Consider the following 54,092-nt stretch of genomic DNA (forward strand, 5'->3'; position numbering starts at 1 on the left):
GACTGCGCCAGCTCCATCTGCACGGCGTCCACGCCCTGGGCCGGCTGGCCGTAGTGGCGCGTGATGTAACCACCCTTGAAGCGACCGTTGGCGACCCAGGAAAAGTCCGACTGGGCGGCCAACACCGCCTCCAGCCTGGCCTGCATCGCCGGCGCGCAGCTACCGCCAGCCGCGGTTCCCAGATTGAGGTCAGGCAGCCTGCCCTCGAACAAAAACGGTACGGTGCCGCGGATCGAATGGCCTTCCCACAGCAGCACGCGTTCGTGTTGCGTGCGCAGGCGGGCCAGCTCCTCGGCCAGCGCCTGGTGGTAGGGACGCCAGTAGGTGTCCACGCGTTCAAGCACCTCGTCGGCGTCCGGTGCCTGGCCGGGAAGATACACGGGCTCGCCATCGAAACGCAGCGCGGGGCACAGCCCGGTGGTGTTCTGGCCCGGGTAGAGCGAAACGTCGTCAGGCGAACGATTCAGGTCCACCACATAGCGTGAATGCGCCGGCACCAGAACCGATGCACCCAACTCGCGTGCGAAGGCATAGAGGCGGCTGACGAACCAATCGGTGTCGGGCACCGCGCGCGCCGCGGGCAACATGCGCGCCGCCATGGCATCGGGGATGACCGTGCCGTCGTGCGGGAGACTCACCAGCAGCGGTGCCTGCCCGCGATGCAGTTCGAAAATACTCATGAACCGCGCCCCTGGAAGCGTGAGGGTGCATAGGGCGCCGGATCGATCGCCGGTGCCCGGCCGACCATCAGGTCCGCCATCAGGCGCCCGGTGCCGGCCGCCATACCCATGCCCATCATGCCGTGGCCGGTGGCCAGCCAAAGATTGCTGTGCTTGGGCGATCGGCCGAGCAGCGGCAGGTCGTCCACGCTCATGGGACGCCAACCGCACCAGGTCTCGCGCCGCTCGCCGCCGGGCGGCGACTGCAGGTATTCGCTCGCGCCGCGCTCGAGCGCGGCCAGCCGGGTGGCATTTAGCCGGTCGTCATAGCCGCTGAATTCCATGGTGCTGCCCAGCCGGAAGCCGTCGTCCCAGGCGGTGACGCAGACGCTGCGCTCCTTGAGCACCAGCGGCCGTCGCGGCACCAGGGCCGGGCGGTCGTAGGTGATCGAGTAGCCCTTGCCCGGCTGCACCGGAATATCCAGCCCCAGCATCTGGCCAAAGCGCGGCGACCAGGCCCCCATCGCCAGCAGCACCTTGCCGCCGCTTCGGCGACCTTCGCTGGTCTGCACCGCGTCAATGCCATTGCGTCCGCGCTCCAGACCGCCCACCAGCACCCCTTCCTCGATCACTCCACCGGCCTCACGAACGACGCGCGCCAGTTCGGCGGTGTAGCGATCGGGACGCAGCTGCGCGTCACCAGGAAAATGGATGGCGCCGGCAAGCCCGGGACGCAGCGCCGGCTCATCGGCAGCGAGCGCGGCGCCGTCGAGCACCTGGGCGCGGATACCCAGTTCGGCCAGCAGCGGCAGGTCGCGCTGCTGTTTCTCCAACGCGCGCCGGCTGCGGAAAACATAGTGGAACCCCGAGGCCTCGAAGCCGCAGTCCAGTCCCTGGCCATAGACCAGGCCTTCGGTCAGCGCGCGCGAGAGGTTGAGCAGTGCCCCCTTGGCCAGGCCGCCCTGGCGCCAGTCGCCGGGATTGCAGCGACCGGCCACGCGCAGCAGCCAGCGCATCAGGGCCGGATCCCAGCGCGGTTTGACGTAGAGCGGTGCCGACGGGCTGAGCATCCAGCGCAGCGCCTGGCCGACCATGCCCGGCCCGGCCAGCGGCGGCGAATGGCTGGGCGTGAGTGTGCCGCAGTTGCCCCAGGACGCCGCGCCGCCGACCCGCCCCTGCTCCAGGATGCGCACCGAGCGGCCTTCGGCCAGCAGGTAGTGCGCGCAGGCCAGGCCAATCACGCCACCGCCCAGGATCAGGACATCCGCATCGCCGCTTTCGTTCATGCCGACATTCTATCTGCCTGCCCGCGAACGGCGGTCAACGCCGCATCGGCGGCAGCCGCAGGTAGGTGGCGGCGCGCCAGAGCCATTCCATCGGTCCCATCCGGAAGCGCGACAGCCAGGCCTGGCTCAGCAGCACCTGCAGCAGGAAGAACACCGCCACGAACGGCAGCTGCCATGCCCGCGGCAACTGTTCGAAATACCCCAGGCCCCAGCCGGAAAAAATCCAGGTGCAAACCAGCGACTGCAGCAGGTAATTGGTCAGCGCCATGCGGCCGGCGGGCGCCAGCCACATCAGCCGGGGTGCGACCGCCGCGGACTGCAGCCCTCGCTGGATCCAGGCCAGGTAGCCCAGCGCCATCAGCGAGCCGCCGACGGTGGACAGCCCCATGGCCGCCATCGCCGGAAGGTCGGAGCGGCTGAAGTCCGTGGCGGAACTGATCGCGCATGAGACCAGCACCATCGCCAGCCCGCCCGGCAACGCTATCCAACGCAGTCGGCCGTAGAGCGCGGCGAACTCATCCGGGCGCGCGATCGCGCCGCTGCGCACGAACCAGGCGCCCAGCAGGAACAGGCCCAGGATCTGCCAGCCCCAGAACATCAGCAGCCCCAGCATCTGCTTCAAGTCCTCGCCGCGCTGCGCCACGGCCTCAGACCAGGTGCCCGCGCCGTAAGCCTGGCGCTGTGCCTCCATCACGAGCGCCATGTCGGCGCCCTGCTGGGCCATCGCCTGCTCCATTTCTGCCGCGCCGCCGGGCACGCTCAGGGCCAGCGACACCAGTCCGCCGATCATCAGGAAAAACAGCGACGGCGCCAGCAGGAAGGCAATACCCCACTTGGGAAGGCGCCCGACCGGCGTACGGCGGAACAAGAACAGTAGCGGCAGCGCCAGCAGCGCATACGACACCAATACGTCACCGCTCCACAGCAGCAGCGCATGCGCCAGCCCGATCACCAGCAGCACCAGCACGCGGCGCAGATAGGTGGGCAGGAAGGAATGCCCCGCCGCCTCGGCCCGCATCATCATCACCGCGAAGCCCATGCCGAACAGCATCGAGAACAGCGGATAGAACTTGCCCTGCACGAACACGTAGACCAGCGTGTCGGCCCAGCGATCGGCGCCCTGCAGCGCCGGATCAATGCCGGTCATGGCGCCCAGCAAGGGTCCGACCATGCCCTCGATATTCATCAGCAAAATGCCAAGCAGCGCGAAGCCGCGCAGCACGTCCATGGCGTCTATGCGCTCGTGCGCGGGGACCGGGGCAAGCACAGTCGGAACGGACATGGGCAGCTCTAGTGGCGAGGGGGGTGTCGCGATCATCCGGCCCGACTGCCGCGACCGCAAGCCACCCAAAACGAACGAGGCCCGCCGAAGCGGGCCCCGCAGGCGCTACCGACGCGCTGGCTTCAGTGCTGCACGCCGCCGTCGCCGTGGACGTGGCCATGGTCGATCTCAACCTGCTCCGCCTCGCGCACATCGACGATTTCGACTTGGAATACCAAGGTCTTGCCGGCCATGGGATGGTTGAGGTCAACGTCCACGACGGTGGCGCCAACCTTGACCACGGTGACCGCACGCGGGCCACTGTTGGTGCCCAGCAGGACCTGCTGGCCCGGCTGCAGGCGGGTTTCACGGAAATGCTTCTTCGGGACGCGCTGCACGAAGCCATCGCGGCGCTCGCCGTAGGCCTGGTCGGAGGTGACGGTGGTTTCGAACTGGTCGCCGGCGGCGTGGTCGATCATCGCGGCCTCGAGGCCGGGGATGATATTGCCAGCGCCGATCAGCACGGCCAGCGGCTCACGATCCGTGGAGGTTTCGGCCGGCGGCTGGCCGACTTCGGACACGGTGTAATGGAAACGGACGACGCGGTTCTTCTCGATCTTCATTTTGATTCCGGGTTGGGCCGGTGACGCGACCGGCGGGATGGGGCACACTCGGCCCGTGACAGCGAGCGCGCATTATCCCGGCCACCCCCGCCCGACGCCAGTTCCCCGCGTCCGGCTGGCAATCTCCCTGCTGCTGGCGCTGATGCTGGCCGCCTGCTCGTCCGCCCCTTCGCGTACCTCGGGACCGGCAAAACCCGGCCCTTCCATCCGCGTGGTGGACGTTGCCCCGGCTGACCCGATGCGCGCTAATAACGTGCTGATGCGCGCGCTTGGCCTGGTCGGCACGCCCTACCGCTGGGGCGGCAACACGCCGGCCGGCGGTTTCGACTGCAGCGGACTGGTCGGCTTCGTGTTTCGCGACGCCGCCCAACTCAACCTGCCCCGGACCACCCGCGAGATCGCCAAAGTCAGCGCTGGCAAGCCCGCGCGCGACCGCCTGGCGCCCGGCGACCTGGTTCTGTTTGGCCAACCCACTTTCCACGTCGGCATCTACGTCGGCGAGGGCCGCTTCGTGCATGCGCCCAGCACCGGCGGCACGGTACGCCTCGATCGCCTCGACGGCCCCTACTGGGGCCGCCACTACGACGGCGCTCGGCGGATCCTCGACTAGGGCGCGGGCTCCGGCCGAAGCCAAAGCCAGACGCCGACGATCGTCATGATCCCGGCGCCTATCGCCGCCATCCACCACTTGGGTGCCGTCAGGAAGAAGATCGGGGTGCAGACAAGCATGCTGCCGATCGCCCACTGCTTGGCGCGGCGGCTGACCGAGCCGGTGGCCTGCCAGTCACGGATCATCGGGCCGTAGAGCCGGTGCCCCAGCATCCAGGCGTGCAGCCGGTCTGAGCCGCGGGCCGCGGCGTAGGCCGCCAGCAGTACGAAAGGGGTGGTCGGCAGACCAGGCAGGAATACGCCAATGATGCCCAGGCCCAGCATGAGATAGGCCAGCAGCAACCACAGCCAGCGCCGGGCGCGGTGGCCGAGACTCATTCCCCGCGCAGTCCCGCCACGGCCTGTTCGATGTCCTTGCTCAGGGCCATGACCTTGAGCGCGTACTCGGCCAGGCGCTGGTCGTCCGGATCGGTGGGTTGCCAGGCCGGCACGCTGGCCGGCTTGCCCTCGACGCCGTCCAGGGCCACGAACACGATCACGCAGTGCGTGCACAGGCGGTCGCCGCCGTCCCGCATCGGATCCCGGGCGCGTACGTCCACGGCGAAATGCATGCTGCTGGTGCCGGTGTAAACCAGCTTCGCCGTCACCGTGACCAGGTCCGAGGTGCGGATGGGCGTGACAAAGCGAATGCCGCCGACCGCGACCGTGACGCTGTAGAGACCGCTCCAACCCACCGCGGCGGCATAGCCCACCTGGTCGATCCACTTCATCACCACGCCGCCGTGCACTTTGCCGCCGTAGTTGACGTCGGTCGGCTCGGCCAGGAATCGAAAAGTCAGCTCGCGCTGTTCGCCGCTCATGCAGGGTCTCCATGGTCACCGAATCCGGCGCTGCGCTGATTCTATCCCCCCGGGATTCGCTGCCCAAACACCCCCTCATTGCTCAAGCATCCCCTGTGGGAGGGACTTCAGTCCCGATGCTTTCGCCGACAAGCCTCGGGACTGAAGTCCCTTCCACAGGATGAACAGGGCGTTCACCGGCGCTGGCCTGATCCGGCGGTTTCGCGTAGCATCCGCTGAGTTTGCTGCACGGCTGACCGTTTTCCCCCGGTATGCCCGCCACCCAGGTCCCGAGTCCGCTCACCCTGCGTCTGGCCCCACTCCGCACGCCTTTCGCTGCGCAAACCCGTCAGGACCGCCTTGGTCCCTGCCGTAAAACCAGATTCACCAGCTCGCAGCGCGGTTTCAGGGAACGCTCCGGGTTACATCAATCGGAGCACCATCATGTCTTTTGAAACCCTTGGGCTTGCGCCCGAGCTTAACCGTGCGCTCGCCGAACTCGGCTACGCCAACCCGACCCCGATCCAGGCCGAAGCGATCCCGCTGGTCATGGCCGGCCACGACCTGATGGGCGGCGCCCAGACCGGTACCGGCAAGACCGCGGCGTTCTCGCTGCCCCTGCTGCACCGCCTGGCCCAGGCCGGCCCGGTGTCTGGCCCGCGCAAGCCGCGCGCGCTGGTGCTGACCCCGACCCGCGAACTGGCCGTGCAGGTGCACGACAGCCTGCGCGCCTACGGCAAGCACCTTCGCCTCAACAGCACCACCGTCTACGGTGGCGCTGGCATGCAGCCGCAGATCGACGCGCTGCGTCGCGGCGTCGACATCCTGGTCGCCACCCCGGGCCGCCTGCTCGACCATCTCGAGCGCCGCAGCGTGGACCTCTCGCACGTCGAAATCCTGGTGCTGGACGAAGCCGACCGCATGCTCGACATGGGCTTCCTGCCCGCGATCAAGCGCGTGATGGCAAAGATCCCGTCGCGCCGCCAGACCCTGCTCTTCTCCGCGACCTTCGAGGACGCGATCAAGAAGCTGGCGATGGAGTTCCTGCGCGATCCGAAGGAAGTGCAGGTTTCGGTCCGCAACGCGGTCGCCACCAACGTCACCCATATCGTGCACCCGGTGGACGCGAGCCGTAAGCGCGACCTGCTGCTCGAGATCCTGTCCAAGCGCTACCAGGACCAGGTGCTCGTGTTCGGTCGCACCAAGCACGGCTGCAACCGCCTGTCGGAGCAGCTGGACAAGGCCGGCATCAACTCGGTGGCCATCCACGGCAACAAGAGCCAGGCCCAGCGCCTCAAGGCCCTGAAGGACTTCAAGTCCGGCAAGGCCCGCGTGCTGGTCGCCACCGACGTCGCCGCCCGCGGCCTCGACATCCCGCTGCTGCCGATGGTCATCAACTTCGACCTGCCGATGGTCGCGGAAGACTACGTGCACCGCATCGGCCGCACCGGCCGCGCCGGCGCCTCGGGTGAAGCGATCTCGCTGGTCTCGCACGACGAAGGCGGCCTGCTGCGCGCCATCCAGCGCGTGCTCAAGGCCGACATCGAAATGGTGGAAGTCGAAGGCTACTCGCCGCAACGTCCGATCCGCATGGGCAACGATGCGCCCTCGGGCCGTCCGGCCGGCGGCCAGCGTCCGCCGCAGCGCCACGCGCGCCGCCCGCACGTGAACAACGGCGAGCGCCACGCGCACGCCGGGCCGAAGAGCCCGCGCGACGGCGCCCGCGGCCGGGGTGGCGAGTCCCGCTCCGCGCGCTGATCACCGTTCCGCATCACACAGAAAAAGGGCCGCCTCGTGCGGCCCTTTTTTTCAGGCAGACTCTTCCGATCGTCCACGCAAAGGAACTCCGAACATGTTGCGAAGCATCCTGGCGGTACTGATCGGCATCCTGGTCATGGGCATCACGGTCGCGGCCGTCCAGTGGCTGGGGCACTCGCTATACCCGCCGCCGGCCGGGCTGGATCCGAGTGACCCCGTAGCCTTGGCTACGCTGGTTTCGCAGATGCCGGCGATGGCGCTGGGCATGGTGCTGATTGCCTATGCCTTCGGCACCTTCCTGGGTGCGTTTACGGCGACGACCATCAGCCTGGGCCACAAACCCGGCGTCGCCATCGTTATCGGCGTGGTGATGCTGGCAATGGTGGCCATGAACCTGCTCCTGATCCCGCATCCGATGTGGATGGTGGTGGCCGGCCTGCTTATTCCCCTGCCGGTTGCCTTGCTGGCCTGGCGGATCGCACGCTGAGCCAGGCGCCGAGCAACAGCAGCGCCACCGCGATCGCCTGCGTCCAGTGCGGTCGCGCCTGGCCGAAGACCAACAGCAGAAAAGTAGAGAGCACCGGCGCAGCGTAGGACAGCGTGCCGAGCACGGCGATGTCGCCGCGCTTGGTGCCGATGTCCCAGAGCCAGAAGGCAATGCCGGTCGGCCCCAGGCCGATCAGCAGTACCAGCGCCGCCTGGCCTGGGGTCGGCCAAACCGTAGTTTCGAAGGCCGCGTGCGCCATGGCACCCAGCCCGGCAACGACCAGACACGAACCCGCCATGGCCGCGCTGGGTACTGTCTCGAAGCGCCGATTGAGCACTGAATACAGCGACCACACCAGCGCTGCGCCCAAGGCCGCGGCGTAGCCGGGAACATGTGCGGGATCGACCAGAACCCGGCCCCCGCGAGTCACCAGCAGCACCGCCGCGGCCAGCCCCAGCAGCGTGCCGAGCCACTGGCCGGGTCGAATCCGGTGACCGCCCAAGCCCGCGGCAAACACCACGATCAACAGTGGCCAGAGGTAGTTGATCAGGTTGGCTTCCACCGCAGGCGCATTTTTCAGGGCGATGAAGTAGAGACCGTGGTAGCCGAACAGCGCCGCGATACCGAGCGCGCCGGCAGCCACCGGCTGGCGCAGGGCGGCCAGGCCCGGGCCACCCGGCCGCAGCAAAAATGCGCAGCCGGCCAGCCCGGCGACGCCGAAGCCCATCGCCAGCAGCTGGAACGGCGGGATGCCACCGGTCGCGCCGGTGAGCACGGCCAGCGAAGACCACAGCAGCACCGCCGCGAAGCCCGCGAGGGTGGCGCGCCCCGGCGTCATATGGCGCGCAACTCCGTGTCGCCCAGTCCGACATCACCGGTGGCCGAATCGTAGATGGCCTGATCGAGCAGGCCCGTTTCCTTGGCCACCAGCACCGGCACCAGGATCTGACCGGTCACATTGGTCATGGTCCGCATCATGTCGAGCACGCGGTCGATGGCGACCAGGTAGCCGATGCCTTCCAGCGGCAGGCCGGCCGAACTGAGCACCACCGTGGCCATCACCATCGCGGTGCCGGGCACGCCGGCGGTGCCGAAACTGCCGAGCACCGACGCGAGCAGGATCACGAAGTACTGCGAGCCGCTGAGTTCGATGCCGAAATACTGCGCCACGAACATCGCCGTCAGGGTCGGGAAGATCGCGCCACAGCCGTCCATCTTGATGCTGGCGCCCAAGGGCACGGCGAACGCGGCGTATCCCTGCTTCACGCCGAGCGCGTGGGTCGCCGCGCGCAGCGAGGCCGGCAGCGCCGCGAAACTCGACGATGCTACGAAGGCGACCTGCATCGCCGGCAGCGCACCGCGCAGGAAGCGCAGCGGGTTCAGCCCATGCGCCAGCAGTAGGCCGCCATAGACGAAAACGATATGCAGCGCGCAGGCCAGGTACAACGCCAGCACGAATCCGCCCAGCGGCAGCAGGCGCTCAAAACCGTAGCTGCCCACCAGCGCCGCGATCAGGCCGAAGGTGCCAATCGGGGTGACCTCGAGCACGAAGCGGGTGACCTGGATCATCACCTCGCTCGCCTCACCGGCCAGAACACGCAGGCGCGCGGTTTTCTCGCCCAGCTTCACCAGCGCGAAACCGACCAGGCCGGCGAAGAAGATCACCTGCAGGATCTTGCCGTCCGCCAGCGCAGTGAACGGATTGGCGGGCACCACGTCCAGCAGCACGGCGACCGGGCCCGGCACCACTTTTTCCACATAGGTTTCGGCGACAGCCAGCTCGCCCAGACCCAGGCCCGGCTGCATCACCCCGCCCACGGCCAGCGCCACGCCCACCGCCAGGGCGGCCGTGACCGCGAACCAGGCGAAGGTGCGCCCGCCCAGGGCCGCCACCGACTGCTGCCCATGCAGGCTGGCGACGGCATGGATGACCGCGAAGAACACCAGCGGCGTCGCGATCATCTTGATCAGGGTGACATACAGGGTGCCGAGGGGCTGGAACCAGGTCGCCGCCTGCTCGCCCAGGGCCCAACCGGCCAGGGCGCCCAGCACGAAGCCGGCGAGCACGCGCTGCCAGAAGGGAATGCGGAACCAGCGGGAAACCAGTGACATCGTGGTACCAGTGAAATCGTTGATGAACGATATAGTGAGGCCGCCCCGGGGCATTCCATCGCTTCATGATTGGAAACGCAGTGTTGCGGGCGATAATGTCGACCTGCCCTGGAGCCCTTCATGACCCTGATCCTGTTTCTCGCTGGCCTGGCCCTTCTGATCGTTGGCGCCGACATGCTTGTTCGCGGCGCGTCCCGCCTGTCCCTGTCGCTGGGCATTGCGCCTCTGGTCGTGGGCCTGACCGTGGTGGCCTTCGGTACCAGCGCGCCGGAACTGGCGGTCTCGGTGAAGGGCGCGCTGGACGGCCAGACCGACATCGCACTGGGCAACGTGGTCGGCAGCAACATCCTCAACGTGCTCTTCGTGCTGGGCATCTCGGCGCTGCTGGCGCCGCTGGTGGTGGACCGCCAGCTGATCCGGCAGGAAGTCCCCATCCTGATCGGGCTCAGCCTCCTGGTCGGCGCCATGGCACTGGACCTGCGGCTTTCCTTCGCCGAGGGCGCCGTGCTGGTGGGGCTGATGGTGGGCTACACCCTGCTGCTCTACTTCCAGGGCAAGCGTGCACCGGCCGCCGAAGTCGTCGACGACCTGCTGCCGACGGCGCCCGGACTGCTGTCAAAACTCCCAGTGCAGCTGCTGCTGGTGGCCGTCGGCCTGGCCATGCTGGTGCTCGGATCGCAGTGGCTGGTGGATGCCGCCACGGTGTTTGCCACCCTGCTGGGCGTCAGCCCGTTGGTCATCGGCCTGACCATCGTGTCCTTCGGCACCTCGCTGCCGGAGATCGCCACCTCGGTCATCGCCGCCCTGCGCGGCGAGCGCGAAATCGCGGTCGGCAACGTGCTCGGCAGCTGCATCTTCAATCTGGTGGCCGTGCTGGGCATCAGTTCGATGGTGGCCGATGGCGGCCTGATCGTGCCGGCCTCGCTGCTGGCGTTCGACCTTCCGGTGATGATCGCCGTCGCGGTGGCCTGTCTGCCGGTGCTGTTCACCGGGCACCTGATCGCCCGCTGGGAGGGCGCGGTGTTCCTGGCCTACTACATCGCCTATGCGACCTATCTGGTGCTCTACGCCCAGGCCCACGACGCGCTGGATGAATACAGCTTCGTGATGGGCTCGGTGGTGATCCCGCTGACGGCGATCACCCTGGTGGCCGTGGTCTGGCGCGAGCTGCACCGGCAGCGTCGCGCCTGAGCCTCAGAACGGTTTGAAGTAAACCAGCCACAGGATCGGCACCAGCAGCACCAAGGGCACTTCATTGAACCAACGCAGCGTCGTCGGCGACGGCAGTGGCGCACCGGTGGCGGCGCGCTTGATCCAGCGTCCGGTCACGATGAAATGCGCCAGCATCAGGCCGACCAAGGTCAGCTTGGCGTGCATCCAGCCGCCGGCGATGCCGAAGTGCATCCACAGCGTCAGCCCCAGCAGCAGCGCGATACCGAACATCACGTGGCCGAAGCGATACAGGCGGCGGCCCATCAGCGCCAGTCGCGCACGTACAGCGGGCTCGGCGCCGGCTTCAGCCAGGTTCACCAGAATGCGCGGCAGGTAGAACACCGTCGCCATCCAGGCGATGACGAACAGCAGGTGGAACAGTTTGGTCCAAAGGTAGGCCATGGGTGCTTTGTCTCGTCTTGATCAGTGGAAGGGTCAGCGGCAGGCCGGGCGACGACCGGCGCTGCGCGCCTGTTCGTAGACCGGCATCAGGCCCGGCGCCGCAGCAGCCAGCGTCTGGATGCGGCGTGCCGGGTCGGGATGGGTGGACAGCCAGGCCGGCGCGCGACCGCTGCCGGCCTGCTTGGCCATGTTCTCCCATAGCGCAGCGGCGGCGCGCGGGTCGAAACCGGCGCTGGCCATGTAGCGCTGGCCGAGCACGTCGGCTTCGCTCTCATGCTGGCGCGAAAACGGCAGTGCGATACCGGCCTGGGCGCCGAGCCCGAGCAGGCCCATCAGCTGCTGGCGCTCGCCGCCGGTGGCGGTATTGAGCACCTGCAGCGCGGTGTCGGTAGCGAACTGGTTGGACACGCGCTCGGCCGCATGGCGGGACGTGACGTGGCCCAGCTCATGGCCGATCACGGACGCCAGCTGATCCTGGTTGGCAGCGACCTTGAGCAGCCCGGTATGCACACCGATCTTGCCGCCCGGCAGGGCGAAGGCATTGGCGCTGGCATCGTCTATCAGCACCACTTCCCACGACTGGCTGCGCGCCGGTTCGGGCAACTGGGCGATGAGGGCCCGGGCCACGCAGTTCACGTAGCGGGACGCGGACGCGTCGCGCGCGACCTTGCCGCTGGACTTGATCTGGGTGAAGGCGGTCGTGCCCATGCGGTCCATGTCGGCATCGCTGACCAGGATCAGCTGGGACCGGCCCGTGGGGGTCGTAGTGCAGGCCGCGGCGAGGCCGAGGGTCAGCAGGGCAGCGAGTTTCGCTGGACGCAGGCGCATGGGGCTCTCCAATGGTCAGACCGGGGCCCATCATTGGCGCATCGCCCCGAAGCCGCAAGCCAGTTGCGGTTCAGGTGCCTGAAGCGCCGCTAAGGTATAATCTCGCGCCTTCTTCGTGTCCGTGGTGTGCCGGTATGCGAAGTCTTCCCGATGCAATCGGACCCAGACCTACGGACTCCCCATGACCGCCCAGACGACCGAGGCGCCCAGCGCGCCGATGCAATTCCGCGAACTCGCCCTCAGCGAGCCCCTGATCAAGGTACTGGGCGAGCTCGGCTACGAGACGCCCTCCCCGATCCAGGCCGCGACCATCCCGCACCTGCTGGGCGGCCGCGACGTGCTGGGCCAGGCCCAGACCGGCACCGGCAAGACCGCCGCGTTCGCGCTGCCGATCCTTTCCCAGATCGACCTGTCGCAGACCAAGCCCCAGGCCCTGGTGCTGGCGCCCACCCGCGAGCTGGGCATCCAGGTCGCCGAGGCATTCCAGCGCTACGCCACCCACATGCCGGGCTTCCACGTGCTGCCGATCTACGGTGGCCAGAGCTACGGCCCGCAGCTGCAGGCGCTGCGCCGCGGCGTGCACGTCGTGGTGGGCACCCCCGGCCGCATCATCGATCATCTTGAGAAGGGCTCGCTCGATCTGTCCCTGCTCAAGAACCTGGTGCTGGACGAAGCCGACGAAATGCTGCGCATGGGCTTCATCGACGACGTCGAGGCGATCCTCAAGAAGATGCCGGCCGTTCGCCAGACCGCGCTGTTCTCGGCGACCATGCCGCACGCGATTCGCCGCATCGCCCAGACCTATCTCAAGGACCCGGTGGAAGTGACCATCGAGGCCAAGACCCGCACCGCCGACAACATCCGCCAGCGCAGCTGGGAAGTCAGCGGCATGCACAAGCTCGACGCGCTCACCCGGATCCTCGAGGCCGAGCCCTTCGACGCGATGATCGTTTTCGCGCGCACCAAGCTCGCCACCGACGAACTGGCCGAGAAGCTGCAGGCAAGGGGCTTTGCGGCCGCCGCCATCAACGGTGACGTGGTCCAGGCCCAGCGCGAGCGCACGATCCAGCAGCTCAAGGACGGCAAGATCGACATCCTGGTGGCCACCGACGTGGCCGCCCGCGGCCTCGACGTCGAGCGCATCAGCCACGTGCTCAACTACGACGTGCCGCACGACACCGAAAGCTACGTGCACCGCATTGGCCGCACCGGCCGCGCCGGCCGCAGCGGCGAGGCGATCCTGTTCATCGCTCCGCGCGAAAGGAACCTGCTGCGCGCGATCGAGCGCGCCACCCGGCAGCCGATCACGCCGATGGAGCTGCCGACCGTCGCCGACGTCAACGACGTGCGCAAATCCAAGTTCAAGCAGCAGATCAGCGATACGCTCGCCGCCGGCGAGCTGGTCGAATTCCGCAAGCTGATCGAAGACTTCGAGCGCGAGAAGAACATCCCGGCCATCGAGATCGCCGCCGCCCTGGCCAAGATGGCCCGTGGCGACGTGCCGCTGTTGATGGAGCCGCCCAAGTTCGAAGCCAAGAAGCGCGCCTTTGATCGCGACGTGGCGGCGGCGACCGACAAATTTGCCCGTCCCTCGCGCTTCGACAAGCCCGAGCGCGGCGAGCGGCCGGCGCGTGCCGAGCGCCCGGAGCGCCCGGCCTTCGCCAAGAAGCAGCGCGAGCCGCGTACGCCCGACGAGGGCAAGGCCACCTTCCGCATCGAAGTCGGCTACGACCATGGCGTGAAGCCGGGCAACATCGTCGGCGCCATCGCCAACGAGGCCGGGCTGGACGCCAAGCACATCGGCCGCATCGAGATCTTCGAGGACCACACCCTGCTCGACCTGCCCGACGGCATGCCGGGCGACGTGATGACCCACCTCAAGACGGTCTGGTGCGCCGGCCAGCAGCTGCGCATCACCCGCGACGGCGAGACGCCGGATACGGCCGGCAAGTCGGCAGGCAAGCCGGGCTTCGGCAAGAAGCCCTTCGCCGGCGGCAAGAAGGAGTTTGGTCCGCGCAAGTTCGGCGGCGACAAGCCGGCCTTCAAGAAGCCGCACCGCAAGGGCCCGTCGAACGACTGAGCCCGCGCAGGCGGATCAAAGCAAACGCCCGGCATCGCCGGGCGTTTCGCGTTTCAGGCCCCGGGGATCACGGTCGCCGGGCCCAGCGTCTTCTGCAGCAGCGGCAGGTGCGGGCGCAGCAGGGCGGCATTGTGCTTGGCCGCCGCATCATCCTGGCCGCCGGCACCCGGCAGCGGCAGCCCACCCGGCAGCCCGGGTATGCCGGGCAGGCCCGGCATGGACTCCAGGTCCACCAGTTGGCGCATCGCGACCAGTGACTGACGGCGTACCCAGGCATATTCGTCGCGCGACATGCCCACTTCGTTGACGCCCTTGGCCTGGGCTGCACGCAGGCGCGACAGCAGGCCGGACAGCTCGCGGTAGGCCGTGCCCACGTCGGCCAGCGAGGTTTCCGCGGCGCCGGAAGAGCGCTCTTCGGCGGCCGCCTGGGTGCGCTGTGCCAGCACCGCCAGGTCAGGCCCCAGCTCACGCGCCACCACCGACTGCACCTTTACGAAGTCATCCACCTGCGCCTGGCTCATGCGGCCATCGTCGGGCGCTTCGAACGGAGCGCGATTGACGATGTCATCGCCCAGGTCCACGGCGCTGACCCAGGCCGTGGCGCCCTCGACGCCGGCCTGCCACATCGGCCGCAGCACGAACCACCAGGCCAGGCCCAGGCCCACCACCAACACCAGCACCACGACCAGACAACCGGTCAGAATCTTCTTGGCAGCCACGTAATACTCCTTCTCAGCCCACGGACCGGCGGCGACGGCGCAGCAGCGCGCGGACTGCCCAGCCCATCACCAGCAGCAACACCGCGAACGGCAGCACCGCTACCACTACCGTCACCAGCACGGCGACGCTGGCGTCGAGCACCGACAGTGAGCTGCGCAGCGCCTCGCCCACGTCCGAGCTTGCCGCCGTCACTTGCGACGACTCGAAGCGCAGCGTCAGCAGGTTCGTGCGCAGGCGCCGCTGCTGCTGCGCGGCCTCCTGCTCGGACGCCTGCAGCTCGGCTTCGATCTGGGCCAGCTGGTTGCTAAGCGCGATCAGGTCTTCGGCCTTGATATCGCGTCGCGACAGGAATTCACTCAGGCGCTCGTGCTGGATGCGCAGCCGCTGCTGCCGCAGTCCGTTGTCGCGAACGGCGTCGGCGAGGTCCTCGGCCTGGGTACTGCGCTGGGCCAGCTCTCCGCCCTCGGCGGCCATGGCCACCAATGGCTCCACAGCCTTGGGCTCGGCGCGCATCTGCAGCAGGCCGCCCGGCCACTGGCCGCTGCTCTGCTGCTCGCCCAGCACGGTACACGTGCCGTAGCGCGCCGCCATGCAGGCCGTTCGCACCTCAGCCACGCGCCCGGCGATGTCGCCGGCGGACATGCGCACGCTGGCCTCGTGGGCATAGGCCAGGAAATTGCCAGGCGCATTGGCCTGTCCGACCAGGCCATCGGCCGCCACCGATGCGGGGGCCATTGCCGACTCCTGCGACGACTGGTCGGCACAGCCAGTGACGACGGTCGCCAACAGCATCGCACTCATCCACGTACTGATCCGCCGCATGCCAGGCCCCTGTTGCAAGTAAGTTGCGCCAGATTAGCCGACTTGCTGACGGTCCGGGACCCGGCGCGGCTATTATTGCCGGCACATGACTCCGCTCCGCGCATCCTTCGACCAAGGCGCCCCGTGACATCACCTGCTGCCATCGACGTGCTGGTGATCGGCGGCGGCGCCGCGGGCCTTTACTGCGCGCTCACGGCCGGACGCCGGGGGCGGCGCGTGCGCGTGATCGAGCACGCCAACCGCTGCGGCAAGAAGATCCTGATGTCAGGCGGCGGTCGCTGCAATTTCACCAATACCGGCACCACGCCGGCGAACTTCCTGTCGGCCAATCCGCATTTCTGCAAGTCGGCGCTGGCGCGATACCGGCCCGAACAGTTCATCGCGATGGTGGACGCGCACGGCATTGCCTGGCACGAAAAGGAACTTGGCCAGCTGTTCTGCGACGACTCGTCGAAGCAGATCGTGGCGATGCTGCTGGCCGAATGTGCGCAGGCCGGCGTCCGGGTGGATGTCTCGTGCTCGGTGGAGTCCATCGCGGCTGGCGACGAAGGCGGCTTCATCGTGGCCACCACGCAGGGTGTTTTCCGTGCGGAATCTGTCGTGGTCGCCACCGGCGGCCTTTCGATTCCCAGCATGGGCGCCACCGGCTTCGGCTATACGCTGGCCCGCCAGTTCGGCCACGAAGTGCTGCCCACGCGCGCCGGCTTGGTGCCGTTGACGTTGAGTGGAAAGCACCAGGCGCACTATGCCGAGCTCGCGGGCGTGGCGGTGCCGGTGGAAGCAAGCTGCGGCGACGCCCGGTTCCGCAACGCCATGCTCATCACCCACCGGGGGCTGAGCGGCCCCAGCATCCTGCAGGTGTCTTCGTACTGGGAGCCTGGCAAGGAATTGCTGCTGGACCTGCTGCCGGGACGCGACATCGAAGCCTGGCTGCTTGAACGCCAGGCCGCCAAGCCTGCGGCCGAGCTCAAGACGGTGCTGGGCGAAGTGTTCCCGCAACGCTTCGCCCAGCGCCTGTGCGAGGTCTGGTTCGAAAACCGGCCGATGCGCCAATACACCCATCGGCAGCTGCCGGACATGGCGCGCCAACTGGCCCACTGGCCCATCGTCGCCAGCGGCACCGAAGGCTATCGCACCGCCGAAGTCACCCTGGGCGGCGTGGACACCCGCGGCGTTTCTTCATCCACGATGGAGTCGCAGCGCGTTCCGGGGCTTTTCTTCGTCGGGGAGGTGCTCGACGTCACCGGCTGGCTCGGCGGCTACAACTTCCAGTGGGCCTGGGCCAGCGGCCATGCGGCAGGCAGCGTCGCCTGAATGGCGAGATCTGGTCGGTTTTCGCGTTGAACCTTGCAGACCCCCTACCCCAGGAGCTACCGCATGTCCCGATACCCGCGCCGCACCGCTACATCCGCGCTCGCCCTGCTTTGCCTGGCCACTGGCCTTGCACATGCCCAGGCGCCGGCCCGGGAGCAGGCCATCATCGTGCTGGACGCCTCCGGCTCGATGTGGGGGCAGATTGACGGCAAGCCCAAGCTGCAGATCGCCCGCGACACGCTGGCCACGGTGCTCAAGGACATGCCCGCGAACATGGAGCTGGGCCTGATCGCCTACGGCCACCGTGAAAAGGGCAACTGCGACGACATCGAGCTGGTCGTGCCAGTAGCAGCCGGCAGCGGTGCCGACATCGCCGCCGCCGCGGCAAGCATGAAATTCATGGGCATGACCCCGCTATCGGCTGCGGTCGCCCAGGCCGCGAGCGAGCTTCGCTCCACTGAGCAAAAAGCCACCGTGATCCTGATCACCGACGGCCTCGAAACCTGCAAGGCCGACCCTTGCGCGCTCGGCAGGGAGCTTGAGGCGTCCGGCGTGGACTTCACCGCGCACGTGGTGGGCTTCGGGCTCAGCGCCGAAGAAGGCAAGCAGGTCGCCTGCCTGGCCGAGAACACCGGCGGCCGCTACATCGCCGCCAATGACGCAGACTCCCTGGCTGCCGCACTGAACGAAACCGTGGTCGAAGCCCCGCCGGCGGTCGTCGTGCCGGAGGCCACGCTCGAGGCGCCCGAGAGCGTGCCGATGTCCTCGCGCTTCCTCGTCACCTGGACCGGCCCCGCGGAACAGTACGACGACGTGCAGATATTCGACCCGAAAGGACGCGCTGGCAGTGATCAGGTCATAGACAGCGCGCGCATCCCTTCCGACGAGCGCTTCGAGCAAAAGCAGGTGGAACTGGTCGCTCCGGCGAAGCCCGGTGACTACGTGCTGCGCTACTACCACGGCGCCCAGGCCAAGGTTATCGCCACCCGTCCGATCACCGTCATCGAGGCGGAGGTTACGCTCGATGCTCCGGCCGAAGTGAGCATCGCCAGTCGCTTTGACGTCACCTGGACCGGTCCGGGCGAGCAGTACGACGACGTGCGGATCTGGAACCGGCGAGACAACGCCGGCCGCGGCGGGGTCGTGGACGGCCAGCGCGTGCAGAGTGCGCCCGGCTTCGAGCAGCGGCAGGTCAGCCTGAACGCACCGGCGGTGCCGGGCGACTACGAACTGCAGTACTACAACGGCGACAATAGCGCGGTGCTGGCCACCGTTGCGCTCAAGGTCGTCGATGCCGAAGTGATGCTGGAGGCACCGGAGCAGGTGGACATGGCATCCAGCTTCACCGTCACTTGGACGGGTCCGGGTGCGGCCTACGACGAAGTGCAGGTGTGGAACCCTCGTGCCGAAGCAGGACGCGGCGCGACGCTCGACACCCAGCGCGTGCAAAGTGACGAAGGCTTCGACCAGCGCCAGGTCAGCCTGACCGCGCCGGCTACGCCGGGGGACTACGAGCTGCGTTACTACAACGGCGACAACCGCAAGGTGCTGGCAACGGTCCCGCTGCTGGTGGTCGAAGTCGAAGTAGCCTTGGATGCCCCCGCTTCGGTGCCCATGGCCTCCGATTTCAGCGTCACCTGGACGGGTCCGGGTGCGGCCTATGACGAAGTGCAGGTGTGGAACCCTCGTGCCGAAGCAGGACGCGGCGCGACGCTCGACACCCAGCGCGTGCAAAGTGACGAAGGCTTCGACCAGCGCCAGGTAACGATGACCGCGCCAGCCACACCGGGCGACTACGAGCTGCGCTACTACAATGGCGACAGCAGGAAGCTGCTGGCGACCGTCCCGCTGCAGGTGGCCGCCATCGACGTGGCGCTGGATGCCCCCGCCTCGGTGCCCATGGCCTCCGTTTTCAGCGTCACCTGGACCGGTCCGGGCGCAGCCTACGACGAAGTGCAGGTGTGGAACCCGCGCGCCCAGGCCGGACGTGGCGCCTCGCTCGACACCCAGCGTGTGCAAAGTGACAAAGGCTACGACCAGCGCCAGGTGACGATGACCGCGCCGGCCACGCCGGGCGACTATCTGCTTCGTTACTGGAATGGCACCAGCCGCGTGCTGCTGCACGAGCAGCCGCTGGCCGTCACGGCGGTTCCCGTTGGCCTGGATGCCCCGGCTCGCGCCGGCGCCGGCACCGCACTGGTGGTCACCTGGACCGGGCCTGGCGCGGCCTATGACGAGGTGCAGGTCTGGAATCCGCGTGCCCAGGCCGGACGCGGCGAAGTCGTGACCAGCGGGCGCGTGCAGAGCCAGCCGACCTACGAACAGCGCCAGGTCAGCCTGACGCTGCCCAAGGTTCCGGGCGAATACGCGCTGCGCTACTGGAACGGCCAAGACCGGATCCTGCTGCACACGCAGCCGCTCACGGTCGAATAAGGCCGTTCCCGGGGACGCATAAGGCCTGGTCGGTGCTTGCCGACCAGGCTCCGGCCTCCCCGCGCGTGGCCCGCGGCGGTCGTTTTCGGGCATACTTCGGCATCACATACGCACAAGTATGGTGCGTATCAGCCTCCACACGCCGAGACCCCACATGCCCCATTACGCCGCCCCGCTGCGCGACATGCGCTTTGTGCTGTTTGAACTGCTCAAGGTCCAGGAAGAACTCAAGGCCCTGCCCCGCTATGCCGAACTCGACGTCGAAACCATCGACGCCGTCCTCGAAGAGGGTGCGAAGTTCGCCAGTCAGGTCATCCAGCCGCTCAACCAGGTCGGCGATCGCGAAGGCTGTACCTGGCACGGCGACGGCGTCGTCACCGCACCGCCCGGCTTCAAGGACGCGTATGCCCAGTTCATCGAGGCGGGCTGGCCGTCGGTAAGCTGCGATCCGGACTTCGGCGGCCAGGGGCTGCCGGCGATCGTCAACAACCGCCTGTACGAAATGTGGAACTCGGCCAACCAGGCCTGGTTGATGTATCCCGGCCTGTCGCACAGCGCCTACGAGTGCCTGCACGCCTTTGGTACCGACGAGCAGAAGCAGGTTTACCTCACCAAGATCGTCTCGGGTGAATGGACCGGCACCATGTGCCTGACCGAGCCGCACTGCGGCACCGATCTGGGCATCCTCAAGACCAAGGCCGAAGTGCACCCGGACGGTGGCTTCACCTTGACCGGCACCAAGATCTTCATCAGCGCCGGCGAACACGACCTGGCGCCGAACATCCTGCACCTGGTGTTGGCCCGCCTGCCCGATGCGCCGGCTGGCACCAAGGGCATCTCGCTGTTCCTGGTGCCCAAGTTCATCCCCGACGCCAATGGCGCCGTGGGCGAGCGCAACACCATCCGGGCCGGCTCGATCGAACACAAGATGGGCATCCACGGCAACGCCACCTGCGTGATGAACCTCGACGCTGCCCGCGGCTGGCTGATCGGCGAGCCGAACAAGGGCCTGGCGGCGATGTTCGTGATGATGAACTCCGCGCGCCTGGGCGTGGGCATGCAGTCGTTGGGCCAGGCCGAGGCCGCGCACCAGAATGCCGTTGCCTATGCCAAGGACCGCCTCCAGGGCCGGGCGCCCACCGGGGCCGCGGCGCCGGCGAAGGCCGCCGATCCGATCATCGTGCACCCGGACGTGCGCCGCATGCTGCTCACCAGCCGCGCCTACACCGAGGCCGGTCGCGCATTCACCACGTGGACGGCGCTGTTGATCGACCGCGAGCACGCGCATCCCGATCCGGCCGTGCGTGAGGAGGCGGACGAGCTGATGGCGCTGCTGACACCGGTGGTCAAGGCTTTCATCACCGACAACGCCTGGGAAACCACCACGCTATGCCAGCAGGTCTACGGCGGTCACGGCTACATCACCGAGTGGGGCATGGACCAGTTCGTTCGCGACTCACGCATCAACATGATCTACGAGGGCACCAACGGCATCCAGGCGCTAGATCTTTTGGGCCGCAAGGTGCTGATGGACGGCGGCAAGAAGTTCGGTCGTTTTGCCGCTCTTATCCAGTCTTTCCTGAAGGAGAACGCCGGGCGCGCCGACATGGCGGAGTTCAGTGCCCCGCTGGCAAAACTGCTGGCCGAAACGGTCACGCTGACCCAGGACATCGGCGCCCGCGCGCAGTCCAACCCGGATGAAGTCGGCGCGGCGTCGGTGCCCTACCTGCGCATCATGGGCCACCTGACGTATGCGTGGCTGTGGGCGCGGATGGCTCAGGTGGCCCTGGACAAACAGGACAGCGGCTTCTACGCGACCAAGCTGGCCACCGCGCGTTTCTATTTCGCCTGGCTGCTGCCCGAAACCGCACACCAGCTGCGCGCGGCACGTGCGGGGGCGGCGACCCTGATGGCTACCGCAGCCGAAGACTTCTAACGCGTCCGGTCCGGGAACAGGCGACACCAGCCGGCCGGACCCAGCGCATGCAGGGTTTCAATATTGGCCTCGAAGATCCGGTCAGCTTCCGGGAACGCCGCGACGGCCTTGTCCACGCTCTCCTCGCGTAGCAGATGCAGGGTCGGATACGGCGCACGGTTGCTGAAATTACCCATGTCATCGGCATCGCTGTCGGCAAACTGGTACTGCGGGTGGAAGCTGGCCACCTGCAGTACGCCGTCAAGCTCGAGCTCGTCCACGGCGGCGTCGGCGATGTCGAGGAAATCGTTGTAGTCGAGGAAGTCGCCCAAGACCTTGGGATGCACCAGCAGCGTGGTCTCGATGTCGGCGGGATCGGCCGAGGCCAGCAGCTGCAGCTCGTGCAGCAGGTCCTCGATCAATGCCTCTTCGGTCTGCGCCTGGCTGACGACGTAGCGGATCTGCCGCTTCACGTGCACGGCTTTTGCGAACGGGCATAGGTTCAGGCCGATGACGGCCTTCTCCAGCCATTCCTGCGTGGCGGCCAGCACGGTTTCATCGGACAGCGGCTCGTCACCGCGCATGGGATCGTGGGTATGCATACCGCCTCCTATCGCTTGAGCCTGGCGGCTTTGCCCAGGTCGTTCCACCAGTAGCGCGCGAACGAACGCAGCATGCCACGTCCGAGGTCCGGTGCGCGGCCATCCGCCAGCCGGTCCATCTGCTGGTAGTACCAGCCCTGGGCGCCGAGCACGTTGATCATTTTCGGCAGGAGCCAGGGACTGGCCGGCGACAGCAGCCCGCGTGGCCGCAGGTGCAGCTGTCGTTCGAAGGCAGGCAGTTCGTCTATCTCACGCGCCAGCAGGCGCCGCGCCACGTCAGGATGGGTACAGAACGGTCGCCCCAGCCCGATCAGGTCGGTATCGCCGCTGGCCAGCGCGGCCTCCATGCCGGCACGGGTGCGGAAGCCTCCGGTCACCATCATCGGCATCGTTGCGACCTTGCGGATCGCCGTCGCATATTCCAGGAAATACGCTTCGCGCACCCGGGTGCTGTGGCGCACCTCGACGGCATCGTCCTCGCGTCCCGACATGCCCAGCAGGCGCGGCTGCTCGTAGTTGCCGCCGGAGATTTCCAGCAAGTCCAGGCCCGTGTCGTTGAGCAGCCCCACCACGCCAAGACAGTCGGCGTGGCTGAAGCCGCCCTTGCGGAAGTCGTCGGAATTGAGCTTCACCGATACCGGGAAATCCGCCCCGACCGCCTTGCGCACCGCGCGCACGGCCTCGACCAGGAAGCGCGCGCGATTCTCGAGTGAACCGCCCCAGGCGTCGGTGCGGCGGTTGGTGACCGGCGACAGGAAGCTGCTCAGCAGGTAACCGTGCGCACCGTGCACCTGCACGCCGGTGAAGCCGGTTTCGCGCGCGATCACGGCCACGGCGGCGAAGCGCTGAATCAGGTCCAGGATCTCGTCCTCGCGCAGCGCCCGGGGCTTGGCGTAGTTGCCCAGCAACTCCAGCTGCACGGCCGACGGCCCGACCGGCTGGCGCGTGGCATAGCGCGGCGACTGCCGCCCCGCATGCGATATCTGCATCCACAGCCCGTTGCCGCCGACCGTGCCGGCCGCGGCCCAGGCCTTGAGCCGCGCCCTCGCCTCGCCGTCGACGCTGGGCGGATGCGAGGTATCGATGGCCACGTTGCCGGGACGCTCGATTACATGCCTGTCGATCATCACGTTGCCGGTGACGTGCAGGCCGGCGCCGCCTTCGCTCCAGGCGCGGTAGAGCCGCACGTGACGCTCGCTGGCCCGGAGCTGCGCGTCGCCCAGCCCTTCGGTCATCGCCGCCTTGCACAGGCGGTTCGGAATCACTGCGCCGCAGGGCAACGTCAGCGGCTGGGCCAGGGGGTCGCTCATGGGCGGGACTCTTCTTCGGGACGCACCAAGATAGCGCAGCCCGCAATACCCGGCCGAGCCGGTACAGTGGCTGCCACCTCCACGACGGAATTCGCCTCGAATGAATGCCTACATCGCCCTGATCACCATCCTCACCGTTGCGCTTATGTTCGGCACCGCTTTCGTGGTCGGGCGCGCCCGCGGCAAGTACGGCATCAAAGCGCCGGCCACCACCGGGCACGAGGGCTTCGAGCGCGCTTTTCGGGTCCAGATGAACACCCAGGAGTCCGTGCTGATGTTCCTGCCGTCGCTCTGGACGGCGGCGGCCTTCGGGGTGGCGTGGTTGAGCGCGGTGTTCGGTGCCGTCTGGCTGGTCGGGCGTATCTGGTACGCCGTGTCCTACTCCAACCCGGCCGGCAACCGCGGCCCGGGCTTCCTGATCGGCATGGTCGCCGTGCTGTGCCTGGTGGTACAGGCTCTGTGGGGGATTGCCTGGACGTTCGTACTGGCCTGAACCTGCCCGCGGGCCGGCCCCGCCGGCCCGCGGATCACCCGGTCAGTGTTGTGCCGTCTTGACCAGCAGGTGCTTGGCCAGGCCGCCGTGCAGCCTGCCGATAGCGCGCGCCAGATGCAGGACTACGAACAGGCCCAGCACGCCCACCAGCATCAGCAACGGCGCACCGAGCACAGAGTCTCCGAACGGCCCCATCTGCAGGCTGCCCGCGATCGTCACCAGGCCCATGGCGTCAAGCACGGCGGCGATGCCACCGACCACCAGCCCCACCGACAGCGACAGCCCCACGATCGCTACCGTGAAGTAAACCAGGCCCAGCGGCATCATCAGCACCATGTAGAGCATCGTTGACCAGGTCCGCGGATCGGTGAACATGGCCCCGATCCGCGCCAGCAGCGGCTGGCCCCGGCCGACGTAGAGCGGCCGGCGCGGCATGCGTTCGCCCAGCATCGACTCCACCAGCCGCCCTTCCACCAGCGACAGCAATCGCACGATGCCTACGAGCAAAATCACGAACGGAATACCGATGATCAGCAGCGCCAGGCCGGCCGCGGCGCTCAGCCCGGCCACCACGACGGTGAAGTAGACGATGCCGGTGGCCAGCGACAGCAGCATGTAGAAGAGCGAGGTCCAGGCCCGCGAATCCGCGGCTACACCGAAGAAGCGACCCGCCAGGCTGGCGCGCGGTGCCGGCGGCGGCGTGCGCATCGCCTGGGCGACCTGGACTTCGGTGTCGCGATAGATCGCCGCGACTTCGGTCGGGGCGCCGTAGCTGCCGGTGATGTTGGCGAGCAGCTGGGCTTCGTCGCTGCCCGGGTTCTCGGCCAACTCCGAGCGCAGGTATTCCTCGGCGTCGTAAAGCGCGTCCTGCACCAGGGCCGGATCGGCATCGCGCAGTTCGCGCCGGAGTTCATCGAGGTACTCGGGAATGGATTTCGGGGTGGCGTTGTTCATCGCATATTTCCTTCCAGCAAGGCGTCGACGGATTGGCGGGTGGTGTCCCAGCTCGATATCCACTCAGCCAGCACGCGCCGGCCCAGCGGGGTGATGCGGTAGTAGCGGCGCGGCGGACCGCTGACCGAAGGCTCGACATAGCTGTCCGCCAGGCCGGCGGCGCTGAGGTTGCGCAGCACCGGGTACAGGCCGCTTTGTTTGCCGCCCAACAGCGGATCGCCGGTCTGCTCCAGGCGCTTGGCAATCTGGTAGCCATACAGGGCGTCCTTGGACTGCCCCAGGACTGCCAGCAGGACGAGGGAAACCGTCCCGGCGCTGAGTTCTTTCTGGAATTTCTTCAGGTGTGGCTCGGTGTCATCCATGGACCTGTCCTCGACTGATCGGTACAGCCTTCTTAGCTGTATCGTTAAGTCAACACTACCCAGACGATGAAGTAGCGCGCAGTGCCGGAAGTCAGGGTGGTAGTGTTTGCCTGTCCCCCGCACCCAAGGATCGGTTCCAATGAGCGCTGCGTCCCTGTCCGGCCCGATGCCCGTGGTCTTCCTCGGTCACGGCTCGCCCATGAACGCCATCGAGGACAAGGCCTGGCGACGAAGCTGGCAGGCATTGGGGCAGCGCCTTCCGCGGCCCGAAGCCATCCTGTGTATCTCGGCGCATTGGGAGACCCAGGGCGTGTACGTCGGCTCTGCCGAGAAGCCCGACACCATCCACGATTTCCACGGGTTTCCGCGCGCGCTCTTCGACGTGCGCTACCCGGCCCCGGGCAGCCCAGCGCTGGCGCATCGCGTCGCCGACCTGATCACCCAACCGCGGGTGCACCTCGACAGCCATCGCGGACTCGACCACGGCGCCTGGGGCGTCCTGCAGGCGATGTATCCCGCAGCCGACATCCCGGTAGTGCAGCTGAGCCTGTCGAGCCTGCAGCCCGGCGCCTGGCACTACGACCTCGCCAAGCAGCTGGCGCCACTGCGTGACGAAGGTGTGTTGGTGGTGGGCAGCGGCAATATCGTCCACAACCTGCGCCTTTGGCGCCAGAATCAGGAAGAAGCCTACGACTGGGCCGAACGCTTCGACGAGGACATCGCCGAGCGCATCGCCGAGGGCCACCACGAGGGCATGCTGGGCTACGAAACGCTGGGCCCGGATGCACTGCTGGCAATCCCTACGCCCGAGCATTATCTCCCGCTGCTGTACGTGCTGGCGCTGCAGCGCGAAGACGACGCCGTCGAGTTCTTCAACGAAACGGTCAACAGTTCGATATCGATGCGTTCGGTCCTGGTCGGCGCCTGAGGCATGGCTGACAACTTGTTGCTGGTGGTTTTCCTGCCGATCGCGCTGGCCGTGGTCATGGCCGGGCTGGGCCTGCATCTGACGCTGGCAGATTTCCGGCGCGTGCTGGCGATGCCGCGCGCGGTCACCGTGGCGCTGGCGGTGCAGTCGCTGCTGCTGCCGCCGGTGGCCATTGCGCTGTGCCTGGCGTTCCGACTACCCGGCGAGCTTGCGCTGGGCCTGGTGCTGCTGGCGGCATCGCCGGGCGGCGTCACCGCCAATTTATTCAGCCACCTCGCGCGTGGCGACGTCGCGCTCAACATCAGCCTGACCGCGATCAATAGCCTGCTGGCGCTGCTGACCCTGCCGCTGTGGACGGCGCTCGCCCTTTCCTGGTTCCTGGGCGCCGAGGCCAGCGTGCCGCCACCGGTCGGCAAGGTGCTGGAAGTGGCCGTGCTGGTGATCACCCCGGTCACGCTGGGCATGGCGCTGCGCGCCTGGTATCCGAGGCTGGCCGATGCCGCCGAGAAGCCGGTGCGCATGCTCTCGTCCCTGCTGTTGGGCCTGCTGGTCGCGCTCGCGTTCTACTCGGAATGGGACACCGTGCGCGCCTTCGCGCCGGTGGTTGGCCTGGCCTGCATCAGCTTCAACCTGATCAGCCTGCTGTCGGGCTACTTCGCCGCCAAGGGCGCGCGACTGGCTGAGCCGCAGGCGATCGCGATCAGTTTTGAAATCGGCATCCACAACGGTACCCTCGCCATCTTCATCGCCATCGAAGTGCTGGCCCGCACGCAGGCCGCGATCGCGCCGGCGATCTACTCGCTGAGCATGTATCTCACCGCCGCGGTGTTCGCCGCCTGGCTGCTTCACCGGCGCAAGCGCGCGACATGAGCAAGATCTACGACCAGCGCTACTTCGACACCTGGTACCGGCAGCGCGACTTGGGCGGCAAGGCGGCGCTGACGCGCAAGGTGGCCCTGGCCGTGGCGCTGGCGGAGTACCACCTGGGGCGGCCGATCCGCTCGGTGCTGGATGTTGGCTGCGGCGAAGGCGCCTGGCGCGCGCCGCTGCTGGCGCTGCGGCCCAAGCTGCACTACATGGGCCTGGACGCCAGCGAGTACGCCATCGCCCGCCACGGCGTGCGCCGCAACCTGCACTGGCTGCCCTTCGGTGACCTCGAGGCATTGCCGCCCAGGCGGCCCGCAGACCTGCTGGTGTGTTCGGACGTGATGCACTACCTGCCGGACGACGAGCTCAAGCGCGGCCTGGCGGAGTTCGCGCGACTATGCGACGGCGTCGCCTTCCTCGAGGTCTTCGCAGAAGGCGACGACATCATCGGCGACCTGCAGGACATGCGGCGCCGGCCGGCGACCTGGTACCGCCGCGCCTTCGCCCGCGCCGGTTTCACCGCCGTGGGTTCGCATACCTACCTCAGCGAAAACCTGGCAGCCGCCGCCACCGCGCTGGAACTGCCGCGATAAACCGGACGCGCGGGCACCCCGCCGGGTAACCTGCCCGGATGGACGACACGCCCTACGCCGACCTCGGACCCGACCGCATTCTCGACGCCATCGAGTCACTGGGCCTGGAAAGCGACGGGCGCGTACTGGGCCTCAACAGCTACGAGAACCGCGTCTATCGGATAGGCATCGAGGGCGGGCCGCCGGTGGTCGCCAAGTTCTATCGTCCAGGTCGCTGGACCGACGATGCCATCGGCGAGGAGCACGCCTTTTCGGCCGAGCTGGTGGCGGCGGATCTTTCGGTGGTGGCGCCGCTCTCGCACCAGGGCCACACCCTGCATCCTTTCGAAGGCCATCGTTTCGCGCTGTTCCCCCTGCGCGGTGGCCACGCGCCGGAGCTGGGCGATCGCGCGGTACTGACCCACCTGGGACGCGTGCTCGGTCGCATGCACGCGGTCGGCGACGGCGCCCGCTTCGCACACCGGGGTGAAATCAGCATTGAAAGCCACGGCGTGGCGCCGGTGGACTTCCTGCTCGAGCACGGCTGGCTGCCGGCGGATCTCGAGGACAACTTCGCCACCCTGGCCGATGCGCTGCTCGACGCCATGGACGACTGCTGGGAGCGGGCCGGTGACGTGCATACGCTGCGTCTGCACGGCGATTGCCATCCCGGAAATATTCTGTGGCGCGACGAACAGGCGCACTTCGTGGACCTCGACGACTGCCTGTCCGGCCCGGCGGTCCAGGACCTGTGGATGCTCGCGGGCCGCCGCGAGGACAGCAATACGCCGCTGCGCTGGCTGCTCGAGGGCTACGAACAATTCCGTCGCTTCGACCGCCGCGAACTGCACCTGATCGAGCCGCTGCGCACCCTGCGCCTGCTGCACTACAACGCCTGGATCGCAAGGCGCTGGCACGACCCGGCCTTCCCGGTGGCCTTCCCCTGGTTCGAGGCGCCAAGGCACTGGGAGTCGGTGATCACGCAAATGCAGGAACAGCTCGCCGCCCTGCAGGAAGCCCCGCCGGATCCGGACTGAAGCGCGCGCGGGCGGGTCGCGCTACCCTGCCCGCCAAGACCACGCAACGGAAGCCACCGCCATGACCCTGCGCCCCGCCCTGCTCACCCTCGCCCTCGCCCTGCCGCTGGGCAGCGCCTACGCCACCAGCCCGCCCAAGAAGGCGCTGACCATGCAGGACGTGCTCGAAGCCTCGACCGCGGCCGACTGGCGCAGTCCTGATCCGGAGCAGACGCTTTATCTGGAGCTCGACTCGGGCCGCGTCGTGATCGAACTCGCGCCGATGTTCGCGCCCGCGCATGCCGCCAACATCCGCACGCTGGTGGCCGCCGGCTATTTCAACGGCCTGAGCATCAATCGCTCGCAGGACAATTTCGTGGTGCAGTGGGGCGACGCCAACGGCGAGGACCCGACCCAGGCCAGGCCCCTGGGGCAGGCCAAGCCCAAGCTTCCGGCGGAATTCGTCCGTCCCGCCGACGGCCTGGCTTTCACCCCGCTGGCCGATACCGATGGCTGGGCGCCGCAAGTGGGCTTCGTCCAGGGATTCCCCGCAGCGCGTGACCCCGACGCCGGACTCGCCTGGCTGGCGCACTGCTACGGCACGGTCGGCGCCGGCCGCGCAGCGGCGGCCGACAGTAGCGTTGGCAGCGAGCTTTACGTGGTCACCGGGCAGTCGCCGCGGCAGTTGGACCGCAACATCACCACGGTCGGTCGCGTCCTGCTGGGCATGGAGCGCCTGAGTGTGCTGCCGCGCGGCACGGGCCCGCTGGGCTTCTACGAGCAGGCTGGCCAGCGCGCGCCGATCCGCGCCATCCGGCTCGCCTCCGAGGTGCCGGAAGCCGAGCGCACCCGACTGGAGGTTTTCCGGACCGACACCGCCGCCTTCGCCGACCTGGTGGAGTCGCGCCGCAACCGCCGCGACGACTGGTACGTGCACCCGGCCGGCCATATCGACCTGTGCAATGTGCCGGTGCCGGTGCGCGAAGCGCCCGCCGCCAACTAAGCCGCTGAGCCCCTTGCCGGGGGTCCCTGGAAAGCGCCGGCATGGGACAATGCCGCGGTGGACATCGACCCCTCTCTTCAATGCAGCGACTGCCAGGCCTGCTGCTGCCAGCTGCCGGTGCGCGTGCTGCCGGGCGACGATCCGCCGGAGCACTACCTCGATGAGGACGCCGAAGGCTATCTGATCATGGCCAAGGCCGACGACGGCTGGTGCGTCGCGCTCGACCGCGAACGGATGTGCTGCGGCATCTACGCGCAACGTCCTTTCGTCTGCCGGGAGTTCGAAATGGGCGGCGGTGACTGTGCCGAGGTCCGCGACGACTGGCGCCGAATCGCGCTGAGCCTGCGCTGACATGGCCTGGTTCGTGTACCTGATCGAATGCCAGGACGGCAGCGTCTATACCGGCATCGCCGTGGACGTGGAAAAACGCTATGCCGCGCACGCCGCCGGCAAGGGGGCGCGCTACACCCGTTCGCATCCGCCGCAGCGGCTGCTGGCACGCTTCGAACACCCCGACCGCTCCAGCGCGCTCAAGGCGGAGTACGCCATCAAGCGGCTGACGGCTGACGCCAAGCGCGCCCTGGCCGTCGGCGTCCCCGCATGACGCCGGTCGCCAAGGCGCAGTGGCAGATCCACTTCTGCGTTCTGCTGTGGGGCTTCACGGCGATCCTGGGAAAGGCCATCACGCTGCCGGCCATGGCCTTGGTGGTTTGGCGCATGGGCATGGTGGCGGCCGCACTGCTGTTGGTGCCGCGAGTCTGGCGCGGGCTGAAGGCCATGCCCGCGCGCCAGCTGGGCATCTACGCCGGCATCGGTTTCCTGGTGGCGCTGCACTGGCTGACCTTCTACGGCGCCATCAAGTTGGCCAATGCCTCGGTGGCGGTGACCTGCATCGCCCTGGCCACGGTGTTCGTACCGCTGGTCGAGCCCTGGATCACCGGCCAGCGTTTCCAGCCGCGTGAACTGCTGCTGGGCGTGGCGGTGGTGCCGGGGGTCGCGTTGGTGGTCGGCGGCGTGCCGGCCGAGATGTATCTGGGCATCGTGGTGGGCACGATCTCGGCACTGCTGGTGGCCTTCTTCGGCGCGCTGAACAAGCGCCACGTCGAACGCGGCGATCCGCTCACCGTCACTTTCGTCGAACTCGGTGCCGGCGGACTGTGCCTGGCGCTGGCGACGCCGCTGCTGCCCTGGTTCGGCTCGCCCCTGGTGCTGCCGGGCCTGCAGGACACGGTGCTGCTGCTGGTGCTTGCCATCGTCTGCACCCTGCTGCCGTTCGCGCTGTCGTTGGTGGCCCTGCGCCACCTGAGCGCCTTCTCGGCGCAGCTGGCGGTAAACCTGGAGCCGGTGTACGCGATCGTGCTGGCGATCGTGCTGCTAGGCGAGCAGCACGAGCTGGGCGGGATGTTCTACGCCGGCGTCGCAGTCATCCTGGCGGGCGTTTTCGCGCATCCGCTGCTGCTACGGCGGGCACCACACCGCGCCGACCCAATGCCGCTGGGCACGGCGGAATCCAAGACGATCGATTAAGCCGGACCTCGCCGCAGTCGCGGCGAAATTTCCAGCGTCTGCTCGCCGTCCACCAGCTGCAGCACGCCGTCCTGGATCATGGCCTGCAGGTCCATGCCGCGCTTGAGCAGCCCGGCCAGCGCCTTGGCGTCATCGGGCGACACGTCCAGCACGGTGAGGTTGCGGCAGCGGGCCAGGGCGGCCTCGTTCTTCTCCCACCACAGGTCGGCGCCGCGGCCGCCGTAGCTCAGCACCACCACCTCGCCGGCGCGACCGCAGGCCTTGCGCACCCGCGAGTCATCCGGCTGCCCGAGCTCGATCCACTGTTCCACCTGGCCGGTAAGGTCCTTGCGCCACAGGTCCGGCTCGTCGTCCGTGCTCAGGCCGCGGCCAAACTCCAGCCGCTCGTCGGCGAACAGGGCGAAGGCCAGCAGCCGCAGCATCAGCCGCTCCTCGGTCTCGGAAGGATGCTGGGCCAGCACCAGCTCATGGGCGGCGTAGTAGTGCCGGTCCATGTCGCTGACCTGCAGGCGGGCCTTGTAGACGGTCGATTTCGGAGCCATGGGCATCCTTGGGGCATCGTTGGGCCGGCAGGGTGCGCGTTGCGCGCGCCGATGTCTAGCCGGCGGCCGCCGTGATTGCCAGCGAGCGGCGCCGAGGGGACACTAGCGCCTATTCCGCGTTGGGGAGCGCCAGGTGTCCATCTACGACAAGATCAAGCTGATGTTTGGCTGGGACACACGCCCGGTCAGCCCGAAGGCCGTTCGCGCGCCCGAGCTTGAACTGTCAGCTGCCGAAGCCGGCCCGAACGGCGCCGAGCGGCGCGGCAAGCCACGTCTCAACGCCCGACCTGGCACCCGCATGCTGGTCGTGGACGATTCGCCGACCATCGTCGCGCTGCTGGGCCGGATGCTGCGCCAGAACGACTACAGCGTGATTGAGGCGGTGGACGCCGAGACCGGGCTGGAACAGGCGCGAACGCAAACACCAGAGCTGATCTTCCTGGACATCGTGCTGCCGGGCATGGATGGTTTTGCCGCGCTGCGCCAGCTGCGGCGCGATCCCGCCACGCGCGACATCCCCGTGATCATGATCAGCGGCAACGAGCAGGCCACCGAGCAGTTCTACGTGCATCGCATCGGCGCCGACGACTTCATGAAGAAGCCATTCGCGCGCGCCGAGGTATTCGCCCGCATCGAGCGCCTCGTCGATGCCCAGGGCGTGCCGCGCCGGCTGCCGACGCAGCCCCAGGCCGTCGAACCGGACGGCGAGCCCAGTAGCCCCTGACCGGATTCAGCGCGCGGCGAGCATGGCCGCGACGAACTGCGCCGCCGGCTTGGCGTGGCCCAGCACGTAGCCCTGGGCGTAGTCGCAGTCGAGTTCGGCCAGCGTGCCCAGGGTCTCTTTGTCCTCGACGCCCTCGGCGACAACTTGCATTCCCAGGTGATGGGCGAAGTCGATCATGGCCTTGGCCAGCTGCATCGAGCGTGGCTTCTGGATCATGCCGGTGATGAAGGACCGGTCGATCTTGAGCTCGGTAGCCGGGAATTCGCGCAGGTAGGCGAACGAGGAGTTGCCAACGCCGAAGTCGTCGATGGACACCCGCACGCCCGCGTCCGAAAGCCGGTTCAGGATGTGTGCGCCCTTGTCGAGGTCGGCGATGATGGCCGTCTCGGTGACTTCGATCACCAGATCGCGCGGCGGCACGCCCCATAGTTTCAATGCATCGAGCAGGTGTTCAACCAAGCCGCGCTCGGCGAACGCAACGGCGGAGAGGTTGACCGAAACCGGCAGCCGCAAGCCCGCCTTCCGCGCATCTACGCAATGCTGCAGGCTGGCGTTGACGCTCCAGCGCGTGAACTCGGCGATCAGTCCGCTCGATTCAGCCAGCGCCACGAATTGAGCCGGGCTGATCGGCCCCAGGCGCGGATGGGTCCAGCGCGCCAGCGACTCGGCGCCGGTGATGCGTGCCGCGCGCAGATCCCAGATCGGTTGAAAGTGAACTTCCAGCTGTCCGGCCTGGATGGCCTCGCGCAGGTCGGCGGGGGTGATCAAGGGGGTCGCCTCACGCGGCGGGGCCAGCGACATCCGGTCGGCTGAAGACTCGGCCAGAAGCAGCGCCGCCTCGGCGCTTCGGCACAGCGAGTCGGCATCGTCTCCGTGCTCAGGGGTTACCGCCACCCCGACCGCCACCGTCGTCAGCAACATCCGGCCGTCGACGTCCATCGCCTGCTCGAACTGGCGCAGCAGACGCGTCGCCGCCAACAACGCGTGGTTGCCGTCGTTGACGCGGGGCAGAAGCACCGCGAACTCGTGGGCTCCCAGCGCGATGACCTCATCGCCCGGACGCAGCGCAGCCTGAGCCTGAACCTGCATCTTGCGCGCCAGCGATTCCGCGATGACCGCGCCATGCTGGATGGCTACCGCGCGGGCGCCGATCAGGCTCATGCGCAGCAGCGCCAACGGCTCGCCTTTGCGCAGGCTGTCGCGGACATGCGGCTGCAGGTAGGCCAGCAGCTCGGCACCCTGCAGTGCGAGGGGCGCATTCATGCCAGGAATAGCGCGGACGGATCGAGGCCATGCGCACCCGGCTCGAGCGAGGCCACGATGCGAACGGCGGTACGGCCACCGGCCTGGTGCTCGACCGCCATCAGATCAATGTCGCGGTAAGGCGAATAGCTGCGCTTGTCGGCGTCGAGCAACAGCATGACCCGCGGACGCAGGCGGCGCGCCTGGTTTTGCGCCAGGACGATGCCGACTTCGCCCGAGCTCAGCTCCACCAGCGAGCCCGTGGGATAAACGCACAGGCACTGCAGGAACTGTTCGACCACCTCGCCCTGATAAAGCGTCTCGCCGGCGCGGTAGATCGTCTGCAGGGCGGCGTGGCGAGACGTGCCCTTGGCATGCGGCCGGTCGCTGCAGATCGCGTCATAGCTGTCGATGATGCCGCCCATGCGCGCAGCCAGCGGAATCTGGTCGCCCTTGAGGCTGTTCGGGTAGCCGCTGCCGTCATGCCGCTCGTGATGGCCGGCGAGAATGTCGCGTGCCCATGCGCCTTTGAGTCCGGATTCGTCGAAGACCTTCAGACCCTCCGCCACGTGACCACGCATCAGCGCCCTCGCTTCAGGCGACAGTGGCCCCGGATGCTTGAAAGACTCTTCAGGCAGCGAAGCCTTGCCGATATCGAGCAGCATGCCGCCCGTCGCCAGGTCGGACAAGGTCTCTCGCGGCAGCGCAAGATGGCGGCCGAAAGCAGCCGCCAGCGCACTGCAGTGCACGGCATGGCTGTAGGCGTAGTCGTCGCGACTCAACAGCGCCATCAGCCAGAAAAAGGCGTCCACGTTGCGAATCAGGCTTTCCACCATCGGTTCAATGGCGTCCTGGATATCGCCGGCGATCAAGCGTCGACTGCTCCGCACGTCGGCCTCGAGCCGTTCGGCGAGCTTGCGCGCCTGGGTGTGGGCCTCGCGCGCACGCGGCATTTCGTCCTGCAGTTCTACGCTGTTGCGGTACTCGTGCGTGCGCGGCGGAAAAGTGGTGCTACTGCGCGACAGGATCTGCAGGCGGCGGGCCGGCACGCTGCTTTTGATGACGTCAATGAATACGCTGCTGCAATACTCCGCGAGCAGCTCGATATCCTTGTCGGTGGCGACGTGGAAACCCTGGAACGGAAAAGGCGTGCCGACCCAGTCCCGGTCAAGGCGACTGACGAACATTCCTTTTTCCAAGAGACCGACCAGGATCTGTCGCTCTTCCAACGCCATCGATACCGCCCCTGTGACCGGTCTTGCCCGGCTAAGCTAGCATGACGGCAGCCACCCGCCACCCCTCCTGACATGCCTAAGCCCCTGCTCGTCTTCGTCCACGGCTGGAGTGTTACCAGCACCGGGACCTACGGTGGCCTTCCGGCCCGCCTCAAGCGCGAGGCGGCGCGCGATGGCGGCCCTGGCATCGACATCGCCCACGTCCATCTGGGCCAGTACGTTAGTTTTCGTAACGAGGTAAGAATCGACGACATCGCGCGCGCCTTCGATGCCGCGCTGGCGCCGATCCTGGCGGAGGCCGGGCCGGGGCGCCGATTCATCTGCATCACCCACAGCACGGGCGGGCCGGTGGTTCGGGAATGGCTGGACCGCTTCCACGTCCAGACCGGGCGCTTGGACGCCTGCCCGATGAGCCATCTGCTCATGCTGGCGCCGGCGAACTTCGGCTCCGCCCTGGCCCAGCTTGGCAAGAGCCGGCTCGGGGCCATGAAGGCCTGGTTCGGCGGCGTCGAGCCCGGCCAGGGCGTGCTGGACTGGCTGGAGTTGGCCAGCCCGGAGTCGGTGGCGCTCAACCTACGCTGGATCCACGACTACCCCACCCTGGACCTGCCGGCACGGCCCAAGCCGATCTTCAGCTTCGTGCTCAGCGGCGACAGCATTGACCGCAAGCTCTACGACCACGTCAACGCCTACACCGGCGAGACCGGCAGCGACGGCGTGGTGCGCCTGGCCGCCGCCAACCTGAACGCCAGTCACCTGGTGCTGGCGCAGCCGGCCTTGCACGCCGGCGAATCCCTGCCCAGCGCCCGCAAGCGCCTGCGTTCGCTGGCCAAGGCCTCGGTCCATCGCGCACCAAGGACCGCCTTCAAGATCGTGCCGGGCGTGTCCCACAGCGGCGAGCGGATGGGGATCATGGGCAGCGTCGGTGCCGACGGCGGGCCGCATCCCACGGTGGACGCGATACTGCGCTGCCTGGCGGTGCGCGACGCCAACGGCTACACCGCGCTGTGCGATGCCTTCGATCGGGAGAACGATCGCCACCAGGCGCTCGACCGACGCGTCGAGATCGAAAAGATACCGGTGCTGCCCGACCGTCGCTACGTGCACGACCCGCACACCATGGTGCTGTTCCGCCTGCTCGATGACAGCGGTTCGCGCGTGCCCGAGATGAACCTGCTGATCACCGCCGGGCCCTCGGCCGACCCGAACCAGCTGCCAGAAGGCTTCCTGACCGACCGCCAGGGCAACCGGCGCGCGCCCGGCAACCTGTGCTTCTTCCTCAACCACGCCGCCCTAGCCGGCTGCCCCGAAATCCGGGATGGCGCTCAGCTGCTTCGGCCTGCGCTGATTCCGAGGCCGCCCTACGGGCTGCGGGTGCTGCCGCGCCAGGACGATCAGCTGGTCGAGCACTGGCTGGCCGAGCTCGGCGCAGACACCGCCGGCTTGCTCGACCTGGTGCGGCCAAATGAGACCACGATCATCGACCTGAGGCTGACGCGAGTGGTGCGCGAGGGCGTGTTCCGCTTCACCCGACAGCTGGCGCCACGCAAGTTCCGGGACGACCCACCCGGCAGCCCGATCTGAGGCCAGCGCCGACCGCTCGCCAGGGAGGGCGAACGAAAAGTTCACGCCAGCTGAGGCAGGCTCGTTGACCACGCAGACCACGAGGCCCGCCGTGACCAATCGTCGATCCTTCCTCACCGCCGCCGCAGCCCTCGCCGCCGTCGCTGCGCTGCGCCCCTTCCCGGCCCTGGCCGAATCCCAGGGATCGGCCCTGCCTCTCATGCGACGCGCCATCCCAGCCACCGGCGAGATGATTCCGGTAATCGGCATGGGCACCTCGGGCAGCTTCGAGGTGGACATAGCCGGCCGCGAGCCGCTCAAGGAAGTTCTGCGCCGCTTCGTCGCCGGTGGCGCGTCGGTCATCGACACCTCCCCTAACTACTCCAACGCCGAGGACGTGCTGGGCGACCTGATGGCCGAGCTCGCGCTTCGCGACCGGATCTGGCTGGCGACCAAGCTCGCCGCCGACGACCGCGCGGCCGGTGAAGCCCAGTTCGCCGACTCACTGCGCCGCCTGCGCACCGATCGTTTCGAGCTGCTGTGTGTACACAACCTGCGCGACTGGAAGACGCAGCTGGCGCTGGCGCGCGAGCTCAAGGCGCAGGGTAAGGTGAAGTACGTCGGCCTGACGCACTTCCGCGACGACCAGCACGAGGCGCTCGCCGACATCGTCGCCGCCGAGAAACCCGATTTCGTGCAGATCAACTATTCGGTCAGCGCAGCCAATGCCGCCAAGCGCGTGCTGCCGGTGGCGCGCGACAGCGGCACCGCGGTGATGATCAACCGGGCCTTCGACGATGGCCGGCTGTTCTCGCGCGTCGCCGGCAAGGCGCTGCCGGGCTGGGCTGCCGAGGCGGGCGTCAGCTCGTGGGCGCAGATGTTCCTGAAGTTCGCGATCAGCCATCCCGCGGTGACCGTGGTGATCCCGGCGACCGGCAAGCCCGACCGCCAGGACGACAACCTCAAAGGCGGCACCGGCGCCTTGCTCAGCGCCGCGCAGCAGGCTGAACTCGTGGCGATGTTCCGCTGATGGCACCGCAACCGGAACGGCGGCCGCATTCGCTGTCCCGGCTGCTCAACCTCGAGCAGGGTGAGGCACCGGCGGTTATCGCCGGCATTGCCATGTTCTTCCTGCTGTTCACCGGCTATTTCATGCTGCGGCCGGTGCGCGAAACCATGGGTATTGCCGGGGGCGTGGACAACCTGCAGTGGCTCTTCACCGGCACCTTCATCGCGACCCTGCTGGCGATACCGCTGTTCGGCTCCATCGCCACGCTGGCGCCGCGCCGACGCATCCTGCCCTGGACGTATGCCTTCTTCGCTAGCAACCTGCTCGGCTTCGCCGCGGCCATCGCCACCTGGCCGGACAACCCCTGGCTGGCGCGCGCGTTCTACATCTGGCTGTCGGTGTTCAATCTGCTGGCGATCTCGGTGGCCTGGAGCGTATTGGCCGATGTGTTCGCGATCACCCAGGCCAAACGCCTGTTCGCACTGATGGCCGCAGGCGCCAGCGCCGGCGGGCTGGCCGGGCCGCTGCTGGGCATCACCCTGGTCGGCTGGATCGGACAGGCCGGACTGATGGTGTTCGCCACCGCCTGCCTGCTCGGCTCCGCCGTCTGCGCGCAGAGGCTGCAGCGCTGGCGCGAACGCCAGCCCATCGCGCCGGGCGAAAAAGCGGCGCCAAGATTGCCCCTGGGCGGCAACCCTTTCGCAGGCATCTCCACCGTACTGCGCTCGCCCTATCTGATGGGCATCGCCCTGTTCGTGGTGCTGCTGGCCGGCGTCACCACCTTCCTCTACTTCGAACAGGCGCGCCTGGTCGCCCTGCACTTTCCGGACCGCGTGGACCAGACCCGGGTGTTCGGCCTGCTCGATGCCATCGTCCAGGGCCTGGCCATCCTGACCCAGGTGTTCCTGACCGGCCGCATCGTCCAGCGCCTGGGCCTGGTCGTGCTGTTGATGGCGGTGCCGGTAGTGATGGCGTTCGGCTTCCTGTGGCTGGCGCTGGCGCCGACCTTCGCGGTGTTCGCGATCGTGATGGTCACCCGCCGCGCCGGCGAGTACGCGCTGGCCCGGCCCGGCCGCGAGATGCTGTTCACCGTGGTCGCGCCCGAGGCCAAGTACAAGGCCAAGAACGTCATCGACACCGCGGTCTATCGCGGTGCCGACGCCGTCAGCGGCTGGGTCAAAACGGGCATTGATGCGATCGCATCCAACCCGGCGGTAGTCGCGGTGGCCGGTGCCGCCCTGGCAGTGGCCTGGGCGTTCACCGGCTTTTCGCTGGCGCGTGCGCAGCGGCGGCTGGCGCCGCCCGGCGACTGATCAGGCGCTGGCGCGCCGGCGCTTCGGGAATCCAACCATCCGGTTCAGCTCTTCGTCCCAGAGCTTCAGACGCGCCGACTGCAGGCTCGTCCACAGCGTCACGCGCGGACCCGCCTGCAGCAGCGGATGCGACATGAAGGCCTCGCGCAGGCGGTAGTTGGGGATGCGACTGGCCAGGTGATGGATGTGGTGGTAACCGATGTTGCCGGTGAACCAATGCAGCACCCGCGGCAGGTCGAAGTAGGAGCTGCCGTGGATGGCGGCCTCGTTCGAGTCCCACTCGCTGCCCCGCTTCCAGTACGCCTTCTCGAAGGTGTGCTGCACATAGAACAGCCACACGCCAAGCGCGCCGGCAATCAGCACGATGGGCAGGTGCACCATCAGCACCGTCTTCCAGCCAATCACCCAGCCCATCAGGCCGCCCACCACCAGCAGCATCAAGTTGTTGACCAGCACGCTGGCCCATTCCTTCTTCCACGAGAAAGGAAGGTCGAACGGGAAGCGATGCTTGATCACGAACTGGTAGGCGGGACCGATGCCCAGCAGCACCGGGGTGCTGCGGTAGAAGCGATAGCAAAAACGCTTGAACGCGGGCAGCGCGCTGTACTCGGCGACCGTCAGAGTTTCGATGTCGCCCATTTCGCGCCGGTCGAGGTTGCCCGAGGTGCCGTGGTGGACCGCATGGGTCTTCTTCCAGTAGCCGTACGGGAACAGCGTAATCAGGCCCAGCATGCCGCCGACGATGTTGTTGGCCCGCGCGCTGGCGAAAAAGCTGCCGTGGCCACAGTCGTGCTGGATGATGAAGGTGCGCACGTACAAGCCAGCCGCCGGCAGGGCCAGCAGCAGCGTCAAGGCGTAATGCCACTGCGCGTGGATGCTCCAGGCCATCAGCGCCCAGATCACGGCGAACAAGGGCAGGGTGTTGATCAATTGCCAGACGGCCTTGCCCAGATGGGGCTTGGCAAACTGCGCGCACAGCTGGCGCAGGTTGACGGACGGGGGCGACGCTTCAGCAGGGTTGCTCATCGGTACTCCTAGTGACGGCGCATTGTGTGGCTCGCGAGGCCGTTCGGCAAATTCAAGCGCTTGCTTGCGCCGCGCACCCAGACCCCCGATGTCAGTGAAATCAGACGTAGTAAGCATAGCTAGGCGAATGTTGTCCTGATTTACTGCTAGTTGGGGATCTTCTCCTTTATAAACAAGGGGTAAATCAGGTGATGTTAGTAAGTTTGCGCAGGTCAGGCCTGCCAACCCCCGGGACTTTGCCTACCCTCCCTTGTCGGCGACCCCGGGTCGGTGGTCCAGTGTCGTGGACACGGCCGGCACGACATCTCCTCGTCGATTCGTGCCGGTGGTTTTACGTTCAACCGCCCCCTGGCGTTGACGACCTTGGGCAGGGCAATCGACTGTTTTCGGGACAGGCGGCCCTGCCGTTTTTTTGCCTCTTCATGGGACAGCCGCTGTTTTCAGTGCGGCAACGCCTTTTTTCCATGACACTAGGCAGCCTCCCCCGCACCGACCCGCCATGCCACGCATCGATTTCGTCCTGGAACGTGAATTCGTCGAACTCAACCAGCTGCTCAAGCTGGCCGGCGTCTGCGACAGCGGCGGCATGGGCAAACAGATCGTCGCCACCGGCGAAGTCTCGGTAGACGAGGTTCAGGAACTGCGCAAGACCGCCAAGATCCGCGCCGGCCAGGTCGTGCGCCTGGACGACATCGAGATCCACGTTATTCCCGGCTGAGCCGGGGCGACGACGCGCCGGACTCAGTCCCCGACGAAGCAGAAGAAATTGAGCTTGTTGCCGTCCGGGTCGCGGAAATAACCGCAGTAAAAACCACCGTCGCGCAGGCCTGGCGCGCCCTCGTCGGTGGCGCCCAGCGACAGCGCCAGCGCATGCAGCCGGTCAACCTCCGCCGGGTTCGACGCTTCTAAAGCGACCATGACGCCATTACCCACCGTGGCCGGCTGCCCGTCGAAAGGTTTGGTGAGGCTCAGGCCCGCGGCCTGGGGATCGGTGGCCCAGGCAATATAGCTGTCGGTTTCCATGAACCGCTGGCCGCCCATGCCGCCGACAAGGCCGTCATAAAAAGCCACCGCGCGGGGAAGGTCGTTGGTGCCGAGGGTGACGTAGCCGATCATCAGGATGCTCCTGAGTTTGATCCGAGCATGGGGAGCTTCAGGCCCTGCTCGCGGGCACAGGCCTTGGCGATCTCGTAGCCGGCGTCGGCGTGGCGCATCACGCCGGTGCCGGGGTCGTTCCAGAGCACGCGCGCCAAGCGCCGGTCAGCGGCTTCGCTGCCGTCGGCCACGATCACCACGCCGCTGTGCTGGCTGTAGCCCATGCCGACGCCGCCGCCGTGATGCAGCGAGACCCAGGTCGCGCCGCCGGCGACATTGAGCATCGCGTTGAGCAGCGGCCAGTCGGAGACCGCGTCGGAGCCGTCAAGCATGGCTTCGGTTTCGCGGTTGGGACTGGCGACCGAACCCGAATCCAGATGGTCGCGGCCGATCACGATCGGCGCACTGACTTCACCCGTGCGCACCATCTCGTTGAACGCCAGCGCCAGCCGATGGCGATCGCCCAAGCCGACCCAGCAGATGCGCGCCGGCAAGCCCTGGAAATCAATGCGCTCGCGCGCCATGTCCAGCCAGCGGTGCAGGTGCGGGTCATCCGGGATCAGCTCTTTCACCTTGGCATCGGTCTTGTAGATGTCCTCCGGATCGCCGCTGAGCGCGACCCAGCGGAACGGCCCGACGCCGCGGCAGAACAGCGGGCGCACATAGGCCGGCACGAAGCCCGGGAAGTCGAAGGCATCCACGCAGCCCACGTCCTTGGCCATCTGGCGGATGTTGTTGCCGTAGTCGAAGGTGGGGATGCCCATGTCCTCGAAGTTGAGCATCGCCTCGACGTGGGTCCGCATGGAATGCTTGGCGGCATCAATCACGCGCTGCGGGTTGTTCTTCTGCTCGCTCCACCATTCTTCCAGAGTCCAGCCGGCCGGCAGGTAGCCGTGCAGGGGGTCATGGGCGCTGGTCTGGTCGGTGACGGCATCGGGGCGGGCACCGCGCCGGATCAGTTCGGGCAGGACCTCGGCGGCGTTGCCCAGCAGCGCGATCGACTTGGCCTCGCCGGCGGCGCAGTACTTCTCCAGGCGCGCCAGGGCATCGTCGAGGTCGCTGGCCTGCTCGTCCACGTAACGGGTACGCAGGCGCATGTCGATGCGGCTTTGCTGGCACTCGATGTTGAGCGAGCAGGCGCCGGCCAGCGACGCCGCCAGCGGCTGCGCGCCGCCCATGCCGCCCAGTCCGGCGGTGAGGATCCAGCGGCCGGCGAGGCTCCCGCCGTAGTGCTGGCGGCCCATCTCGACGAAGGTTTCATAGGTGCCCTGGACGATGCCCTGCGAGCCGATGTAGATCCAGCTGCCGGCCGTCATCTGGCCGTACATCATCAGGCCCTTGGCATCGAGCTCGTTGAAGTGTTCCCAGGTCGCCCAGTGCGGCACCAGGTTGGAGTTGGCGATCAGGACCCGCGGGGCATCGGGATGGCTGGGGAATACGCCGACCGGCTTGCCGCTTTGCACCAGCAAGGTCTCGTCGTCGCCGAGGGTGCGCAGGGTTTCGAGGATGCGGTCGTAGCAGTCCCAATCACGGGCCGCGCGGCCGATGCCGCCGTAGACCACGAGGCCGGCCGGATCCTCGGCGACGTCGGGGTCGAGATTGTTCTGCAGCATCCGGTAAGCGGCTTCGGTCAGCCAGCTTCGGCAATTGAGCTGGCTGCCGCGCGGGGCGCGGATCCGGCGGGAGGCATCGTGGCGAGGGGACGTAGACATCGGCGGCTCCGGGAAGGCAGGCCTCGATTATAGGTTCCAGCGCGCCTGGGGACTCAGTTGCCTATGCGCGGGCTCAGCATACGCAGGGCATCGCCTACGTTGGTGGCACCGGTGCTGCGCAGCTCGTCGCCGGTGTAGCTCTCGCCGAACTGACCGTTGCAGCCGTGGCGGTCGCGGTACTTGATGCGCGTGCCCGTCTCCCGGACGCAGTTGCGCTCGCTTTTCTTGTCAGCGAGCGCCTCGGCCTCTTTGGCGGTATCGACTTCGGCCTCGGCATCGGCGACCGGCGCGACAGCCTTTGTGTCGAGGCTGTCGGCGGGCGCTACGACGTCCAATGCGCCCCGGGGCGCCGGCGCTTCGGCAGGTGCACGGGCATGGACCGAAAACGCGGCCAAGGCTATCAGCAGGCTCAGGACGGTGCGCTTCATGATGATCTCCGGGTCCGGCTGGGTATGCGTCCAGTCTAGACCTGCCCCGGCGGGAAAGCTGGCTGGCAGCTGACCCGAGGCGTTCAGCTTGGTGGTGAGGCTAGGCCAGCAGCGCCGCCAAGGTCTTGCGGTAGCGCGCCGCGATCGCCTCGCGGTCACGATGCCGGCCGTCCGCAACCAGGCGCTGTCCGGCGACGTGGGTTTCGCGCACCATCGGCCGGTTTCCGGCGAAGACAAAGCGGTCCAGCAGGTCGGTGGCCCGCGCGCCGGCCAGGGCCGGAGACGATCCGTCGAGCACTACCGTGTCGGCCGCGGCGTCGGGGCCTTGCCCGCAGGCGCGCAGCCCGCCGGCAAGGGCCTGGGTGTACAGCAGTGCGCCGGCGCTGGGCTGGTCGGCGCTGACGGCGATGTTCCTGCGCCGTGTGGTGAGGCGTTGGCCGTACTCGAGCCAGCGCAATTCCTCCACCGGCGACACCGAGACGTGCGAATCCGAACCAATGCCCCAGTGCCCGCCCGCCTGCAGGAAGTCGCGCAGCGGAAACAGGCCGTCGCCGAGATTGGCCTCGGTGGTCGGGCAGATCGCCACCGTGGCGCCGCTGCGGACGATGCCCTGCACTTCCGCCGGCTCGAGATGGGTGGCGTGCACCAGGGTCCAGCGCGCATCCACCGGCACGTTGGCCAGCAGCCATTCCACCGGCCGGGCGCCGCGCAGGGCGAGACAGTCCTGCACCTCGCCCAGCTGCTCGGCGATATGGATATGCAGCGGCATCGGCGCATCGCCCACCGCGTCGAGTACGGCCGCCAGCGCCGGCGCCGGCACCGCGCGCAGACTGTGGAACGCCACGCCTACTTTCAGCGTCGCCGACTCCAGCGCGCGCAGCGACTGCAGCAAGGCCAGGTAGGCGTCGAGGGAATGACCGAAGCGACGCTGCCGCTCGCCCAAGGGCCTGCCGTCGAAGCCGCCGCTCATGTACAGCACCGGCAGCAGCGTCAGCCGGATGCCGGTGTCGGCAGCCGCGGCGATCAGTGACCGCGACATCGCCGACGGATCGGCGTAAGGCCGGCCGTCAGGCGCGTGGTGCAGGTAGTGGAACTCGCAGACGCTGGTATAGCCCGCTTCGAGCATTTCGGCGTACAGCTGCGACGCGATCGCGTACTGCGACTCCGGATCCACGCCGCCAGCGAAACGGTACATCAGCTCGCGCCAGGTCCAGAAGCTGTCCTGGGGGTCGCTCTGGCGCTCGGCCAAGCCGGCCATCGCGCGCTGGAAGGCATGCGAGTGCAGGTTGGGCAGGCCAGGCAGCCGCCAGTGGCCGTCAGGGCCGGCAGCGTTTGGAAAACTCGGAGCGTGGACGGCGGGCATGCCGGCGAGTTTCGCATGCAGCCGCGCGGGGCGCATACAATCCGTGGTCATGAATGCCCTGACCGGAATACGCGTGCTGGAGCTGTCGCGGGTGCTTGCCGGCCCTTGGTGCGGCATGACCCTGGCCGATCTGGGCGCCGACGTGATCAAGCTCGAGTCCTTCGGCGGCGACGACACGCGCGGCCTTGGCCCGCCCTTCCTGGACGGCATGTCGGCCTATTTCGCCTGCTGCAACCGCAACAAGCGCTCGCTTGCGATCGACCTGCGCGCGCCCGCCGCACGCCCGCTGCTCGAGGCGCTGGTGCGCGAGGCCGACGTGCTGGTCGAGAACTTCCGCACCGGGGGCGCCGAATCCCTGGGCGTGGGCTACGACGCGATGGCGGCGATCAATCCGCGCCTGGTGTACTGCTCGATCTCGGGCTACGGCCGCAGCGGTCCCGGCGCCAAGCTGCCCGGCTACGACTACGTGGTGCAGGCCGAGGCCGGCATGATGGCGATCACCGGCCCCGCCGACGGCGGCGCTTACAAAGCGGGTGTCGCGGTGGCCGACCTGGCCACCGGTCAGAACGCCGCCACCGCGATCCTGGCGGCCCTGCTGCAGCGTCATCGCACCGGCCAGGGCCAACGCATCGACGTCTCGCTGTTCGACAGCCAGCTGGCGATGCTGGCCAACGTCGGCAGCAACACCCTGTTCACCGGTGCCGATTCGCCGCGACAGGGCAATGCCCACGCCAGCATCGTTCCTTACCAGGCCTTCAAGGCCCGCGACCGCGAATTCGTGCTGGCCGTAGCCAGTGAAAAACTATGGTCCAAGGCCTGCCGCGCACTGGGCCGTGAAGACTGGCTGGACGATCCGCGCTTTGCCACCAATGCCACACGGGTGATGCATCGTGAGGTGCTGTGCGCGGCGCTGGCTGAGCGCTTCGCCACCGAGGATGCCGCGCACTGGCTCGCGCTGTTCGGGGAAGCGGGCGTACCGTCGGCGCCGATCAACAGCGTGCGGCAGGCGCTGGATCATCCGATCGCCACCGCCGGCGGCATGCGCATCGCGATCGACGGCATTCCGATGGTGGGCAGTCCGCTGCATCTGTCCGCCTCGCCGCCGCGACTGGAACGGGCACCGCCGACCCTGGGCCAACACAGCGATGAAATCGCCCGCGAGCACGGCTTCCGTCCTGAGCAGCTGCGTGAAGAAGGAGCCATCCGATGATCGGCCGGCTCGCCCCACCCTGGGACAAACTGCTTTTAGACGCCCGACTGGTGACACTGCGCGATGATCTCGGCGCCTGGGGCGTCATCGAAGACGCCGCGCTGGCCTGGAAAAACGGCCTGATCACCTTCGCCGGCCCGCGCGCCGAACTGCCCGGCCCGGCCGCCGACCTGGCCGCCCGGGTCGAGTCGGCCGAACACCGCTGGATCACGCCCGGCCTGGTGGACTGCCACACCCATCTGGTGTTCGCCGGCGACCGCGCGCCGGAGTTTGAACGCCGCCTGCAGGGCGCCAGCTACGAACAGATCGCACGCGAGGGCGGCGGCATTGTCTCAACCGTGCGCGCCACCCGCGCCGCCTCGCAGGAACAGCTCCTGGCCAGCGCCCTGCGCCGCGCCCGTGCACTGCGCGCCGACGGCGTCACCACGCTCGAGATCAAGTCAGGCTATGGCCTGGACTTCGAGTCCGAGCGCAAGATGCTGCGGGTCGCGCGGGAGGTGGGTGAGAGCTTGGGCCTCACGGTGCGCACGACCTACCTGGCAGCGCATGCCCTGCCGCCGGAGTTCGCTGACCGCGCCGACGACTACATAGACGCCGTCTGCGGCTGGCTGCCGCGCCTGCAGGCAGAGGGCCTGGTGGACGCGGTGGATGCTTTCTGCGAAGGCATCGGCTTCAGCCCGGACCAGACCCGGCGCGTATTCGAAGCCGCGCGCGCGCTCGGCCTGCCGGTCAAGCTGCACGCCGACCAGCTCAGCGACCTCGGCGGCGCCGCGCTGGCGGCCGAGTTCGGCGGCCTGTCCGCCGACCACATCGAATACAGCAGCGAAGAGGCCGTGCGCGCGATGGCCACCGCCGGCACCGTCGCCGTGCTGTTGCCCGGCGCCTTCCACGTGCTGCGTGAAACCAAGCTGCCGCCGATCGCGCAGCTGCGTGCGCAGGCGGTGCCGATGGCCGTGGCCACCGACCTCAACCCGGGCACCTCGCCGCTGCAGTCGCTGCGCATGGCGATGAGCCTGGCCTGCACCCACTTCCGGCTCACGCCGGAGGAAGCGCTGCGCGGCGCTACCGTGAATGCCGCGCTGGCCCTGGGACTGCACGACCGCGGTCGCCTGATGCCCGGCCAGCGCGCCGACTTCGTCCAATGGGACATCGAGCATCCCGCGGAGCTCTGCTACTGGCTCGGCGGCGACCTGGTGCATGCGGTGCACGTCGCCGGCCGCCGGATTCTCGATTGATTCCGTTTATCCGCGGCGCAACGCCAGTCGCTCGGCGCGCTGCGGGATCGGCGTGTCTGGGTCTACCGCGATGACGTCGGCGCCAAGCCGAGCCAAGGCCATGCGCAGCCGACCCGCATCGCGCGGTTCGCAAACGACGTAAACGCGCCAGCCGGACAGGCTGCCGGCGCCCAGCGTCGCGGCTTCATTGACCAATACGTCGGCCAAGGCAGCAGGCGCCGGCGAGGCGAAGACCATCGCTGTGACCGGCGCGCGCCAACGCGGCGGCGGGGATTCGGGCCAGCGTCTTCCACCCGGCCGGCTGTAGCCGAGCAGGCCGCGAATCGAACGCACGTCACCCAGGTAGTCCTGGTCGGGCGGCAAGCGAACCAGCAGACTCTCGAATCGCCCCGCATCCCAATCCGGATCCATCCGCAGGAAGACTTCCCATGAGTAGCGCCGCCATGATCGCCGACTATCGACGGCGGGCGACTGAAGGGGCCGCTCGAAGACTTCGCGCTCCTGCCGCTGCTTGGCGCGAACCCTGGCCGACGCCGCGAGAGCATGCGTCCAATCCATGTCGCGGACGACTTGGACCTCGCCCGTGGCGAGCCTCACGCGGACGCGAAAGTAACGGTCGGCGCGGGAGAGGCGGGGCGAACCCGGCACCGCCACCGCCAGCAAAACCTCCTTCCCGCTGGCATCGAACCGATGCTCCCCGCCCCACCAGATCGAACTGGACGAACGCGGAAGTGCTTCGATGATGGACGTGGGCAAGATATCGTCCAGGCCCAGGGAGGCCGCTACCTTGCCTCGCGCGTCGTAGATCACTACAACGTCATCGCCGATGCCCAGACTGGCCCAGTTGTCGAAAGTCACGACAAAGTCACCCTGGTCGGCCACCAGCACCTCGACCGGCGCATACCAATTCACGAGTGGCGCTAGCCAGACAGTCTCCCACTGGCCGTCGGACCCTCGCCGCGCCAAGGTTCCCGATGGCCCCGGGGCACCGGCACCGAGATCGCCCGGGACCACGGTGAAGCGGAACCCCGCGTTCGCGGATCGATACACCGCGATTTCAGCCAGCGGCCAGCTGTCGGCCATGACCTGCGCCGACCAGCACGCGACCAACAGCAGCAGCATCGCCAACAGGCGTGTGAACGGGTTCATGCCCCGATGATGCCGGCGCGGCCTCGGCAAGGCCATATGGAGAATTCGCAGCGACGGAAACAACGAAGCCCCGCGATCGCGGGGCTTCGTGGGTACCGCCATGACGCTGCGAATTACTTCGCGGCGGCAGCAGCCTTCTTGGCCGGAGCCTTCTTGGCCGGAGCCTTGGTGGCAGCCGGCGCCTTGACCGGGGCTTTCACCGTGGCCGCGGCCTTGCCGGCGGTCGGCTTCTTGCTCGTCTGCGCGCGCACATTGCCGTGGCTGCCGGTGAAACGCTTGCCCTTGGCGGTCTTTTTGTCGCCCCTACCCATGGTGATTCCTTGAAAGTGGTGTCCGGTTGAGTCGCGTAGCCTACCACCGAGCGCCGCCCCCACCAAGGAGCGGCGCGCGGATCAGTGGGTATGGCCGTAGGAAAGCCTGAGATTGACCAGGTGCGCCAGGGCGATCAGGACGCCACCGACCGTCATCGCCACCGCATGCGGCAGCCCCGAGGCGTGCAGCGGCGCATACAACAGCGCACCCCAGATCAGGGCCAGCCCGGGCGCGACCAGCAGCCAGGCGTGGTAGGCGCGATGGTTCCGATAGCCCAGCACCAGGCTGGTAATCGCCAGCACGGTGGCCAAGACGCTGAAGCCGATTTCGGCGCCATGCAAGGCCACCAGGCCGAGGCCCAGGGTGGGAATAAAGGCCAGCGCTAGCGGGATCAGGGCGCAATGCAGGGCGCAAATAAACGCACCGACCGCACCCAGGCGGTCGGCCCATGGCGGCAGCTGTAGCTTGCGGCGTTTGACGATGGCGACCATGGCATCCGGGACTTGCGTCGATTGCGGTGAAACAATATAACATTCCATCCCAAGACCACGCAACCGGACCTGACCATGCCCCGCCACGCCACCCTGACCGCCGCGATTCTCCTCGCTCTGCCGCTGTTCGCACAGGCCGACGAGCGCGACGCGCGCCACGACCACGCGTCCGCCCGGGTGCTCGATGCGGTCGAAGTCACCGCCTCGCCGCTGCGCAACGCCATCGATGACCTGACCCGTCCGGTAGACGTGCTGACCGGCGAAGAACTCGACGCCCGCAAGGCGGGCACCCTGGGTGAAACGCTGGAGCGCCAGACCGGCGTGCAGTCGTCCTACTTCGGTGCCGGTGTCGGTCGCCCGATCATTCGCGGCCAGGACGGCGCGCGGGTGCAGGTGCTTAGCGGCGGCACCGGTTCGCTCGATGTCTCCACCGTCAGCGTCGACCATGCCGTCACCATCGAACCTTTCCTGGCCGACCAGATCGAAGTGCTCAAGGGCCCGGCCACGCTGCTCTACGGCAGTGGCGCCATTGGCGGCGCGGTGAACGTGGTGGACGGCCGCGTTCCGACCCGCCGCGTGGGTCGCGACGTTTCCGGCCGCGCCGAAGTGCGCCAGGGCAGCGCCGCGGACGAAACCACGGCGATGTTCCGGCTCGACGCCGACGCCGGCCCGTGGACCCTGCATGCCGACGGGTTCCGTCGCGAGGCCGATGACGTCCGCATTCCCGGCTTCGCCTTCGCGTCCGCGCTGGTCGCCGAAGAACTCGAGGAAGGCGCATCACCCGAAGACTTGGCGCGCAATCGCCTGCCCAATAGCGCCCTGACCACACAAGGCGGCGCGATCGGCGCCAGCTGGTTTGGCGAAAGCAGCTGGCTCGGCGCCTCCGCCAGCACCTACCGAAGCAACTACGGCATTCCGCCGGGCGCACATGCCCACGAGGAGGCCGGCGAAGACCACGCCGGCGAGGGCGGCGAAGAGGAAGAGATCGTTCGGCTGGACCTGCGTCAGGATCGCTTCGACATGCGTGGCGGCATCCGCGATGTTGGCCCGCTGAAAGAAGTGAACTACCGACTCACGCGCAGCAGCTACGAGCACACCGAGTTCGAGGGCGACGAGGTCGGCACGATATTCGAGAACACCGGCACCGAGGCCAGGCTTGAGCTCGTACCGCAGGAAATGGCCGGCTGGCGCAGCGCTTACGGCCTGCAGTACGGCTACCGCGACTTCTCCGCGCTTGGCGATGAAGCCTTCGTGCCGCCTTCGATCAGCAGCGACCTGGGCTTTTTCACGGTGCAGGAGCGCGATTTCGGCGACTTGAAGCTGGAGCTCGGCGCGCGTCATGACCGCGTAAGCATCGACCCCGCCGGTAACTTGCCGACCGTCGACCAGAACGCCACTAGCCTCGCCGTCGGCGTGCTTTGGCGCTTCAGCGAACTCATGCACCTGAGTGCGAATATCGATCGCGCCGAGCGCGCTCCGACCGCCGAGGAACTGTTCTCGGACGGCCCGCATATCGCCACCCAGAGCTACGAACTGGGCGACGCCAGGCTGGACAAGGAAACGGCGCTGAGCGGCGAGCTCGGCCTGCACCTGCACACCGGGCGATTCGAGGGAAGTATCTCGGTCTATCGCACGCGTTTTGACGACTTCGTCTATCTGACTGACACCGGCACCGAACTTGACGAATTGCCGGTCCGCGCCTGGGTGCAGGGCGACGCCACATTCACCGGCTGGGAAGCCGAAGGCTTGATGGACGTGCTGGAAAACGCCAGCGGCCTGTGGACCCTGCGGGTGTTCGCCGACGCCGTGGGCGCCAAGCTCGACGCCGGCGGTCGCCTGCCGCGGATCGCGCCTTCGCGCGTGGGCGCCGACCTGGTGTGGACGCGCGGCGGCTGGCGCGCCCGCGTTGGCGCCCTGCGCGTTGCTGCCCAGGACGACGTGGCCGCGACGGAATCGAGCACGGACGGCTACACCCTGTTCGATGCCGGCCTGACATACCACTGGGACGTCGGCAGCGCCGGTTGGGAAGCCTTCGTCGAAGGACGCAATCTTGGCGACGAAGAGGCTCGCGCGCACACGTCCTATCTCAAGGATGTTGCGCCGCTGGCGGGAAGGAACATCGCGGTCGGACTGCGCGTGAGCTTCTGACCTGAACCGCGGCGAGGACTATTCGTAGTCCTCGCCGTCCTCGATGTCCGCGGCCTCGGGCCGGTCCTCGGGATCTTCTGCCACCGCTTCTGCGGGCGTCGGCCCCGGCGCGGCGGCTTCCTCGACCGCGTGCTGCTCGCTGGTTTCGGTACCAAGATGGAAGGCGGCGTAGCCGGGCAGCACGGCCTGGTTTTGAGCCATGCCGATTACCCGGCCCGGCACCGGCGCCAGGACGTAGCGCTCGACATTGCTGACCGGATCGATGACCTTGCCCAGGCGCTGACCCGCCAGCACGCGCTGCCCCAGCGACACGTCGCTGATCAACAGGCCGCCGGAGTTGGCGCGCACCCAACGCGAGTCCAGGAAGATCGGCGCCGGCTCCGGAGCCTCCGGCGTGATCACCTGCATGCCACCGGGCATGGGCAGGCCCACGCTCGGGTCTTCGCGCATGCCCAGCTTGATCATCAGCCGCTCGATGGCGGCCACGGCCTGGGATATCTCGGCCGGCTCGAGCCGGGTCGGCGCGCCGGCCTCGAACGTCACGGCCGGAATGCCCACGCGGGTGGCGGCGACGCGGAGCATGCCGCGGTTGCCGGTGCTGTGCAGCACCACGGTGGCGCCGAAGCCGCGGGTGAACTCGAGCACGTCGGGATTGGTCAGGTCGGCGCGCACCTGCGGCAGGTTGCTGCGATCGAACGAGCCGGTGTGGAAATCAACCAAAACATCGCAGTGTTTAACGATTTCCTGGAAGAACGAGTTGGCGATGCGCGATGCGATCGAACCGGTGCGGCTGCCTGGGAAATGCCGGTTCAGGTCGCGGCGGTCAGGCAAGTAGCGGCTGCCGCGCGAGTAGCCGAAGACATTGACGATCGGCACGCCGATGACGGTGCCGGACAGTCGCGTGGGGTCGACGCCATGCGAGAGGCGGCGAACGATCTCGACGCCGTTGATTTCGTCGCCATGGGTGCCGGCCACCAGGCAAAGCACCGGTCCGGGCTTGGCGCCGCGGGCAACGATCACCGGGCTGGGAATCTCGGCGCTGCTGATGCCGCCGCCGGGGCGCCATTCAAGCTGCAGTCGGGTGCCCGGCACGACCAGGCGATCGAGCAGGGCCAGCGGCGTCACCAGTTCGGGCGGCGGCGCCAGCAGTTCGGGCAGCGCGATACCGGCGGGCGGCGTCGGGCCGGCGCCCGGATCGGTGCCGGGCGGGTCAATCGGATAGTCCTGCGCAAAGGCACCCGCCGCGGCCAGGGCCAGCGCGGTCGCCAACAGGGAACGGCTTACGCCGCAGAGCAACTGGCGCACAGGCCGTGTACCTCGAGAGTTTGAGCGCGGGGCGCGAAGCCCATGGCCTTGGCCTGGCTGTCTAGCAGATGGGTCACGCGTTCGTCCTCGAGCTCGATGGCCGAATGACAGCCGTCGCAGATCAGAAAGGGAACCGAGTGACGCTCGTGCGGATGGTGGCAGCCAACGAAGGCATTCATCGAGGCCAGGCGGTGGATAAAGCCCTGCTCGAGCAGGAAGTCGAGCGCGCGGTACACCGTCGGCGGTGCGCTGGTGCCGTTGAGCAGCTTCATGGAGTCGAGCAGGTCGTAGGCCTTAACGGGGCGCCCGGCCTCGGCGATCAGGCCCAGCACCTGGGCCCGGAGCGGCGTCAGCCGCAGACCGCGCTCTTCGCAGGCCTGTTCGACCGCCTGCATGTAGCCGCCGGCATCATGGACATGATGCTCGGGGCTGGTGCAGTCGTGCTCGTGGGCGGCGTTGGACATGTCGCTAGGGTGGCCTCTGTCCGGCATGAAATCAATTCGCGCACGGCCTCGTGGCAGGTGCGGTTCAGGCGGGGATACGCGCCAGCGCGGCGTCAATGCGCACCAGCGACTGCGCCTGTCCCGCCAGGAAAACCGTGTAGTCAATCGATGGACTGACCTGGGTGCCGGTAATCGCCACGCGCAGCGGCTGGGCGATCTTGCCCAGGCCCAGGCCCAAGGCCTCCGAACTGGCCTGCAGCACCCCATGCACGGCTTCCGGCGACCAAGCGGCGAGCGCCGCGAGGCCTTCACGCACCGTCGTCAACGGACCCCGCGCGGCCGCGACCAGGTGCTTGGCGACCGCCGCGTCGTCGTATTGCTCCAGCGGGCAGTACCAGACGTGGGCGCGCTCGGCCATTTCCTGCAGCGTCTGCACACGATCGCGCAGGGCCACCACCACGTCGGCCGGCCGGGGGCCTTTGGCCAGGTCGTAGCCGCGGGCGAGCAACTGCGGAACGAGGTGGGTGGCAACGTCCTCAGGGGCATCGGTCTTGAGATAGTGCTGGTTGAGCCAGCCGAGCTTGGCCGGGTCCAGTCGCGACGCCTTCTGGTTCACGTTCTCGATGGCGAACAGCTGCTTGAGCTCCGCCGTGCTGAAGATTTCCTGGTCGCCATGCGACCAGCCCAGCCGGGCCAGATAGTTCACCAGCGCATGCGGCAGGTAGCCCGCCTCCTTGTATGACATCACGTTGGCCGCGCCCGAGCGCTTGGACAGCTTGGCGCCCTCCGGATCGAGGATCATCGGCATGTGCGCGAAGTGCGGCACCGTGGCGCCAAGGGCTTTGTAGATATTGATCTGGCGCGGCGTGTTGTTGACGTGGTCGTCGCCACGGATGACGTCGGTGATACCCATGTCCAGGTCATCAACCACCACGGCGAAGTTGTAGGTCGGGTAGCCGTCGGAGCGGAAGATCACCAGATCGTCGAGCTCGTCATTGCTCCACTCGATGCGGCCCTTGATCTTGTCGTCGAACACCACGGTGCCGCCGATCGGATTCTTGAACCGGATCACGCGATTGGGATCGTCGCGGAAGGGCTCGTTGCGATCGCGATAGTGGCCGTTGTAGCGCGGCTTGAGCTGGGCAGCCATCGCCGTCTCGCGCATCGCCTCGAGCGCTTCCTTGGTTTCGTAAGCGTAGTAGGCGGTGCCCGCAGCGACCATCTGCTCGGCCACCTCGCGGTAGCGGTCCAGACGAGCGGTCTGGAAGATCGGGCCTTCGTCATATTCCAGGCCCAGCCAGTCCATGGCCTCCAGGATCGCGTCGATCGCGGCCTGGGTGCTGCGCTCCTGATCGGTGTCCTCAACCCGCAGAATGAACTGCCCCCCCCGGCGGCGCGCCTCCAGGTAGCAATAAAGCGCGGTGCGGGCACCGCCGATATGCAGGAAGCCGGTCGGGCTGGGGGCGAAGCGGGTACGGCAGGTCATCAGGCCAGGCTCGGGTGCGGGAAGCCTCGGATTTTACGCCAATTCCCAGCCACCCCCCACTCCCCAT

Annotated in this window: 55 protein-coding genes (1 of these 55 only partly in view); 25 read left to right on the forward strand and 30 right to left on the reverse strand. The window is 67.8% G+C overall.

The genetic code is table 11. The annotated features are described in order from the left end of the window. The 4 genes from hutG to ACYVGY_RS05315 all read right to left on the reverse strand — a co-directional run. On the reverse strand, positions 1-680 hold the 5' portion of the coding sequence (hutG, locus tag ACYVGY_RS05300; RefSeq protein ID WP_460456425.1) for an N-formylglutamate deformylase. Its footprint begins 103 nt before the window's first position; 680 of the gene's 783 nt are visible here — the first part of the coding sequence; its start codon is at positions 678-680; the stop codon falls past the left edge of the window. After that, positions 677-1,945 (reverse strand): NAD(P)/FAD-dependent oxidoreductase, encoded by a 1,269-nt coding sequence (locus ACYVGY_RS05305; RefSeq protein ID WP_460456426.1) that lies wholly within the window; start codon positions 1,943-1,945, stop codon positions 677-679. Before ACYVGY_RS05305 ends, hutG begins: the two co-directional genes overlap by 4 nt. A 34-nt stretch (positions 1,946-1,979) precedes the next feature. Next, the gene (locus tag ACYVGY_RS05310; protein WP_460456427.1) at positions 1,980-3,227 is read right to left on the reverse strand and encodes a DUF418 domain-containing protein; all 1,248 of its coding nucleotides are present in this window, start codon (positions 3,225-3,227) and stop codon (positions 1,980-1,982) included. Between the two features lie 122 nt (positions 3,228-3,349). After that, positions 3,350-3,829, reverse strand: coding sequence for an FKBP-type peptidyl-prolyl cis-trans isomerase (locus tag ACYVGY_RS05315; RefSeq protein ID WP_460456428.1), 480 nt, complete (start codon positions 3,827-3,829; stop codon positions 3,350-3,352). Between the two features lie 37 nt (positions 3,830-3,866). Between ACYVGY_RS05315 and ACYVGY_RS05320 the strand changes: the two genes are divergently transcribed. Next, positions 3,867-4,439 carry a C40 family peptidase gene (locus ACYVGY_RS05320; RefSeq protein WP_460456429.1) on the forward strand — a complete coding sequence of 191 codons (573 nt, stop codon included), beginning with the start codon at positions 3,867-3,869 and terminating at the stop codon, positions 4,437-4,439. On the opposite strand, the gene ACYVGY_RS05325 is transcribed toward ACYVGY_RS05320, so the two are convergent. Together ACYVGY_RS05325 and ACYVGY_RS05330 are read right to left on the reverse strand one after the other, a co-directional pair. Continuing rightward, positions 4,436-4,816, reverse strand: a complete 381-nt coding sequence (locus ACYVGY_RS05325) for a YbaN family protein (protein WP_460456430.1) — start codon at positions 4,814-4,816, stop codon at positions 4,436-4,438. The genes ACYVGY_RS05320 and ACYVGY_RS05325 overlap by 4 nt on opposite strands. Next, entirely contained in the window at positions 4,813-5,298 is a 486-nt protein-coding gene (locus ACYVGY_RS05330) for an acyl-CoA thioesterase (protein WP_460456431.1), read from the reverse strand. The genes ACYVGY_RS05325 and ACYVGY_RS05330 overlap by 4 nt, the downstream gene beginning before the upstream one ends. Before the next feature lie 423 nt (positions 5,299-5,721). Here ACYVGY_RS05330 and ACYVGY_RS05335 point away from each other — a divergent pair, with 423 nt between their 5' ends. Then, a complete protein-coding gene (locus ACYVGY_RS05335) occupies positions 5,722-7,035 on the forward strand; it encodes a DEAD/DEAH box helicase (RefSeq protein WP_460456432.1) in 1,314 nt (437 codons plus the stop codon). 94 nt (positions 7,036-7,129) lie between these two features. Then, complete coding sequence (locus ACYVGY_RS05340; RefSeq protein WP_460456433.1) at positions 7,130-7,522, forward strand: hypothetical protein; 393 nt, start codon at positions 7,130-7,132, stop codon at positions 7,520-7,522. Here ACYVGY_RS05340 and yddG read toward each other — a convergent pair. Further along, positions 7,476-8,360 carry an aromatic amino acid exporter YddG gene (gene yddG / locus ACYVGY_RS05345; RefSeq protein ID WP_460456434.1) on the reverse strand — a complete coding sequence of 295 codons (885 nt, stop codon included), beginning with the start codon at positions 8,358-8,360 and terminating at the stop codon, positions 7,476-7,478. The genes ACYVGY_RS05340 and yddG overlap by 47 nt on opposite strands. Next, the gene (locus ACYVGY_RS05350) at positions 8,357-9,634 is read right to left on the reverse strand and encodes a dicarboxylate/amino acid:cation symporter (RefSeq protein WP_460456435.1); all 1,278 of its coding nucleotides are present in this window, start codon (positions 9,632-9,634) and stop codon (positions 8,357-8,359) included. Before ACYVGY_RS05350 ends, yddG begins: the two co-directional genes overlap by 4 nt. A gap of 120 nt (positions 9,635-9,754) precedes the next feature. Between ACYVGY_RS05350 and ACYVGY_RS05355 the strand changes: the two genes are divergently transcribed. Continuing rightward, positions 9,755-10,825: a calcium/sodium antiporter gene (locus ACYVGY_RS05355; RefSeq protein WP_460456436.1), complete on the forward strand. Its 1,071-nt coding sequence runs from the start codon at positions 9,755-9,757 to the stop codon at positions 10,823-10,825. Positions 10,826-10,828: 3 nt separating this feature from the next. On the opposite strand, the gene ACYVGY_RS05360 is transcribed toward ACYVGY_RS05355, so the two are convergent. Continuing rightward, the gene (locus tag ACYVGY_RS05360) at positions 10,829-11,248 is read right to left on the reverse strand and encodes a CopD family protein (protein ID WP_460456437.1); all 420 of its coding nucleotides are present in this window, start codon (positions 11,246-11,248) and stop codon (positions 10,829-10,831) included. A gap of 33 nt (positions 11,249-11,281) precedes the next feature. Beyond that, entirely contained in the window at positions 11,282-12,076 is a 795-nt protein-coding gene (locus ACYVGY_RS05365; protein WP_460456438.1) for a M48 family metallopeptidase, read from the reverse strand. A 181-nt stretch (positions 12,077-12,257) separates the two neighbouring features. Here ACYVGY_RS05365 and ACYVGY_RS05370 point away from each other — a divergent pair, with 181 nt between their 5' ends. After that, positions 12,258-14,156, forward strand: a complete 1,899-nt coding sequence (locus ACYVGY_RS05370) for a DEAD/DEAH box helicase (RefSeq protein ID WP_460456439.1) — start codon at positions 12,258-12,260, stop codon at positions 14,154-14,156. A gap of 53 nt (positions 14,157-14,209) precedes the next feature. Here ACYVGY_RS05370 and ACYVGY_RS05375 read toward each other — a convergent pair whose 3' ends face one another. Then, positions 14,210-14,875: a hypothetical protein gene (locus ACYVGY_RS05375; RefSeq protein WP_460456440.1), complete on the reverse strand. Its 666-nt coding sequence runs from the start codon at positions 14,873-14,875 to the stop codon at positions 14,210-14,212. Positions 14,876-14,888: 13 nt separating this feature from the next. After that, a complete protein-coding gene (locus ACYVGY_RS05380; RefSeq protein WP_460456441.1) occupies positions 14,889-15,677 on the reverse strand; it encodes a DUF4349 domain-containing protein in 789 nt (262 codons plus the stop codon). A 144-nt stretch (positions 15,678-15,821) separates the two neighbouring features. On the opposite strand from ACYVGY_RS05380, the gene ACYVGY_RS05385 reads away from it, so the two are divergent. The 3 genes from ACYVGY_RS05385 to ACYVGY_RS05395 all read left to right on the forward strand — a co-directional run bounded on the left by ACYVGY_RS05385 (position 15,822) and on the right by ACYVGY_RS05395 (position 21,381). Continuing rightward, positions 15,822-17,012, forward strand: a complete 1,191-nt coding sequence (locus ACYVGY_RS05385; RefSeq protein WP_460456442.1) for a BaiN/RdsA family NAD(P)/FAD-dependent oxidoreductase — start codon at positions 15,822-15,824, stop codon at positions 17,010-17,012. 63 nt (positions 17,013-17,075) lie between these two features. Further along, positions 17,076-19,445: a vWA domain-containing protein gene (locus ACYVGY_RS05390; protein WP_460456443.1), complete on the forward strand. Its 2,370-nt coding sequence runs from the start codon at positions 17,076-17,078 to the stop codon at positions 19,443-19,445. 154 nt (positions 19,446-19,599) lie between these two features. After that, complete coding sequence (locus ACYVGY_RS05395; RefSeq protein WP_460456444.1) at positions 19,600-21,381, forward strand: acyl-CoA dehydrogenase C-terminal domain-containing protein; 1,782 nt, start codon at positions 19,600-19,602, stop codon at positions 21,379-21,381. Here the strand turns inward: ACYVGY_RS05395 and ACYVGY_RS05400 are convergent. After that, on the reverse strand, positions 21,378-21,962 hold the full coding sequence (locus tag ACYVGY_RS05400; RefSeq protein ID WP_460456445.1) for a DUF1415 domain-containing protein: 585 nt from the start codon (positions 21,960-21,962) through the stop codon (positions 21,378-21,380). The two genes, ACYVGY_RS05395 and ACYVGY_RS05400, sit on opposite strands and share 4 nt — an antisense overlap. Before the next feature lie 8 nt (positions 21,963-21,970). Then, positions 21,971-23,272, reverse strand: a complete 1,302-nt coding sequence (locus ACYVGY_RS05405; protein WP_460456446.1) for an NADH:flavin oxidoreductase/NADH oxidase family protein — start codon at positions 23,270-23,272, stop codon at positions 21,971-21,973. Positions 23,273-23,372: 100 nt separating this feature from the next. Here ACYVGY_RS05405 and ACYVGY_RS05410 point away from each other — a divergent pair, with 100 nt between their 5' ends. Beyond that, positions 23,373-23,765: an MAPEG family protein gene (locus tag ACYVGY_RS05410; RefSeq protein ID WP_460456447.1), complete on the forward strand. Its 393-nt coding sequence runs from the start codon at positions 23,373-23,375 to the stop codon at positions 23,763-23,765. Between the two features lie 42 nt (positions 23,766-23,807). Here the strand turns inward: ACYVGY_RS05410 and ACYVGY_RS05415 are convergent, their stop codons facing one another. Continuing rightward, a complete protein-coding gene (locus ACYVGY_RS05415; RefSeq protein WP_460456448.1) occupies positions 23,808-24,719 on the reverse strand; it encodes a sensor domain-containing protein in 912 nt (303 codons plus the stop codon). Continuing rightward, the gene (locus tag ACYVGY_RS05420; RefSeq protein ID WP_460456449.1) at positions 24,716-25,081 is read right to left on the reverse strand and encodes a PadR family transcriptional regulator; all 366 of its coding nucleotides are present in this window, start codon (positions 25,079-25,081) and stop codon (positions 24,716-24,718) included. The genes ACYVGY_RS05415 and ACYVGY_RS05420 overlap by 4 nt, the downstream gene beginning before the upstream one ends. A 139-nt stretch (positions 25,082-25,220) precedes the next feature. Here ACYVGY_RS05420 and ygiD point away from each other — a divergent pair, with 139 nt between their 5' ends. From ygiD to ACYVGY_RS05460, 8 genes are all read left to right on the forward strand, one after another. Then, a complete protein-coding gene (gene ygiD, locus ACYVGY_RS05425; protein WP_460456450.1) occupies positions 25,221-26,009 on the forward strand; it encodes a 4,5-DOPA-extradiol-dioxygenase in 789 nt (262 codons plus the stop codon). Positions 26,010-26,012: 3 nt separating this feature from the next. After that, entirely contained in the window at positions 26,013-26,879 is an 867-nt protein-coding gene (locus ACYVGY_RS05430; RefSeq protein ID WP_460456451.1) for a bile acid:sodium symporter family protein, read from the forward strand. Further along, positions 26,876-27,469: a class I SAM-dependent methyltransferase gene (locus ACYVGY_RS05435; RefSeq protein WP_460456452.1), complete on the forward strand. Its 594-nt coding sequence runs from the start codon at positions 26,876-26,878 to the stop codon at positions 27,467-27,469. The genes ACYVGY_RS05430 and ACYVGY_RS05435 overlap by 4 nt, the downstream gene beginning before the upstream one ends. 38 nt (positions 27,470-27,507) lie before the next feature. Further along, on the forward strand, positions 27,508-28,485 hold the full coding sequence (locus tag ACYVGY_RS05440; RefSeq protein ID WP_460456453.1) for a serine/threonine protein kinase: 978 nt from the start codon (positions 27,508-27,510) through the stop codon (positions 28,483-28,485). 61 nt (positions 28,486-28,546) lie between these two features. Further along, positions 28,547-29,467, forward strand: a complete 921-nt coding sequence (locus tag ACYVGY_RS05445) for a peptidylprolyl isomerase (RefSeq protein ID WP_460456454.1) — start codon at positions 28,547-28,549, stop codon at positions 29,465-29,467. 57 nt (positions 29,468-29,524) lie between these two features. After that, positions 29,525-29,818 (forward strand): YkgJ family cysteine cluster protein, encoded by a 294-nt coding sequence (locus tag ACYVGY_RS05450; RefSeq protein ID WP_460456455.1) that lies wholly within the window; start codon positions 29,525-29,527, stop codon positions 29,816-29,818. 1 nt (position 29,819) lies between these two features. Beyond that, positions 29,820-30,071, forward strand: coding sequence for a GIY-YIG nuclease family protein (locus tag ACYVGY_RS05455; protein ID WP_460456456.1), 252 nt, complete (start codon positions 29,820-29,822; stop codon positions 30,069-30,071). Next, on the forward strand, positions 30,068-30,994 hold the full coding sequence (locus ACYVGY_RS05460; protein ID WP_460456457.1) for a DMT family transporter: 927 nt from the start codon (positions 30,068-30,070) through the stop codon (positions 30,992-30,994). Before ACYVGY_RS05455 ends, ACYVGY_RS05460 begins: the two co-directional genes overlap by 4 nt. Here ACYVGY_RS05460 and ACYVGY_RS05465 read toward each other — a convergent pair. Next, the gene (locus ACYVGY_RS05465) at positions 30,991-31,536 is read right to left on the reverse strand and encodes a YaeQ family protein (RefSeq protein ID WP_460456458.1); all 546 of its coding nucleotides are present in this window, start codon (positions 31,534-31,536) and stop codon (positions 30,991-30,993) included. The two genes, ACYVGY_RS05460 and ACYVGY_RS05465, sit on opposite strands and share 4 nt — an antisense overlap. Positions 31,537-31,669: 133 nt before the next feature. Between ACYVGY_RS05465 and ACYVGY_RS05470 the strand changes: the two genes are divergently transcribed. Then, positions 31,670-32,260 (forward strand): response regulator, encoded by a 591-nt coding sequence (locus ACYVGY_RS05470; RefSeq protein ID WP_460456459.1) that lies wholly within the window; start codon positions 31,670-31,672, stop codon positions 32,258-32,260. Positions 32,261-32,266: 6 nt separating this feature from the next. Here the strand turns inward: ACYVGY_RS05470 and ACYVGY_RS05475 are convergent, their stop codons facing one another. Next, on the reverse strand, positions 32,267-33,523 hold the full coding sequence (locus ACYVGY_RS05475; RefSeq protein ID WP_460456460.1) for a putative bifunctional diguanylate cyclase/phosphodiesterase: 1,257 nt from the start codon (positions 33,521-33,523) through the stop codon (positions 32,267-32,269). Further along, entirely contained in the window at positions 33,520-34,737 is a 1,218-nt protein-coding gene (locus tag ACYVGY_RS05480) for an HD-GYP domain-containing protein (RefSeq protein WP_460456461.1), read from the reverse strand. Before ACYVGY_RS05480 ends, ACYVGY_RS05475 begins: the two co-directional genes overlap by 4 nt. A gap of 72 nt (positions 34,738-34,809) precedes the next feature. On the opposite strand from ACYVGY_RS05480, the gene ACYVGY_RS05485 reads away from it, so the two are divergent. The 3 genes from ACYVGY_RS05485 (at position 34,810) to ACYVGY_RS05495 (ending at position 38,622) form a co-directional block, all read left to right on the forward strand. Further along, a complete protein-coding gene (locus tag ACYVGY_RS05485; RefSeq protein WP_460456462.1) occupies positions 34,810-36,321 on the forward strand; it encodes an esterase/lipase family protein in 1,512 nt (503 codons plus the stop codon). Positions 36,322-36,412: 91 nt separating this feature from the next. After that, the gene (locus tag ACYVGY_RS05490; RefSeq protein WP_460456463.1) at positions 36,413-37,330 is read left to right on the forward strand and encodes an aldo/keto reductase; all 918 of its coding nucleotides are present in this window, start codon (positions 36,413-36,415) and stop codon (positions 37,328-37,330) included. Then, positions 37,330-38,622, forward strand: a complete 1,293-nt coding sequence (locus ACYVGY_RS05495; protein ID WP_460456464.1) for an NTP/NDP exchange transporter — start codon at positions 37,330-37,332, stop codon at positions 38,620-38,622. The genes ACYVGY_RS05490 and ACYVGY_RS05495 overlap by 1 nt, the downstream gene beginning before the upstream one ends. Here ACYVGY_RS05495 and ACYVGY_RS05500 read toward each other — a convergent pair whose 3' ends face one another. After that, entirely contained in the window at positions 38,623-39,648 is a 1,026-nt protein-coding gene (locus tag ACYVGY_RS05500; RefSeq protein ID WP_460456465.1) for a fatty acid desaturase, read from the reverse strand. It lies immediately after the preceding gene. 499 nt (positions 39,649-40,147) lie between these two features. Here ACYVGY_RS05500 and ACYVGY_RS05505 point away from each other — a divergent pair, with 499 nt between their 5' ends. Further along, a complete protein-coding gene (locus ACYVGY_RS05505; protein WP_460456466.1) occupies positions 40,148-40,366 on the forward strand; it encodes an RNA-binding S4 domain-containing protein in 219 nt (72 codons plus the stop codon). A 23-nt stretch (positions 40,367-40,389) separates the two neighbouring features. Here the strand turns inward: ACYVGY_RS05505 and ACYVGY_RS05510 are convergent, their stop codons facing one another. From ACYVGY_RS05510 to ACYVGY_RS05525, 4 genes are all read right to left on the reverse strand, one after another. Next, positions 40,390-40,764, reverse strand: a complete 375-nt coding sequence (locus tag ACYVGY_RS05510) for a VOC family protein (RefSeq protein WP_460456467.1) — start codon at positions 40,762-40,764, stop codon at positions 40,390-40,392. Beyond that, positions 40,764-42,455 carry a urocanate hydratase gene (gene hutU / locus ACYVGY_RS05515; RefSeq protein WP_460456468.1) on the reverse strand — a complete coding sequence of 564 codons (1,692 nt, stop codon included), beginning with the start codon at positions 42,453-42,455 and terminating at the stop codon, positions 40,764-40,766. Before hutU ends, ACYVGY_RS05510 begins: the two co-directional genes overlap by 1 nt. Positions 42,456-42,508: 53 nt before the next feature. After that, positions 42,509-42,883, reverse strand: coding sequence for a hypothetical protein (locus ACYVGY_RS05520; protein ID WP_460456469.1), 375 nt, complete (start codon positions 42,881-42,883; stop codon positions 42,509-42,511). Between the two features lie 100 nt (positions 42,884-42,983). Further along, complete coding sequence (locus tag ACYVGY_RS05525; protein ID WP_460456470.1) at positions 42,984-44,246, reverse strand: formimidoylglutamate deiminase; 1,263 nt, start codon at positions 44,244-44,246, stop codon at positions 42,984-42,986. Positions 44,247-44,295: 49 nt separating this feature from the next. On the opposite strand from ACYVGY_RS05525, the gene ACYVGY_RS05530 reads away from it, so the two are divergent. Beyond that, positions 44,296-45,456 carry a CaiB/BaiF CoA transferase family protein gene (locus tag ACYVGY_RS05530; protein WP_460456471.1) on the forward strand — a complete coding sequence of 387 codons (1,161 nt, stop codon included), beginning with the start codon at positions 44,296-44,298 and terminating at the stop codon, positions 45,454-45,456. Then, positions 45,453-46,691: an imidazolonepropionase gene (hutI, locus tag ACYVGY_RS05535; protein ID WP_460456472.1), complete on the forward strand. Its 1,239-nt coding sequence runs from the start codon at positions 45,453-45,455 to the stop codon at positions 46,689-46,691. The genes ACYVGY_RS05530 and hutI overlap by 4 nt, the downstream gene beginning before the upstream one ends. Positions 46,692-46,697: 6 nt before the next feature. Here the strand turns inward: hutI and ACYVGY_RS05540 are convergent, their stop codons facing one another. From ACYVGY_RS05540 to ACYVGY_RS05550, 3 genes are all read right to left on the reverse strand, one after another. Continuing rightward, positions 46,698-47,840 carry a hypothetical protein gene (locus ACYVGY_RS05540; RefSeq protein WP_460456473.1) on the reverse strand — a complete coding sequence of 381 codons (1,143 nt, stop codon included), beginning with the start codon at positions 47,838-47,840 and terminating at the stop codon, positions 46,698-46,700. A gap of 113 nt (positions 47,841-47,953) precedes the next feature. Then, complete coding sequence (locus tag ACYVGY_RS05545; protein WP_460456474.1) at positions 47,954-48,151, reverse strand: 30S ribosomal protein THX; 198 nt, start codon at positions 48,149-48,151, stop codon at positions 47,954-47,956. An 81-nt stretch (positions 48,152-48,232) separates the two neighbouring features. After that, on the reverse strand, positions 48,233-48,643 hold the full coding sequence (locus ACYVGY_RS05550; protein WP_460456475.1) for a MerC domain-containing protein: 411 nt from the start codon (positions 48,641-48,643) through the stop codon (positions 48,233-48,235). A 75-nt stretch (positions 48,644-48,718) separates the two neighbouring features. On the opposite strand from ACYVGY_RS05550, the gene ACYVGY_RS05555 reads away from it, so the two are divergent. After that, positions 48,719-50,791: a TonB-dependent receptor gene (locus ACYVGY_RS05555; protein ID WP_460456476.1), complete on the forward strand. Its 2,073-nt coding sequence runs from the start codon at positions 48,719-48,721 to the stop codon at positions 50,789-50,791. A gap of 18 nt (positions 50,792-50,809) precedes the next feature. On the opposite strand, the gene ACYVGY_RS05560 is transcribed toward ACYVGY_RS05555, so the two are convergent. From ACYVGY_RS05560 to gltX, 3 genes are all read right to left on the reverse strand, one after another. Beyond that, on the reverse strand, positions 50,810-52,096 hold the full coding sequence (locus ACYVGY_RS05560; RefSeq protein WP_460456477.1) for a succinylglutamate desuccinylase/aspartoacylase family protein: 1,287 nt from the start codon (positions 52,094-52,096) through the stop codon (positions 50,810-50,812). After that, entirely contained in the window at positions 52,072-52,560 is a 489-nt protein-coding gene (locus ACYVGY_RS05565; RefSeq protein ID WP_460456478.1) for a transcriptional repressor, read from the reverse strand. Before ACYVGY_RS05565 ends, ACYVGY_RS05560 begins: the two co-directional genes overlap by 25 nt. Before the next feature lie 64 nt (positions 52,561-52,624). Further along, positions 52,625-54,025: a glutamate--tRNA ligase gene (gltX, locus tag ACYVGY_RS05570; RefSeq protein ID WP_460456479.1), complete on the reverse strand. Its 1,401-nt coding sequence runs from the start codon at positions 54,023-54,025 to the stop codon at positions 52,625-52,627. Between the last annotated feature and the right edge of the window lie 67 nt (positions 54,026-54,092).

The organism is Arenimonas alkanexedens (assembly GCF_054781355.1).

Bases quoted from the DNA above. Each gene is read 5' to 3' on its own strand.
- ACYVGY_RS05380 (WP_460456441.1), bottom strand. From the start codon at position 15,677: ATGAGTGCGATGCTGTTGGCGACCGTCGTCACTGGCTGTGCCGACCAG.
- ACYVGY_RS05305 (WP_460456426.1), bottom strand. From the start codon at position 1,945: ATGAACGAAAGCGGCGATGCGGATGTCCTGATCCTGGGCGGTGGCGTG.
- ACYVGY_RS05360 (WP_460456437.1), bottom strand. From the start codon at position 11,248: ATGGCCTACCTTTGGACCAAACTGTTCCACCTGCTGTTCGTCATCGCC.
- ACYVGY_RS05505 (WP_460456466.1), top strand. From the start codon at position 40,148: ATGCCACGCATCGATTTCGTCCTGGAACGTGAATTCGTCGAACTCAAC.
- hutI (WP_460456472.1), top strand. From the start codon at position 45,453: ATGATCGGCCGGCTCGCCCCACCCTGGGACAAACTGCTTTTAGACGCC.
- ACYVGY_RS05325 (WP_460456430.1), bottom strand. From the start codon at position 4,816: ATGAGTCTCGGCCACCGCGCCCGGCGCTGGCTGTGGTTGCTGCTGGCC.
- ACYVGY_RS05370 (WP_460456439.1), top strand. From the start codon at position 12,258: ATGACCGCCCAGACGACCGAGGCGCCCAGCGCGCCGATGCAATTCCGC.
- ACYVGY_RS05485 (WP_460456462.1), top strand. From the start codon at position 34,810: ATGCCTAAGCCCCTGCTCGTCTTCGTCCACGGCTGGAGTGTTACCAGC.
- ACYVGY_RS05400 (WP_460456445.1), bottom strand. From the start codon at position 21,962: ATGCATACCCACGATCCCATGCGCGGTGACGAGCCGCTGTCCGATGAA.
- ACYVGY_RS05475 (WP_460456460.1), bottom strand. From the start codon at position 33,523: ATGAATGCGCCCCTCGCACTGCAGGGTGCCGAGCTGCTGGCCTACCTG.
- ygiD (WP_460456450.1), top strand. From the start codon at position 25,221: ATGAGCGCTGCGTCCCTGTCCGGCCCGATGCCCGTGGTCTTCCTCGGT.
- ACYVGY_RS05440 (WP_460456453.1), top strand. From the start codon at position 27,508: ATGGACGACACGCCCTACGCCGACCTCGGACCCGACCGCATTCTCGAC.
- ACYVGY_RS05550 (WP_460456475.1), bottom strand. From the start codon at position 48,643: ATGGTCGCCATCGTCAAACGCCGCAAGCTACAGCTGCCGCCATGGGCC.
- ACYVGY_RS05355 (WP_460456436.1), top strand. From the start codon at position 9,755: ATGACCCTGATCCTGTTTCTCGCTGGCCTGGCCCTTCTGATCGTTGGC.
- ACYVGY_RS05520 (WP_460456469.1), bottom strand. From the start codon at position 42,883: ATGAAGCGCACCGTCCTGAGCCTGCTGATAGCCTTGGCCGCGTTTTCG.
- ACYVGY_RS05415 (WP_460456448.1), bottom strand. From the start codon at position 24,719: ATGAACAACGCCACCCCGAAATCCATTCCCGAGTACCTCGATGAACTC.
- ACYVGY_RS05330 (WP_460456431.1), bottom strand. From the start codon at position 5,298: ATGAGCGGCGAACAGCGCGAGCTGACTTTTCGATTCCTGGCCGAGCCG.
- ACYVGY_RS05480 (WP_460456461.1), bottom strand. From the start codon at position 34,737: ATGGCGTTGGAAGAGCGACAGATCCTGGTCGGTCTCTTGGAAAAAGGA.
- ACYVGY_RS05335 (WP_460456432.1), top strand. From the start codon at position 5,722: ATGTCTTTTGAAACCCTTGGGCTTGCGCCCGAGCTTAACCGTGCGCTC.
- ACYVGY_RS05405 (WP_460456446.1), bottom strand. From the start codon at position 23,272: ATGAGCGACCCCCTGGCCCAGCCGCTGACGTTGCCCTGCGGCGCAGTG.
- ACYVGY_RS05430 (WP_460456451.1), top strand. From the start codon at position 26,013: ATGGCTGACAACTTGTTGCTGGTGGTTTTCCTGCCGATCGCGCTGGCC.
- ACYVGY_RS05390 (WP_460456443.1), top strand. From the start codon at position 17,076: ATGTCCCGATACCCGCGCCGCACCGCTACATCCGCGCTCGCCCTGCTT.
- ACYVGY_RS05435 (WP_460456452.1), top strand. From the start codon at position 26,876: ATGAGCAAGATCTACGACCAGCGCTACTTCGACACCTGGTACCGGCAG.
- ACYVGY_RS05340 (WP_460456433.1), top strand. From the start codon at position 7,130: ATGTTGCGAAGCATCCTGGCGGTACTGATCGGCATCCTGGTCATGGGC.
- ACYVGY_RS05565 (WP_460456478.1), bottom strand. From the start codon at position 52,560: ATGTCCAACGCCGCCCACGAGCACGACTGCACCAGCCCCGAGCATCAT.
- ACYVGY_RS05310 (WP_460456427.1), bottom strand. From the start codon at position 3,227: ATGTCCGTTCCGACTGTGCTTGCCCCGGTCCCCGCGCACGAGCGCATA.
- ACYVGY_RS05530 (WP_460456471.1), top strand. From the start codon at position 44,296: ATGAATGCCCTGACCGGAATACGCGTGCTGGAGCTGTCGCGGGTGCTT.
- ACYVGY_RS05315 (WP_460456428.1), bottom strand. From the start codon at position 3,829: ATGAAGATCGAGAAGAACCGCGTCGTCCGTTTCCATTACACCGTGTCC.
- ACYVGY_RS05410 (WP_460456447.1), top strand. From the start codon at position 23,373: ATGAATGCCTACATCGCCCTGATCACCATCCTCACCGTTGCGCTTATG.
- ACYVGY_RS05445 (WP_460456454.1), top strand. From the start codon at position 28,547: ATGACCCTGCGCCCCGCCCTGCTCACCCTCGCCCTCGCCCTGCCGCTG.
- ACYVGY_RS05365 (WP_460456438.1), bottom strand. From the start codon at position 12,076: ATGCGCCTGCGTCCAGCGAAACTCGCTGCCCTGCTGACCCTCGGCCTC.
- ACYVGY_RS05525 (WP_460456470.1), bottom strand. From the start codon at position 44,246: ATGCCCGCCGTCCACGCTCCGAGTTTTCCAAACGCTGCCGGCCCTGAC.
- ACYVGY_RS05465 (WP_460456458.1), bottom strand. From the start codon at position 31,536: ATGGCTCCGAAATCGACCGTCTACAAGGCCCGCCTGCAGGTCAGCGAC.
- ACYVGY_RS05320 (WP_460456429.1), top strand. From the start codon at position 3,867: ATGGGGCACACTCGGCCCGTGACAGCGAGCGCGCATTATCCCGGCCAC.
- ACYVGY_RS05545 (WP_460456474.1), bottom strand. From the start codon at position 48,151: ATGGGTAGGGGCGACAAAAAGACCGCCAAGGGCAAGCGTTTCACCGGC.
- ACYVGY_RS05350 (WP_460456435.1), bottom strand. From the start codon at position 9,634: ATGTCACTGGTTTCCCGCTGGTTCCGCATTCCCTTCTGGCAGCGCGTG.
- ACYVGY_RS05460 (WP_460456457.1), top strand. From the start codon at position 30,068: ATGACGCCGGTCGCCAAGGCGCAGTGGCAGATCCACTTCTGCGTTCTG.
- ACYVGY_RS05495 (WP_460456464.1), top strand. From the start codon at position 37,330: ATGGCACCGCAACCGGAACGGCGGCCGCATTCGCTGTCCCGGCTGCTC.
- hutU (WP_460456468.1), bottom strand. From the start codon at position 42,455: ATGTCTACGTCCCCTCGCCACGATGCCTCCCGCCGGATCCGCGCCCCG.
- ACYVGY_RS05555 (WP_460456476.1), top strand. From the start codon at position 48,719: ATGCCCCGCCACGCCACCCTGACCGCCGCGATTCTCCTCGCTCTGCCG.
- ACYVGY_RS05420 (WP_460456449.1), bottom strand. From the start codon at position 25,081: ATGGATGACACCGAGCCACACCTGAAGAAATTCCAGAAAGAACTCAGC.
- ACYVGY_RS05500 (WP_460456465.1), bottom strand. From the start codon at position 39,648: ATGAGCAACCCTGCTGAAGCGTCGCCCCCGTCCGTCAACCTGCGCCAG.
- ACYVGY_RS05510 (WP_460456467.1), bottom strand. From the start codon at position 40,764: ATGATCGGCTACGTCACCCTCGGCACCAACGACCTTCCCCGCGCGGTG.
- ACYVGY_RS05540 (WP_460456473.1), bottom strand. From the start codon at position 47,840: ATGAACCCGTTCACACGCCTGTTGGCGATGCTGCTGCTGTTGGTCGCG.
- ACYVGY_RS05395 (WP_460456444.1), top strand. From the start codon at position 19,600: ATGCCCCATTACGCCGCCCCGCTGCGCGACATGCGCTTTGTGCTGTTT.
- gltX (WP_460456479.1), bottom strand. From the start codon at position 54,025: ATGACCTGCCGTACCCGCTTCGCCCCCAGCCCGACCGGCTTCCTGCAT.
- yddG (WP_460456434.1), bottom strand. From the start codon at position 8,360: ATGACGCCGGGGCGCGCCACCCTCGCGGGCTTCGCGGCGGTGCTGCTG.
- ACYVGY_RS05455 (WP_460456456.1), top strand. From the start codon at position 29,820: ATGGCCTGGTTCGTGTACCTGATCGAATGCCAGGACGGCAGCGTCTAT.